Annotated in this window: 40 protein-coding genes; 19 read left to right on the top strand and 21 right to left on the bottom strand. The window is 39.5% G+C overall.

The genetic code is table 11. The annotated features are described in order from the left end of the window. From SGJ10_07925 to porU, 8 genes are all read right to left on the bottom strand, one after another. The coding region (locus SGJ10_07925) for an alkaline phosphatase family protein (protein MDZ4758049.1) at nucleotides 1-834 on the bottom strand (834 nt) is incomplete at its 3' end. Between the two features lie 86 nt (nucleotides 835-920). Next, the gene (locus tag SGJ10_07920; GenBank protein ID MDZ4758048.1) at nucleotides 921-1,592 is read right to left on the bottom strand and encodes an O-methyltransferase; all 672 of its coding nucleotides are present in this window, start codon (nucleotides 1,590-1,592) and stop codon (nucleotides 921-923) included. A 133-nt stretch (nucleotides 1,593-1,725) separates the two neighbouring features. Then, the gene (gene fabF / locus SGJ10_07915; protein ID MDZ4758047.1) at nucleotides 1,726-2,982 is read right to left on the bottom strand and encodes a beta-ketoacyl-ACP synthase II; all 1,257 of its coding nucleotides are present in this window, start codon (nucleotides 2,980-2,982) and stop codon (nucleotides 1,726-1,728) included. Between the two features lie 46 nt (nucleotides 2,983-3,028). Next, a complete protein-coding gene (locus SGJ10_07910; GenBank protein ID MDZ4758046.1) occupies nucleotides 3,029-3,265 on the bottom strand; it encodes an acyl carrier protein in 237 nt (78 codons plus the stop codon). A gap of 575 nt (nucleotides 3,266-3,840) precedes the next feature. Then, nucleotides 3,841-4,782 carry a hypothetical protein gene (locus SGJ10_07905; protein MDZ4758045.1) on the bottom strand — a complete coding sequence of 314 codons (942 nt, stop codon included), beginning with the start codon at nucleotides 4,780-4,782 and terminating at the stop codon, nucleotides 3,841-3,843. A 125-nt stretch (nucleotides 4,783-4,907) separates the two neighbouring features. Continuing rightward, complete coding sequence (gene ispF, locus SGJ10_07900; GenBank protein MDZ4758044.1) at nucleotides 4,908-5,387, bottom strand: 2-C-methyl-D-erythritol 2,4-cyclodiphosphate synthase; 480 nt, start codon at nucleotides 5,385-5,387, stop codon at nucleotides 4,908-4,910. 6 nt (nucleotides 5,388-5,393) lie between these two features. Continuing rightward, entirely contained in the window at nucleotides 5,394-6,581 is a 1,188-nt protein-coding gene (gene porV / locus SGJ10_07895) for a type IX secretion system outer membrane channel protein PorV (protein ID MDZ4758043.1), read from the bottom strand. Between the two features lie 199 nt (nucleotides 6,582-6,780). After that, a complete protein-coding gene (gene porU, locus SGJ10_07890; protein ID MDZ4758042.1) occupies nucleotides 6,781-10,602 on the bottom strand; it encodes a type IX secretion system sortase PorU in 3,822 nt (1,273 codons plus the stop codon). A gap of 200 nt (nucleotides 10,603-10,802) precedes the next feature. Between porU and SGJ10_07885 the strand changes: the two genes are divergently transcribed. The 4 genes from SGJ10_07885 (at nucleotide 10,803) to guaB (ending at nucleotide 16,199) form a co-directional block, all read left to right on the top strand. Beyond that, on the top strand, nucleotides 10,803-11,867 hold the full coding sequence (locus tag SGJ10_07885) for a type IX secretion system membrane protein PorP/SprF (GenBank protein ID MDZ4758041.1): 1,065 nt from the start codon (nucleotides 10,803-10,805) through the stop codon (nucleotides 11,865-11,867). A gap of 168 nt (nucleotides 11,868-12,035) precedes the next feature. Continuing rightward, nucleotides 12,036-13,040 carry a type IX secretion system membrane protein PorP/SprF gene (locus tag SGJ10_07880; GenBank protein MDZ4758040.1) on the top strand — a complete coding sequence of 335 codons (1,005 nt, stop codon included), beginning with the start codon at nucleotides 12,036-12,038 and terminating at the stop codon, nucleotides 13,038-13,040. Between the two features lie 69 nt (nucleotides 13,041-13,109). After that, nucleotides 13,110-14,612: an SUMF1/EgtB/PvdO family nonheme iron enzyme gene (locus SGJ10_07875; GenBank protein ID MDZ4758039.1), complete on the top strand. Its 1,503-nt coding sequence runs from the start codon at nucleotides 13,110-13,112 to the stop codon at nucleotides 14,610-14,612. A 123-nt stretch (nucleotides 14,613-14,735) separates the two neighbouring features. Further along, the gene (guaB, locus tag SGJ10_07870; GenBank protein MDZ4758038.1) at nucleotides 14,736-16,199 is read left to right on the top strand and encodes an IMP dehydrogenase; all 1,464 of its coding nucleotides are present in this window, start codon (nucleotides 14,736-14,738) and stop codon (nucleotides 16,197-16,199) included. A gap of 24 nt (nucleotides 16,200-16,223) precedes the next feature. Here guaB and SGJ10_07865 read toward each other — a convergent pair whose 3' ends face one another. Beyond that, complete coding sequence (locus tag SGJ10_07865; protein ID MDZ4758037.1) at nucleotides 16,224-17,477, bottom strand: competence/damage-inducible protein A; 1,254 nt, start codon at nucleotides 17,475-17,477, stop codon at nucleotides 16,224-16,226. A gap of 51 nt (nucleotides 17,478-17,528) precedes the next feature. On the opposite strand from SGJ10_07865, the gene SGJ10_07860 reads away from it, so the two are divergent. Both SGJ10_07860 and SGJ10_07855 read left to right on the top strand, forming a co-directional pair. Further along, complete coding sequence (locus tag SGJ10_07860) at nucleotides 17,529-18,290, top strand: DUF4197 domain-containing protein (protein ID MDZ4758036.1); 762 nt, start codon at nucleotides 17,529-17,531, stop codon at nucleotides 18,288-18,290. Between the two features lie 193 nt (nucleotides 18,291-18,483). Further along, nucleotides 18,484-20,856, top strand: a complete 2,373-nt coding sequence (locus SGJ10_07855) for a hypothetical protein (protein MDZ4758035.1) — start codon at nucleotides 18,484-18,486, stop codon at nucleotides 20,854-20,856. 38 nt (nucleotides 20,857-20,894) lie between these two features. On the opposite strand, the gene SGJ10_07850 is transcribed toward SGJ10_07855, so the two are convergent. The 5 genes from SGJ10_07850 to SGJ10_07830 all read right to left on the bottom strand — a co-directional run bounded on the left by SGJ10_07850 (nucleotide 20,895) and on the right by SGJ10_07830 (nucleotide 24,502). Further along, nucleotides 20,895-21,401: a DUF4256 domain-containing protein gene (locus SGJ10_07850; protein MDZ4758034.1), complete on the bottom strand. Its 507-nt coding sequence runs from the start codon at nucleotides 21,399-21,401 to the stop codon at nucleotides 20,895-20,897. Between the two features lie 63 nt (nucleotides 21,402-21,464). Beyond that, nucleotides 21,465-22,052: a TMEM175 family protein gene (locus SGJ10_07845; GenBank protein ID MDZ4758033.1), complete on the bottom strand. Its 588-nt coding sequence runs from the start codon at nucleotides 22,050-22,052 to the stop codon at nucleotides 21,465-21,467. 40 nt (nucleotides 22,053-22,092) lie between these two features. Then, the gene (locus SGJ10_07840; protein MDZ4758032.1) at nucleotides 22,093-22,671 is read right to left on the bottom strand and encodes a YdeI/OmpD-associated family protein; all 579 of its coding nucleotides are present in this window, start codon (nucleotides 22,669-22,671) and stop codon (nucleotides 22,093-22,095) included. Nucleotides 22,672-22,850: 179 nt separating this feature from the next. Beyond that, nucleotides 22,851-23,813, bottom strand: a complete 963-nt coding sequence (locus SGJ10_07835; protein ID MDZ4758031.1) for an NAD(P)-dependent alcohol dehydrogenase — start codon at nucleotides 23,811-23,813, stop codon at nucleotides 22,851-22,853. Nucleotides 23,814-24,046: 233 nt separating this feature from the next. After that, a complete protein-coding gene (locus SGJ10_07830) occupies nucleotides 24,047-24,502 on the bottom strand; it encodes a winged helix-turn-helix domain-containing protein (protein ID MDZ4758030.1) in 456 nt (151 codons plus the stop codon). A gap of 285 nt (nucleotides 24,503-24,787) precedes the next feature. Between SGJ10_07830 and SGJ10_07825 the strand changes: the two genes are divergently transcribed. Next, entirely contained in the window at nucleotides 24,788-26,752 is a 1,965-nt protein-coding gene (locus tag SGJ10_07825; protein ID MDZ4758029.1) for a peptide-N-glycosidase F-related protein, read from the top strand. 121 nt (nucleotides 26,753-26,873) lie between these two features. On the opposite strand, the gene SGJ10_07820 is transcribed toward SGJ10_07825, so the two are convergent. After that, nucleotides 26,874-27,122: a type B 50S ribosomal protein L31 gene (locus tag SGJ10_07820; GenBank protein ID MDZ4758028.1), complete on the bottom strand. Its 249-nt coding sequence runs from the start codon at nucleotides 27,120-27,122 to the stop codon at nucleotides 26,874-26,876. 153 nt (nucleotides 27,123-27,275) lie between these two features. Between SGJ10_07820 and SGJ10_07815 the strand changes: the two genes are divergently transcribed. The 5 genes from SGJ10_07815 (at nucleotide 27,276) to SGJ10_07795 (ending at nucleotide 34,200) form a co-directional block, all read left to right on the top strand. Continuing rightward, a complete protein-coding gene (locus SGJ10_07815; protein ID MDZ4758027.1) occupies nucleotides 27,276-27,773 on the top strand; it encodes a phosphoribosyltransferase family protein in 498 nt (165 codons plus the stop codon). Nucleotides 27,774-27,829: 56 nt separating this feature from the next. Next, complete coding sequence (locus tag SGJ10_07810; GenBank protein ID MDZ4758026.1) at nucleotides 27,830-28,402, top strand: CDP-alcohol phosphatidyltransferase family protein; 573 nt, start codon at nucleotides 27,830-27,832, stop codon at nucleotides 28,400-28,402. A 27-nt stretch (nucleotides 28,403-28,429) separates the two neighbouring features. Then, nucleotides 28,430-29,131, top strand: a complete 702-nt coding sequence (locus SGJ10_07805; GenBank protein ID MDZ4758025.1) for a phosphatidate cytidylyltransferase — start codon at nucleotides 28,430-28,432, stop codon at nucleotides 29,129-29,131. 210 nt (nucleotides 29,132-29,341) lie between these two features. Beyond that, on the top strand, nucleotides 29,342-32,167 hold the full coding sequence (locus tag SGJ10_07800) for a histidine kinase (protein MDZ4758024.1): 2,826 nt from the start codon (nucleotides 29,342-29,344) through the stop codon (nucleotides 32,165-32,167). 83 nt (nucleotides 32,168-32,250) lie between these two features. Beyond that, complete coding sequence (locus SGJ10_07795) at nucleotides 32,251-34,200, top strand: long-chain fatty acid--CoA ligase (protein MDZ4758023.1); 1,950 nt, start codon at nucleotides 32,251-32,253, stop codon at nucleotides 34,198-34,200. Between the two features lie 139 nt (nucleotides 34,201-34,339). On the opposite strand, the gene SGJ10_07790 is transcribed toward SGJ10_07795, so the two are convergent. Both SGJ10_07790 and SGJ10_07785 read right to left on the bottom strand, forming a co-directional pair. After that, on the bottom strand, nucleotides 34,340-34,900 hold the full coding sequence (locus SGJ10_07790) for a hypothetical protein (protein MDZ4758022.1): 561 nt from the start codon (nucleotides 34,898-34,900) through the stop codon (nucleotides 34,340-34,342). A gap of 139 nt (nucleotides 34,901-35,039) precedes the next feature. Next, nucleotides 35,040-35,378, bottom strand: a complete 339-nt coding sequence (locus SGJ10_07785) for a hypothetical protein (GenBank protein MDZ4758021.1) — start codon at nucleotides 35,376-35,378, stop codon at nucleotides 35,040-35,042. 135 nt (nucleotides 35,379-35,513) lie between these two features. On the opposite strand from SGJ10_07785, the gene plsY reads away from it, so the two are divergent. The 5 genes from plsY (at nucleotide 35,514) to SGJ10_07760 (ending at nucleotide 38,229) form a co-directional block, all read left to right on the top strand. Then, complete coding sequence (plsY, locus tag SGJ10_07780) at nucleotides 35,514-36,164, top strand: glycerol-3-phosphate 1-O-acyltransferase PlsY (GenBank protein MDZ4758020.1); 651 nt, start codon at nucleotides 35,514-35,516, stop codon at nucleotides 36,162-36,164. Beyond that, on the top strand, nucleotides 36,151-36,435 hold the full coding sequence (locus SGJ10_07775) for an ATP-dependent Clp protease adaptor ClpS (GenBank protein MDZ4758019.1): 285 nt from the start codon (nucleotides 36,151-36,153) through the stop codon (nucleotides 36,433-36,435). Before plsY ends, SGJ10_07775 begins: the two co-directional genes overlap by 14 nt. 8 nt (nucleotides 36,436-36,443) lie before the next feature. Continuing rightward, nucleotides 36,444-37,046, top strand: a complete 603-nt coding sequence (locus SGJ10_07770; protein MDZ4758018.1) for an acyltransferase — start codon at nucleotides 36,444-36,446, stop codon at nucleotides 37,044-37,046. Between the two features lie 102 nt (nucleotides 37,047-37,148). After that, nucleotides 37,149-37,439, top strand: a complete 291-nt coding sequence (locus SGJ10_07765; protein MDZ4758017.1) for a hypothetical protein — start codon at nucleotides 37,149-37,151, stop codon at nucleotides 37,437-37,439. 43 nt (nucleotides 37,440-37,482) lie between these two features. Continuing rightward, complete coding sequence (locus SGJ10_07760) at nucleotides 37,483-38,229, top strand: geranylgeranylglyceryl/heptaprenylglyceryl phosphate synthase (GenBank protein ID MDZ4758016.1); 747 nt, start codon at nucleotides 37,483-37,485, stop codon at nucleotides 38,227-38,229. Here SGJ10_07760 and SGJ10_07755 read toward each other — a convergent pair. Further along, nucleotides 38,226-38,894: an ATP-binding cassette domain-containing protein gene (locus tag SGJ10_07755; protein MDZ4758015.1), complete on the bottom strand. Its 669-nt coding sequence runs from the start codon at nucleotides 38,892-38,894 to the stop codon at nucleotides 38,226-38,228. The genes SGJ10_07760 and SGJ10_07755 overlap by 4 nt on opposite strands. A 412-nt stretch (nucleotides 38,895-39,306) precedes the next feature. Between SGJ10_07755 and SGJ10_07750 the strand changes: the two genes are divergently transcribed. Beyond that, nucleotides 39,307-41,055 (top strand): tetratricopeptide repeat protein, encoded by a 1,749-nt coding sequence (locus tag SGJ10_07750; GenBank protein ID MDZ4758014.1) that lies wholly within the window; start codon nucleotides 39,307-39,309, stop codon nucleotides 41,053-41,055. Nucleotides 41,056-41,109: 54 nt separating this feature from the next. Here SGJ10_07750 and ung read toward each other — a convergent pair whose 3' ends face one another. The 3 genes from ung to SGJ10_07735 form a co-directional block, all read right to left on the bottom strand. Then, nucleotides 41,110-41,787 carry a uracil-DNA glycosylase gene (gene ung, locus SGJ10_07745; GenBank protein MDZ4758013.1) on the bottom strand — a complete coding sequence of 226 codons (678 nt, stop codon included), beginning with the start codon at nucleotides 41,785-41,787 and terminating at the stop codon, nucleotides 41,110-41,112. Nucleotide 41,788: 1 nt separating this feature from the next. After that, entirely contained in the window at nucleotides 41,789-42,088 is a 300-nt protein-coding gene (locus SGJ10_07740) for a DUF4286 family protein (protein MDZ4758012.1), read from the bottom strand. 227 nt (nucleotides 42,089-42,315) lie between these two features. Further along, entirely contained in the window at nucleotides 42,316-44,031 is a 1,716-nt protein-coding gene (locus SGJ10_07735; protein MDZ4758011.1) for an ice-binding family protein, read from the bottom strand. Between the two features lie 560 nt (nucleotides 44,032-44,591). Here SGJ10_07735 and SGJ10_07730 point away from each other — a divergent pair. Continuing rightward, nucleotides 44,592-45,941, top strand: a 1,350-nt coding sequence (locus SGJ10_07730) for a hypothetical protein (GenBank protein MDZ4758010.1), incomplete at its 3' end; no start/stop codon positions are given.

Raw genomic sequence — 45,941 nt, 5'->3', positions numbered from 1 at the left:
TTTTGCAAAATCGGGGCCTAGGGCTATAAGCTCTATATGACGGCAACCCGCACAATTGTCTCCATGACTCACAAACCCATCACTATGGTCATTGTCATGCCTTCCATGGTCATTAGTTACAAAGAAAGCAGTACGGCCTTTATATACAGGGTCAGCTTGCAAATAACTCCACAAATCATATAAATATTTGTCGGTTTCTTTTATTGCGTCAAGGTACCCTTGCCAATCATTTTGATGACCCATAATATCAGGCCCTTTGAAATGTATAAGGGTAACACGAGGATGTTTATTACTGAATATTTTTAAAGCATTTTTAAATGTAATGCTATCCTCACGATAGCCGTAGTATTGCCCATTCACACCAATATCAACTTCTGCATTATACTTATTATTGTAGGCTGCTATTTTGCAATTGGCAAGTACGTTCAATTTATCTTTACTCGCTATTACTTGACATGTTGAATTATTATAACCACTTGCTTCGAGGAAGTGCTGAAAAATTGACGGATAGGTAGGAAGTTGTTGCCCTGAATTATCAATATTTTCGTGGTAGCCAGTAGTAATTGCACAATGCCCAGGATTGGTCGCGGTAAAACCAGCATTTGAGAAATTGGTAAAGAGTATGCCTTGCTTGGCCAACTTTTCACGGTAGGGTATATTAGTATGCCTATCATCTCCCCATGTTTCGTTCCACCTAGGGCCATCAACAGATACTATTACAACATATTTTGCATCGAATTTACTAGAAAGACCCGGATTTGTCTTCTCATCGAAGTGACAAGCTAACACCAATGTAAGCGAGAAGAACAGGCCGAGGGGCAATAATTGCTTCATGATGTGAATACTTTTTTATTTAACAACAAATTAACATCAGAGAAGTTTAGCAAGCAAGGGTTATTTTTCTGTCGTATTGAAGAAATTTATTGCTGCTGGCTTAAGCCAACGGCAGTAGATTTCCGTAAAACCATCATGCCATCCCTAACTGGTAAAAGCACCGCACTTGCCCTTTCATCGTTGGCCACATATTCATTAAACTGATGAATGGCTTTTGTTTCAGCATCCTTTTGTAGCATTTCAGTATCAGTAACTTTGCCGCTCCACAGTGCATTATCAACTATAATGAAACCTCCCAGACTCACGTTGTCTATCACGCTTTGGTAATAGTTAAGGTAATTCATTTTGTCGGCATCAATGAATACCAAGTCCCAAGGGTGTTTTAAAGTTTTGAGGGTTTCTCCTGCATCGGCACAAATAAGTTGTATCTGGTTGTGATGGGGGCATTTGCCAATAAAATCTTTGGCGATATGGTGATATTCGGCGTTGGCTTCAAGAGTATATAGCATGCCATCGGGGGCCAAGCCCTCTGCCAAGCAAATGGCTGAGTAGCCCGTAAAGGTGCCAATCTCCAAAATATATTTCGGTTTTATCATGTGGCTGAACATGGCCAAAACTCGCCCTTGTAAGTGCCCCGAAAGCATCCTTGGGAAAACCATGTGACTATGGGTGTAACGGTTAAGCTCGCTCAGCAATTCCGATTCAGGTTGTGTGAACTGTAAGGCGTAATCTGTTATGTTTTGCGGGATGAAATCCATGGTATTTATTAAAATAGGTTGCTTATCGTCACTCTAGCACAATATCAGTCAGGATTCGGGGGTCTGCACAAAAATGAGAGGCTGAAACAATCCAAATAACTATCGTAGCCAGCTTGACGACCTTGATAGCAAACTACTCCTCATACTTCTTAAAAACCGCTGCAGCATTGTGCCCGCCGAACCCAAAAGTATTGCTCAACGCTGCCCTCACCAATCGCTTTTGCGGCGTGTTAAAGGTAAAGTTAAGCTTATTATCTATAGCAGGGTCATCGGTAAAGTGGTTAATAGTAGGAGGAACAATATCGTTCTGCACCGCAAGTATCGCAGCTATTGCTTCTATTGCACCAGCACCGCCTAGTAAGTGGCCAGTCATCGATTTGGTAGAGCTAATGTTTAGCTTATAGGCATGGTCGCCGAACACATTTTGTATGGCTTTCAACTCCTGCGGGTCGCCCAGCGGGGTGGATGTACCGTGGGTATTTATATAATCAATATCTTCTGGTTTTAGCCCTGCAAATCGCAAGGAGTTTTTCATAACATTTAATGCTCCCAGTCCTTCAGGGTGTGGGGCTGTAATGTGGTAGGCATCGCCACTAAGGCCACAACCTACTATCTCAGCATATATTTTTGCTCCGCGTGCTTTTGCGTGTTCCAGCTCTTCCAGTACCAAGCATCCTGCACCTTCTCCGGGTACAAAACCATCACGGTCTAGGTCGTAGGGGCGTGAAGCGGTTGAGGGGTCGTCGTTGCGTTCGCTTAGTGCTTTCATGGCATTGAAACCACCTATGGCAGGTTCGTTTATGCAAGCTTCGCTACCTCCTGTTACTATCACATCAGCATGGTCGGCTTTTATATACATATATGCATCGGCAATAGCATTGGTGCTGGTTGCACAGGCACTTGCAATGGCAAAGTTGGGACCTCTAAAACCGTATTTAATCGAGATATAACCTGCGGCTATATCGGCAATCATCATCGGGATAAAGAATGGGCTAAAACGCGGCGTACCGTCACCTCTTGCAAATTCAGATATCTCATCCAAAAATGTTTTGAGGCCACCCACACCCGATCCCCATATCACCCCCACCCGGTCCTTATCTACCGTCTCATCCTTGTCCAGCCCGCTATCGACCACTCCTTCACTTGCAGCTACCAAGCCGTAATGCGTGTACGGATCCATTCGTCTTGCTTCCTTGCGGTCGATGTGGTTTAGCACATCAAAGCCTTTTATCTCGCAAGCAAAACGGGTTTTAAACTTGCTCGCATCGAACCTGGTGATGGGGGCAGCACCTGATGTACCCGCCAATAGCCCTTGCCAATATTCGGCAACGGTGTTTCCCACGGGTGTTAATGCACCCATTCCTGTTACTACTACTCTGCGGTTTTGCATGGCAAAACTTGGGTTAGCTGTTTAGTGTGGTTTTGTTAAACGATACTTACTTGGCGTTGGCAGTAATATATTCGACCGCCTGGCCTACGGTGGCTATTTTCTCAGCTTGATCGTCAGGTATAGCGATATTGAATTCTTTTTCGAATTCCATAATTAACTCTACAGTGTCAAGTGAGTCAGCACCTAGGTCGTTGGTGAAACTAGCTTCGGTAGTAACGTCGTTTTCGTCTACTCCTAGCTTATCTACAATAATTGATTTTACACGGGTGGTAATGTCAGACATGTTGGTATTGTTTTAGTTATTATTTGGGGTGCAAATTACCTCTATTAATATCTATCCAACAAATATTTTTTTAAATAACCCTTCATTCATCCTTTCCTCTTATCTTTTCCTGTTGTGAAGGGACGAGACGAGTCGGTTGGAATTATGTAGGTGCCAAGCTAATTCGAAAATCTTGACATGGAATAAAATCTCCAAGTTTTGTCATCCAGTCCCTCAAACGCAGCGGGATTTATATTTTGATACTTTTTTCCTTTGAGATTTGTGGCAATTTTATACCAATTCTTAAACTAAAATACTTCTCCGCCTGTGGCGGATTTGGTTTGTAGAATGGTAATACCGAACTACATCCCGAAAGCCCCGCTTAATCCCGATAATTATCGGGATGCGGGGGATTAGGCCCTTTCTTTTGGACTATTATATATTGAGTTTCGGTATTATTCCTCTTATGCGAATTCCAATTGATTAAATCCGCCTTTATGGTGGGTATAAGAACTACAATATGTTTAGTCCCCCTTTTTTTGGACTATTATATATTGAGTTTCGGTATTATCTTTCTTTTTCGGCGAAGGATTACATTATCCCTCCTTCCCCAACATCCGCCTACCCAATATAGAAAAGGGAGACGAGAATCGGATATCGCAATAGGATTGTTCCGCGGCTCCAAAGCCTTTATTAAATCTTGCTACCGTGGGTATCATGCTTCCTTCAAAATCGAGTATATAGTTTTTGCCTGCGTATTGTTGGGCGATGAGATCCATTATATAAAAGGTTGCACAGTCTTGTTTGGCCTGACCTATTGAGGCACCGAGTATATAGTAAAGTTGGTTTTGGTATAGTATATATATGCAAGCAGCTTCTATTTGCGTAGTTTCCGGGTTAGTGTATATATAACAAATGGTTTGAAAATGAGGTAATTGTAATAGTTGGGCAAGCCTTGCAAAGTCAGGAGTGAGAACATGGGGAGTACGGTGGCCGTAGTGTTTTGCATAGAAATCTACTGCAATAAGTATATCTTTTTGTAGGGTTATATGTGCTTGGGTACTTTGTCCCTTTTTAATACTTTGCTTGCATTTGGTACTGTAGTTTTGGTATAGCGTGTCATAATCATTAGCCAAGTTTAATATATGATTTGTTTTGGGTTTTATGTTATAGCTTTTGCTAATAGCATTTCTATAAAAATCGGGCTTATTTAAATGGTTTAACTGCAGATGACCATAACTATACTGCTTCGTGGCAAGAGAAAGGAAAATTTTATAATACTTCGTATCGAATCCTGTTGTATGGAATATGCCCAATTGCTGGCAAAAAAAGGGTTGATAGAGATGGGTTAGCCCCAATCGTTTTTTGTAAGGCAGGGGCATTACGGCTTCGTAATCATTATAGATAATAGCATCCCATTGACAAGCAATATTGAGGTAACTATATAATGCATATATTTTTGTATTGGCAGCTTGTGCTATGCAGTTGTCCCACTTTGCGGAGTCTATATCTTTATGGTTTACAAATATTGCAGCCAATGATATATTAATTATTTGGAATATGTGTAGTCAAAAAACAGCTCATATTAGTGATTGATGATACATCGCTGCCACAGGCGAGCACAAAACCACAGGAAGTATAATTTCTGAAGTACATAATACCATTATTTAGATTTGAGGAGCACCACGGCATAGGCGGTAACACCTTCTTCGCGGCCTACAAAACCCATTTGCTCGTTGGTGGTGGCTTTAATGGAAACGGCATCGGCATCCACTTTTAATATTGGGGCAAGGGTAGCCACCATATCATTAATGAGTGGGTTTATCTTTGGTTTTTCGAGGCATAGGGTGGAATCAATATTCTCGACCTGCCAGCTTTTTTCTTCTATAAGTTTAATAACCGTTTTCAAAAGTTCTTTGCTGTCAATACCTTTAAAGTCGGCACTAGTATCGGGGAAATGGAAACCTATATCTCTCAAGTTTGCAGCACCCAGTAACGCATCGCAAATGGCATGTATCAGTACGTCGCCGTCGCTGTGTGCCACTGTGCCTTTGGTATGTGTTATTAGTATGCCACCCAGCCAGAGCTGTTCGCCCTCATTAAGGCGGTGTACATCGAACCCAAATCCAACACGGATTTTCAAAACTAATTAAGGATTGGTGGTAGTGGAACTTGTAAAATCGAAATGGATGCTAAACCTAAGTGTATTCTCCAAAGGGTTACGCTGTTGTATTGGCACAAGGTAAGCAAAATCTATCCCAAATACATTGTACTTAAGACCCACACCGAAGGTGAAAAATTTACGATTGCCTTTATTGTAAGGTTCGTGATGGAAACCTGCACGAAGGGCAAATTGTTTTTGGTACCAATACTCAATGCCCAATACCCAGTTTATTTCGCTCATCTCTTCTTTAAAACCATTGGGTGCATCGTAAAAAGATTGTACCATACCTTGTGGCACTGATACGTTGGGATCCATGCCTTTGGTAATTTTACCATTATTGGGATCGCGTTGGGGTGGGGTCGGCACTAGTAATTTATGAAACTCCAGATTGGTAGCAAATGAGTTAAACTCATCAAAGTCGACTTTGGTACAAAAACCGGTGCGAAGCATTGTTGGTATAAAATCTCTGTTGGCAGAGTTGGTATAAGTTATTTTATTGCCCACATTGGTAAGTGTGGCCCCAAAGGAGTAGCGGGCTTTATAATCTTTCAGTTTACCATCGTGCTGCCAGTATCCTGTAAGGTCGCCTGCACCTGCAATACCGGGCCTGGCTTGGCCACCACCTACGGTACTTACACGGCCCGCAAGGTTGGAATAGATAAAACGTAGACCAATGCCTATGCTCCATTCGTCGCTCAACTTACGTGAATAAGCACCATCGAGTGCATATTCGCTAGGGGTGAAAAGTTGTATTGGGTTACCATTATTATCGGTAAACTGTATGCTACCAAGCGAGAAATAACGCATGCCCGCACTCCAAGCAGAGCGATCATCTATTTTTGCATAACCCGAAAGGTAATATAGCCACACATCGTTCACCAAGGAACGGAGCCAAGGGGCACCATTAATGGAGAAAGATTTTTTCTTATCGGCAAAAGCCAGTTTGGAGGCATTCCAAAAATCAGCATTCGCATCCTGGCTCACCGCAACACCTGCATCGCCCATGCCCGCAGCCCTAGCATCGGGGGCTATGGATAGGAAAGGTACGGAGGTTGTGATGGTATTGAGTTTTCGAGCAAAATCTAAAACTGATGATGATGATGATTGACCTTTGGCCGCCAATGTAAATACTGATAAACAGCTAATCAAAATGTAATTTCTATTCTTTGTCATAAAATAAGTTTGCAAATATACGGTTGTTAATGTTTTAGATATGATGTAAACCCAAATGAAGCTGTAGAAAATATTTTAGACGTTAATTGATTCATTTTCTAGTGCTTGTATTTGTTTGTCGCGAAAGTATTCGGACTTTATAAAAGTAGTTATGTCCAATTGTGTCATTGGGGATTAGAGTAAGTTGTGAAAATTATACTTATTGCAATACTACTAATTTTTGTGTTTGGTTTACAGTATTTCCTTGGCCGTCGGATACGCATAAACGATATATATAAACGCCACGGCCTATTTTGTCTCCATACTCATCGCACCCGTCCCAAGTGAGGTGCTCGAAGTGGGAGGGGGCTTGCTCAAACGATGTTTGAAGATTTTTCACCACCTGTCCGCTCACATTCATAATTTGTATCTGCACATTGAGTGCTTGCCCTGCTTTGTTGTGGTCGAAATGAAAAGTGGTGAGAGTGAAAAATGGATTGGGATAATTGAGCAAATGGCTAATGGAAAGGTTAATGTCGTTCACCACATAAAACTCAGTACTTGAGGTACTAGAATTATTATATACATCCCAAGCTTTAAAGGTAAGGGTATGTTTGCCCTCGCCTACGTTAGCCATTGGGTAACGCACTTCGCCATGAGTGAAATCGTTTTGCTGGGCTACGTAAAAATCGTTCACTACAAAACTTTTGCCATCATCGAGTGTTGCGGTAAGGTTGCGGCCTACTCCGCTGCCCGAGGTATTGATACCACTTTCATCGAATAATTTCACATACATCAATGGGTTTGCATTGGTAGTGCCTCCAGTTACCCACTTATCGTCGTTCATATATACCAATATTTCAGGGCCCTTACTATCAGGTATAATAGAATCGGAAGTACCTCCCAATGCTATGGCATTATTGGCTCCCCAAGCTTGTTTGGTATCGCTGTGTGCATAAAAACTCAATTTGCCAAACCCGGTCTTATAATTAATATCCTTAGGTACAATAAAACTAAAGGAATACTTCCCGTTTTGAACCGTGGCTTTGCCTTTATATATTATATTATTTTGCTCAGTAAAAGTAGTTATGTTACTTGTGGGTTCGTTGCCGAGTGTTTGATAGGGAGAGCGTTTGTCGTATATGGTAGGGTATACAAAACCATTAAAGTTTGCTTCCAAGTTATTATAGCGGTCTCTTATTTCACCCGCTATGGTTACCTGCATCAATGCTTTTAAGGTATCGTTACCAGCAGCTTTGCCATTTATATTTGTTATCACTACGGTATCCGTCGGAATCATGAGGTTGAGAGAAGGGTCTCCCAAAAGCATAAAGTTTCTGATGCCTTTGGCCGCTTTTTTCATATACATATATGCTTCGCCCAAGGTGCGAAATTTACCTGAAACAGCATTGCGTTCAAACACATTATTATTGAAAAAATTTGCATTCACAGGTTGGTTTTGTCCAGTATTGGCAATGCGTGTGGTGGACAGTATCGCAATACCGCCTCCATTTGGATTAAGCACAACCCACTCGCCTGCCGATGTAATTGTTGGGTCGTCCCAGGGGGCAAAATCGCAAGTGGCAGCCATAAATACTGGCAGGTTATTAATATTCCGAAGGTTCTTTATCTGATCGATATTAAATATATTTTCGTGTGCCCATTGTGCAGGTCCACCATGCCCTGAATAGTTTACAAACATGCAACCACGTTGCAGATAGGTATTAAAAATATTTTTCACGTCGGGATAGGAGGGTACGCCATTATCAATTACTTTTTTATACGCATCGAAATATAGTTTTTTAACATTTTGTTCTTTGCAATTGTTTTCAATATTTCCTGACACATCTTCAGCATTTTTTAAGTGTGAATTTTGGTCTTGATCATCGCCCAATATTACTGATTTCGTACGCCAGTCGCCAAATGATTTGTTTGATTCAAAAATGATTATTTTATCGACCATTTCTCTAGCTTGTGCTTCTGTATTAACTGGCAGTCGACCCACGCCTATGTCCAAGCCAAATTCTGCATAGTCAAGCCAATCGCCTTCGCCATCGTCCAAAAACCCATAGTAATCGTCGCTACAATGCGATGCCTGACTATAAGAATCATCGCTCTCGAAGGTGGGTACAAAATTGGTATTGCTATAATAGGTTAACTTACCTCCATTGTCGTGTACCACTTTATCGTTTTTGTAATCGAAAGAAGCATCGCCAACCAACAAAAGATTTTTGGGCATCTGATCGGGGGTTCCAGCACGGTCATATAGCATTTTCATGAAATTACGGAAAGCTGAAATATCCTGTGCACCAGAAGAAAACTCATTATATAATTGTTTTGGGGTAACTACCACTACACGCATGCCCTGACCTCTTCTATACTCAGCAAGACGGTTCGATTGGGCAACAAAATCGGGGTGACTAATAATAACAAAATCATGCTGTCCCAAAGCATGCAGATTTTGGTTAGCAACTTTACCTACAGCACTCGGTATTTTTAAAGAACTAGCATCAAAAACCACGTATTCATGAATCACATTTTCGTTCTGGTAAAAAACAGCTTTACCACCTTGGTTAATATAATTCACTTTTTGTATATTGTTTTGATTGCTCACATCCCACACATTAGCATCACCTCCATTATTAATTTCGAATTTCATTCCAGTTAAAGATAAATAACTCCTCGAGTCCCTAAAAAACAACATGCCCCCAGCAAAATTCAAACTCCTGCGATATTGGATTTCGTAATAATTGAGCCACCCTGCCGATGACATCATGGGCTTTGCATAATTATATCTCAGCGAAACCTGTTCAGAGGCTATTTTAGTGTGCTTTGTGATGTTGCTAGTTGTATAGTAATTTGCACCTTGGTCGGGATAAGTATAAGGTATTTGATGGTCTATTATATTTTGCCCATTGAACAATACCCCCATACTGCTATTTGCAAACGAACGTGCATTTACTTCCGAAGTTATTATAATATCTTCGCTATTGATAATACCAGAAAGGGTTTCGTTAAAGTTATAGTCAACGGTTTTATCAAACTTTTCACCCAAAAATACGCGACCCGATTTGAAAGGGTTTTCCAAATCTAGCTCATGAACCAACCTCTCATCGAAACTATTCACCAAGGAGGGTAAAGCCCCGGCTGCAATGGATAGACCCTGTATTCGTTTGCCCGCAGTATTGCCCACAGAAATAAAATAAAAAGCTCCATCACTATAATAGTTTTGTTGATGTAAAAATCGGTTTTCAGCGGTATCATAGTTCCATACATTTTGACCCTTACCATAAAACATCAGATAATCATCATTGTCGAATTTGCCATCTTGTTCTCCCATTACTGTGATGGCTATTTCTTCCAAATCGTCGTTAAATTTTGCATTGTTTTGCTGAGGTAACATCCCGCCTCCATTACCAAACATCTTGATATTTCTTGGGTCGATTTGGTCTATATTTACACCAAGATTTTTGAGAAATTGGTAATCCATTTTATATACTGCATTGCTAAATATTTGTATTTTATAGCAGTCGCCCGTAGCCAATTCCGATTGCGATTTCCATTTGTTCCCTCTGCTTGTTATCTGGGGCAAATCATTTTGGATAGTATAGGCAATCTGGATTTTCTTTATTCTCTCTAACTCACCACTGGAAGGGTTTTTTCTAATGGCGGGCATATCCAAAACTGTATAATTTTCTTTGCGTATTATAATTTTTTTGAATTGCACAAGAGTGTTTACAAGCAACCATTTAATATCGGATGAAACCTTGGTGTCGACGTTTTCATATTCAATATTTTTTATTGATGCTTCAAGTTTTTTGTTGACCCCCGCTTTTTCTGAAATGTATAAATAAGGACAATTGTCTTTAGGTGATATATATATTAATTCTGCAGCTTGTAGGCTAGTTCCTTGCCAAGTTATTTGATATTCTTTTTCAAAACTTTGTGCTGAGGTGACATTATATAATAAAAAAAGACTTATGCTGGTCAACAAGACCCTGATGCCTTTATTCAGTGTTGTGGTAATTTTATATTTAATCATAAATAGTTTTTTTACTCAGCTAATCGTCCTGTATTTTTAGGTACTAAGCAAAAATTGAGTAGCAAAGTAACCTTAATAAAGACGAATAACAAAGTAAAAATTTACGCTATAAAGAAATATTTGGATTTTTAAATTTTAAGAAGCAACCTTTTTGCTGCTCCTAATGTCTAGAAGATACCGAAAACACAAAAAAGGTTGCAATGGAGAAAAAAATATTTTTCAATCTGCTCATTTCATCTACCCATAATATATATAACTATAGGTTAATATATAGCAAATTCGGATGCAAACTTTTATTTATTATTACTTTATTTACGACCTCCTCATCCGAAACAAGTGCCCAAGACCCTGAGCTAAGCCAATTTTATGGCAACCCTATATACACCAATCCAGCTTATGCAGGAACTGGTGGTGGATGTGGCCGAATAATAATGTGCTACCGCAACCAGTGGCCAGGTTTAGCCCGTACTTTCGAAACCCAAACTATAAGTTGGGACAGAGATTATACCAACTTAGGAGGAGGGGTAGGGCTAATGGTTACCAACGATGTGGCTGGTGCAGGCCGCCTGCGAAGGGTTACAGCCAATGCAATGTATTCCTATAGTACCAAAATAAACTTCAATACGTTTCTGCGGTTTGGAATGCAAGCCTCATACTACCAGCAAAGTATCGATTGGAGCAAACTCACATTTAGCGACATGATTGATCCGAGAAGAGGGTTCGATACTAAAAAACCAACGCAAGAAATTAGTCCTTCGCCTACAAAAACATTTCCCAACTTTAGTACAGGAGCATTATTGTTCTCCGAAAATTATTATGTGGGTATGGCGGTCCATAATCTTATTGTGCCCAATGAGTCCTTTTATAATTCTACTGGGCCAGGCACCAATTTACCTCGTCGCTATACCATACATGGTGGAATGAATATATCCATTGGGCCAAAGCAGCAAAACTTTTCTATATCACCCAATATGTTGTTCATGGTTCAAAAGCAGTTTACTCAAATCAATTTTGGTTTTTACCTCAACAAATCAAACTTTATCACAGGCCTTTGGTACAGGCAAACCCGCCCCAATAGCGATGCTCTGATGGTATTGGTTGGCTTTAAAACACCCACCTTTAAAATAGGTTATAGTTATGACCTCACCGTTTCGAATGCACGTGCCGCAGCTACGGGTTCGCACGAGCTTACTTTTGGTATTAATATTGGGTGTGGTAGCCAGAAGCCTAATCCGCAGACTGGCTGCCCCGGCATGACTTTCTAAATGTTTAACAAAATATATCATTTAATCTTTTTCTTTAATTTAACCTAATTATACTGTTTTATGAAAATATCTGACAACTGCAATCTGCTCAAAAAAATGTACATAAAATTATTTTCCCACATCCATATTTCTTGCATTCATAAAGAAAGCATCTATATTTGCAGGGATATGTTTAGTAGATACACCTTCAAACTTTTGATCATCAGTTTTTTAGGACTTACTTGCACACTCGATGCAAATGCCCAAGACCCTGAGTTCAGTCAATTTTATGGCAACCCCTTATACACCAATCCTGCATTTGCAGGTGCTAGCGGTGGTTGTGGGCGTGTGGTAATGTGTTACCGTAACCAGTGGCCCGGCCTAGCCCGTACATTCGAAACGCAAACTGTAAGTTGGGACAGAGACTATACCAATTTAGCTGGTGGCTTAGGGTTAATGGTTACCAACGATGTAGCTGGTGTAGGTCGCTTACGTAGAATTACTGCGAGTGCAATATATGCATACAATACGAAAATTAGTTACGATGTCAATCTTCGTTTTGGTATGCAAGCATCCTACTATCAACAAAGTATTGACTGGGCTAAACTCACGTTTAGCGATATGATTGACCCCAGAACCGGATTTCAAAATTCAACGGGTACCGCAAATCCAACAGCCGAGATCAAACCAACTGAAACTAAAACATTTCCAAACTTCAGCACAGGTGCTGTTTTATATTCTGATAAGTACTATGTGGGTTTGGCGGTTCATAACCTTATTGAACCCAATGAATCATTTTATAACTCAACAGGGCCTGGTACCAATTTGCCTCGTCGTTACACCATTCACGGCGGTATGACGATACCTATCGGCGTGAGGCAACAAAACTTTACCATTTCTCCTAATATGTTGTTTATGGTTCAAAAGCAGTTCACACAAATTAACTTTGGGTTCTACATCAATAAATCTTCATTCATTACGGGTCTTTGGTATAGACAAACCCGCCCCAATAGTGATGCGTTGATGGTACTGGTAGGTTTCAAAACTTCTACCTTTAAGGTTGGTTATAGTTATGACCTTACGGTGTCCAACGCCCGTGCTGCGGCTACAGGCTCGCATGAGGTTACTTGTGGTATTAATATTGGCTGTAGCAGTCGTTCAGGTGCTAAAATGCTTGTTTGCCCCGATTTTTAATTTTTTTTTCTTTTTGCACAATAATTCTTAAAGGATTACGTTATAACTTTAATATAAAATAAATCACCAATGAAAAGATTGCTATTTGCAACAATTACAGTTACTGGTTTAATGGTCATGGCCTCATGCGGTGGAGGCGAAGCACCAGCAAAAACAAAATCGAGTACAACAGGTTGGCAATACAACAACAAACAGTGGGGTGGATTTGAATCTACCAACTACAAAGGGCAACAAACTGGCCCAGGTCTAGTATTTGTTGAAGGAGGAACATTTACTATGGGAAGCTCAGAAACCGATGTGGGTTACGAGCATAACAATATGGAAAGACGTGTGAGTGTCCCTAGTTTTTATATGGACGAAACCGAAGTTCGTAACCAAGACTATCGTGAATATTTGTGGTGGATTACAAGGGTATTCTCTGTTGAAGATGAATATTCGGAGTATTATAAAAGGAATCTCCCTGACAGTTTGGTGTGGAGAGATAAATTGGCTTTCAATGAACCCATGGTAAAATATTATTTCCGTCACCCAGCTTATGACGATTATCCTGTGGTAGGTGTTAGTTGGGTGCAAGCAAACTCATTTGCTGCATGGCGTACCGACCGTGTAAATGAAAATATTTTGGTAAAGGAAGGTTATATCAAACTACAACCCGAAAAGCAAGCAGATGCCGAAAACTTTAACACAGAAGCTTATTTGGCAGGGCAAGTAGGTGATAATGTAGTGAAGTTCACCCGTCAAAAAAACGACTTACGCCCAGGAAAATCTACAGGCAAAAAAAACAAGAGGTTAATAAAAATGGAAGATGGGGTGTTTTTACCTGAATACCGTCTCCCTACAGAAGCCGAATGGGAATACGCTGCTTATGGATATAAAAGCCAATCGTTCAACGAAAACATCGACAATAAAAAGATTTACCCGTGGCAAGGCTTAACTACCCGTAACACCTATACCGAAAAAGATAAGGGTAAATTTATGGATAATTTTAAACGCGGACGCGGTGACTATGCTGGTGTGGCGGGCAGATTGAATGACCGTTCATTTATTACTACGCAAGTAAAACCCAAATCCAAAAACGATAAAGCTTATTCATTTGCAAACGACTTTGGTTTATACCACATGGGAGCCAATGTAGCTGAATGGGTTTCTGATGTTTACAGACCTATGTCTTTGGAAGATTTCGCAGATTTCAATTCTTATAGAGGTAACGTGTTCACTCAAGGTAAATTAGATGCGAGCGGTGCTCCTGAATTGAAAGATAGTTTGGGACGGATGCAAAGTGAACCTGTAACTGCTGATAATGCAGCTAACAGGCTTAATTATGATAAAGCTGATAATATTGGTTATAAAGATGAATTAAACTATCAAGGTGGTGAACAACAATATGAGTATTCTGTTAACTCTCTGCTTACCAATAAAGTGAGAGTTGTAAAAGGTGGTTCGTGGAATGACCTTGCATATTATATGGCACCTGGCACACGCCGCTATTTAGATGAAGAACGGTCTATGTGTTGGTTAGGTTTCAGATGTGCTATGATACGTGTGGGCGACCCAATACAAAAGAAAAAATAAAAGACAATAGTCAAAACAAAAAGCCGCTTCAAAATTTTGAAGCGGCTTTTTGTTTTTATTTAAACAGACTTTGCTCCAAAACACTTAGTTTTGCACGGCAAATAACCATAAAGGTTTTTGCTTATGATAAATCAAAAAATTTGGGGAGAAGGTCTAACATTTGATGATGTTTTAGTTCTTCCGGCATATTCACAAGTATTGCCACGCGATGTATCTACTCGCACAAAACTTACCCGCAACATTTCAATCAATGTACCCATTATTTCTTCGGCAATGGATACGGTTACCGAAAGCCGTTTAGCCATAGCACTTGCCCGCGAGGGAGGGCTTGGCATCTTGCACAAAAATATGAGTATCGAGCGTCAGGCTGAAGAGGTGCGTAAGGTAAAAAGGAGCGAAAGTGGAATGATATTAGACCCTATCACTTTGAGTGTCTCAGCTACTTTGCACGAAGTTATAAAACTGATGCGTGAAAACAAAATTGGTGGTATTCCAATAGTGGATGAGCATGGCAAGCTGAAAGGCATAGTTACTAACCGCGACATGCGATTCGAACGCTTATTGGACAAAAAAGTAGATGAAGTAATGACCAAAGATCGTCTGATTACAGCCCCACTTGGCACCAGTATGCAGCAAGCCGAAAGTATTTTACAACAATATAAGATAGAAAAACTCCCTGTAGTGGATAAGGAGGGGAAACTTGCGGGGCTTATTACGTACAAAGACATTTTAAATGTAAAGCATCACCCCATTTCTTGCAAAGATGAGCATGGGAGGTTGATGGTGGGTGCAGCAGTTGGCGTAACATCAGATACGCATGAACGCATAACAGCATTGGTGAAAGCCAATGTTGATGTAATAATAATAGACACTGCCCATGGCCATTCACAAGGAGTGATTGATGCTGTGAGAGCAGCAAAAAAACAATTCAACAACTTGCAAATAATTGCGGGCAATATAGCCACAGCCTCTGCAGCTAAAGCGTTACTCAATACAGGAGTTGACGGAATTAAAGTGGGCGTAGGCCCTGGCAGCATTTGTACTACACGCATTATTGCCGGAATTGGCGTACCACAACTTACAGCCATTATGGAAGCAGCAACAGCCATTAAAGGTAGTGGAGTTCCTATTATTGCTGATGGCGGCATTAGGTACAGTGGCGATATGGTAAAAGCCATAGTTGCTGGAGCTTCTTGTATTATGGCAGGATCCATGTTTGCGGGAACGGAGGAAAGTCCTGGCGAAACAGTTTTACTTGACGGACGAAAGTTCAAAAGTTATCGAGGGATGGGCAGCATAGAAGCAATGAAAGAGGGCAGCAAAGACCGTTATTTTCAAGATGCGGAGGAAGAAATTGCAAAATTAGTTCCTGAAGGTATTGTAGGAATTGTTCCGTTCAAAGGAAACCTAGCTGAAGTAGTTTACCAATTTGTAGGGGGTCTTCGTGCTGGAATGGGATATGCTGGTGCTGCTGATATTGAAACGCTACAAGCCGCACAATTTGTAAAAATTACGGCTGCTGCAATGAAAGAGAGCCATCCGCATGATGTCACCATTACTAAAGAAGCTCCTAACTATAGTAGGTAGCTTAATCTGTTGCTAGTCCCCGAATCATAATCCCTCAATTACTTTCCGTAGCATATCCAAAGCCACTATTCCTGAGCGGAGAATGGTATTATGCCTGTCGTTACCCATGTGGTATTTTTTGGCTATGGTTTTTCCGTCGGGGCAGGCTATTGCTATCCAGCAGGTGCCAATGGGTTTGGCCTCTGTACCACCCTCAGGGCCCGCCACTCCACTAGTGGCAATGGCATAATGAGTATTCAATGCTTTTCGGCAGCCCTCGGCCATTTCTATAATAGTTTGTTCGCTCACTGACCCATGGTCTATTATAGTTTGGCGGTGTACACCTAGCTCTTTTATCTTTACCTCATTATCGTATGCAACTAGGGCTCCCACAAAATAGGATGAACTGCCAGGCACTTCGGTAATAAGATGCGAAATATAACCACCTGTAAAACTTTCAGCTATGCTAAGTGTCCATTGCTGCTGGGCGAAGAGGCGGCCAATATATTTTCCCAAAGTATCATCACCCTCGCCATAGAAGTAGGAAGAGGCTTTGCTTTTTATTTGCTCGGCAAAATTAGCTATCTCCAAATCGAGTGCATTGGCATCCTCGCCATAACCTGTTAACCGAAGCCTCACCTGCCCAAGCCCGGGTAAGTAAGCTAGTTTTATATGTTCAGGTAATTTGTTTTCCACGTCTTTTATTTTTTCGGCAAGAAAAGATTCTCCAATACCTGCGGTGAGTAAAGTTCTGTGCCTGATGCTAGGCATAATGAATCGTTGATGTAATTTAGCAATGACGCCTTCAGTAAATATGCTCTTCATTTCAGAAGGAACGCCAGGCATGCTCATATATACTTTGCCCTCTTCGTCGAACCACATACCTGGTGCTGTGCCTTTGCTATTCTCTACCACGGTGCAGTTTGCAGGCACATAAGCTTGCATGTGGTTAACATCGAGCATAGGCAAATTGCGGGTGCTGAATATTTCTTCCACCCTACGCAAGGTGGCAGGGTGTAGGACCATTTCGGTATGGAAGTATTGGGCCAGCGTGTTTTTGGTAATATCGTCTTTGGTGGGGCCTAGGCCTCCTGTAATAAGAATTAAATCGGCACGGGTGGCGGCTTCTTTTAGTGAATTTAATATATGTGCTGCATTATCGCTCACACTGCTTATTTGCTTCACGCGAATGCCCATTTCGCTAAGCTGTGAGCCCAACCAAGCGGAGTTGGTATCCACTATTTGGCCTATCAAAATCTCGTCGCCCACGGTAATGATTTCTGCTATTATTTCCTTCATCTGTTTTAATTCTTTAATTTCGTGGCAAAATATTTGTAAAAATCCGACATTATGAAATTTAAATTACTTACAAGTCTAACAATTGCCACAGGTGTAATTGTTTGCAGCGTTATGTTTGCGTTACAATCGTGCACCGATGCACAGATGAAACAGTTTACCCAATCGGCCAATACAGTATTGAATGCTAATTCGCCACTTACTAATGGTGAGGCTATTAGTGGCTTGCGAGAGGCGTTAAATGTAGGTATAAAAAATGCCAGCGGATTTGCGAGTGCCACCGATGGTTTCTTTAAGAATGCCGCCATTAAATTATTGTTCCCGCCCGAGGCACAGAATATCGAGACTAAATTACGTTCACTTGGTTTTGGCAATTTGTGCGACCAGTTTATAGAATCACTGAACCGTGGAGCAGAGAAAGCATCGGCTAGTTCGGTAGATGTGTTTAAAAATGCGATTATGGGCATGAGCATTGCCGATGGTTTCAACATATTGAAGGGCAATAATACAGCAGCTACAGAATACCTCAAAAGTAAAACTACCGCACAGTTAACCAGCAATTTTAAACCGATTATACAAACCTCGCTCGACCAAGTAAATGCTACTAAATATTGGGCAGATATCGTGGGCACCTATAATAAAATTCCTTTCATTACCAAAATGAACCCCGACCTAGCAGGCTATGCCACCGACAAAGCGATTGGCGGGTTGTTTCAACTTGTGGCCACCGAGGAGCAAAAAATTCGTGAAAATCCTGCAGCTCGTATTAATGATGTATTAAAAAGGGTATTTGATAAAAATAATTGGCCGAAGTAAGTGGTGCAGGATTCAGTTCGTATCGACGAATGTGGGCGTACACCTAATTTCTTTGATAACTGAATACAACCGCCTATTGCAATAAGAGTAAAAATAGAAGAATAAATATCATAGCGACAGGGTATGAGTGGTTAAGTATTGAATTACAATGTTTAGTTAACCTTCCCTGAATCCCGAATCCTAAAAATAACCTATGCATAAAATATATACCAAAACCCTCCTATCCATCTGCCTTGTGTGGATCACGTATTCAGCAAGTTCGCAGAACATTGTTGTTTTTCAACAAACGCAGCAACAGAATGTGCTTGTGAATTACAATTATGTGCAGATGACGCGGAACGATATTACGCGGCAACTACTGCAGAACTTGTCTACCGATATACCTAAGAATATATATAATACAGAGTATACCGTAAATTTCAACTACGACCTTCGGCTGGTGCAGGTAAGCAGTACCTTGTATAATATTACTTTAAACCGCAAAAGTAGCACCGTGAATGGCGATGTGGCCATTGGTCCTTTCAGGTTAGATGAGGTAATGATTCCCGACTTGTTTACCTTCGAGATACAAGTAGTTTTGCCTGGTGGCTTTGTACGTTGGCAGCAGCACTACCAAGACGTGCAACCCAATATAGATGGTTTGGTTTTGAACTTGAACAACTATGATACTTTATATTTGGGAGGTTCTATACTCAGAATTCAAAATCTGCAATTAGGGTACACCCCCCAAGCACTTAATAATTTTAGCAAAAGGCTAAGTTTGATAAAATCGTATCGTACTTCCATTCCCCAATATTTTGTGAACCGCTTGAAACAACTGCCTTGGGGCAATATTGATAGCCTTGCCATTGTGAGACAAGTGTTCGATCAAGCATCACTATACCAAAGAGAAATGGATCCATCCAGCTTGCAACAACTAGGTGCCGATCCTGAAGGGAAAACACAATCGTTTGCAGAGTTGCAAAGACTGCTGGGCGAATATCAGCAGCAAATGAATACCATGAATGCCGATGCCCCCGCACTGTATTATAAAAAAGGAATTGACCAAATGGCTGTAGGCAACATGGAAGGAGCCCAGAAGAGTTTCAACTTGTGTTTGGGAAGTAACAGGATGTCGCATCCTACTGCATTTTTTCAACTTGCCAAGATCGATTATTTGCAAGGTCGCATAGACACCAGTTGGGAAAAGCTCGCCATGGTGCACGAAAGGGTGCCCAATACTTTGCAGGTGGAGATGCTTAGGTTGGCCAACGATATATTCAATACCTATATAAGTCAGGCCAAGGTGGATATCTCGAAAAAGCTATATAAGGAAGCGATAGAAAAAGTAAGCAAAGCTAGAAACCCATGCTTTACGCTCAACTTCACAGGTTGCAATGATACAGCCGATCGTTACAATAAACTTGCTTGGCAGGGCATATATAACAAGCAAGTAGTTGATGCCAATGCTGCCATGAAGATGTCGAACTATATATTGGCCGAAGAGAAAGCACAGGATGCCAAACGCACCGCCCGCAATAACCCAAAAGAAATTCCCGATACCAAAAAGGCTGACGAGATACTGGGCAAACTTAAGCAGAGTGAATACGATGGATTAGTAGCAACTGGAAAAGCTGATATGAACAATGCTGACAAGGTAGAACAAGCATTGTACGAGTTGCAAGCTGCTCAAACCCTACAAGAAAAGTACACCTTAAAACAAAATGCCGAATTGCCTAAATTGCTTAAGGCAGTCCGCAAAACAGTAAGCGTGAAAAAGCTTACTGCACTAAAATCGTCAATGGCTACCCTCAGTATGACTGAAGCTAGGAAGCAGTATGATATAATCTCTTTAGATATTATTAGTGCTGGTCTGGAGAACGATGCTGAAATCAAGAAACTCTCAGCAGAGCTTTCGGGTAAGTTGGGCAAGAAAGAGTGTGATGACGCAAGAACCGATGTAGACAATAAAGTAAAAGAAGCCAAAGAATTAGAAAAAGTACTAAACTTTACCGATGCTACCAATAACTACAATATTGCTATTGGCATTGCCCGTAAAGAGAAACACTGTAAGATAGATTCAGCAGAAATGGTTACGAGTAAGACTCGAATTGCCGCTGCGGTCAAATATGAGGCTTTGCTTGCCGAAGCCCAAAAAGATTTGAAGGAAGGAGCCTACTTTAAGGTAATAGAAGACCTGGACCAAGCAGCAGCTTACCACAAAACCCAACAATTGGAAAACTTGAACATCCCTTTCACCGATAAGATTGATTGGGCTGTTAAAAACCACGATGCAGCATTCCATTATTATCTAGCCGACTACTATTATAAGAAATCGCAAATAGATAATGCTTTCCAAATGCTCAAATCATCCTTGTCTCTTGGAGTAGATTACAGAGTAACCAAAGATATGCAAAACAAACTGGGCAAAGACATGGCCAACAAAGACCACCAAACACGGGGCAATACACCCAATGTTTGGGTAGCACACTATATTTCTGAAGGCGAGCGTGAGCTTAAGTACTTTAAGAAGGCTTACGAGAAGGGGTGGAAGGCTTTGGAGAAAGCGAAGAAGAAGAAAAAGTAAAACTGAGGCCGTCATGCTTTCCGCGATATCTATCGAAATTAGACCCTTAACGAGCCACGGAACCCCCTAACAGCATAGTAAGATTCCGCACCGTTGTGATACACGAAGACAGTGCCGTAGCGGCAATCACAAAAGAGGGCACCACCGAGTTTTCGAATAGCAGGAGGTGTTAGCACCCAGCTCGATATTTTCGTATCGAAGTATCCGAGTTTTTGCAAAGACTTATATTGTTCTTCTGTTAAAAGTTCAATGCCCATATCTGCTGCCATTTCTATAGCACTATTTGCGGGCTTGTTTTCTTTTCTTGACTCCAATGCTTCGTGGTCGTAACATATACTTCTGCGTCCTTTGGGGCTTTCTGTAGAGCAAGCATTGAAAATATATTCGCTCTTGTCATAACCAATAACATCAGGTTCGCCACCGGTTTCTTCCATTTGGTTGAGCGACCAAAGTTTATCTATATTGGCTTCTAATTTTGCTTGTAAATTGGCCCATTCGATACCTTTATGTCGGTTCATGTTTTTCTCAAAACGGGATTTGAGAATGCTGAGAAGTTCTTTTTGTTGTTGGGGGGCATCTGTTTTTTTTTGCTTTTCATACTACTATTATTATTCTATTTTTTCCTCTAATACTTTTTCAATACCCTTGTCGGGGATAACCCATAGAATGCAGAGCACTGCTATACATATCAGGGAAATTAATGGGTAATAAAAAGCACAGGGAATGGAGATGATATTTAGCGATACAGAAAAATAGGTTTTTATTACAGTCTTTTTAATGATTACAAAAACTTCATCATCGGGAGGTAATTTGTAGGTGATTGCAATTTGTAAAAAATATGCTGCAAAACCGCATAACAGCAAATTGGAACAATATATTGCCACTGGCAGCGAGGCATAATGATTCTCCCCCATCCAGCTAGTAGTGAAGGGTATTAAAGAAAGAGAAAACAATAACCCCATATTTGCCCACAGTATTTTGCTATGTACGTTGTTTATCATGTGCAACAGATGGTGGTGGTTGACCCAATAAATTCCGACAAAGAAAAAACTAAGCACGTAACTGGTAAATATAGGAAATAAATTAATAAGTGCTTGAACACTTGCGTCATGAGGCACTTTTATTTCGAGTACCATAATAGTGATGATGATGGCTAAAACCCCATCGCTAAATGCTTCTAATCTTGTTTTTGTCATTATAATTGTTTATGGCCGCAAATATATATATTCATATATTTTAATCTTCCAATCCTTTTCTTTTGAGAATTTGCGGTATATATTTTTCAATCCGCGACTGCCGAGTTTTTTGTTGTTTGGCTGACGAAAAGTGCAATAAATATCCTTTTTGTCTGCCTGGTGTTAATGCATAAAATGCAGTTTTTAATTTGGGCATATCTTCTAATACATTTTTAAATTCTTCAGACATTTTAAATTCAGCGGTCTTTTTCAGTGGCACTTTCAAACCTGCTTTTTCCACCGCTATAGCTTCTTTAATATATGCTTTAATGGTGGCTTGCATTTTAACTATTTGCTCAATGCTGGTAAACCGCATCTGCCTTGCTGTCTGTACATTTTCTGTTTGTTGTATCAGGATACTTTTCGGGTCTTTCATTAATACACCTTTAAAAAATAAAAGGGCACAGTATTCTTTAAATACATGGATTAAAACTATTTTACTTCCCTCAAGGTTATAAGCTGGGCAACCCCACTTCAATTCTTCGGTTAGCTCACAATCAAGAACAATCATTCTCAATTTCTCAATTTCGTCCTGCCATCTTCTGGCTTTACTGAAATAAAAATCAACTTTTGGATTCATTTTATGTATTGATTTAGTGAACGGAAATAGCAAACGATGTGTCCAGTTTTTCCTTTGTATAAATATACAAATGTATCGACATTTACTTCTTGTTTAATTCACACATATTAATAAATCCACCTAGCAGGGTGAGCTTTTATGCAGGTTGATGTTTTGCGGCTTTAGTTAGTCTCAGTTAATTAGGTTAAGGTTACTACTACATTTCCTGTTTTTTGTCCTGTTTCCACAAACTTGTATGCTTCAACAATTTGTTCTAACGTATATCGTCTGTCAATTACAGGTTTATACTTGTTATTTTCCACCAGTTCTTTTAAGAAAACAACATCTTTTTTACTAATTGTAGGGATAGGGAATAATACTTTTTTGCCGCCAAATAATGGGGTAATAAGAGCTAAAAATATATTTTCCGAATTTTTCCCGAGTTCTGTCGACATATATATGCCCTTCTTATTGAGCAAGGGTTTGCATCGACCGAATGAACTTTTGCCAACCGCATCAAATACTATATCAAATGTCTGGTTTATTTTGGTAAAGTCTTCTTTACTATAGTCAATTACCACGTCAGCTCCCAATGATTTTATGAGTTCTATATTTTGTGTATTGCACACGGCTGTAACCGATGCACCAAAGTGTCTTGCCAGTTGCACAGCCGCCGAGCCAATGGCACCTGTAGCACCATTGATCAGGATTTTTTGTCCGCTTTTAATTTTCGCTGCTCTTAAATCGCACAGGGCGTAGTGTCCACCTTCAGTAATGGGTGCAGCTTCCTCGTATGTTAAATTACTCGGCATTGTTGTTATGGCTTCATCCTCCATCATCGTCATATACTCGGCATGTGCCCCAAACTTTGTATCATTATAACCAAACACCTTGTCGCCAGTTTTAAATAATGTTACGTTTCTGCCGATTGCGTCTATTTCTCCAGCAAACTCGTTTCCAAGCGTTTTATTTTTGGGTCTTAAAAGTCCACTGAAAAATCTGCTTATAAAATACTCAGCACTTCTGAATCCACAGTCGGTACGGTTTACAGTGGTGGCATAAACTTTTATCAGCACTTCGTTATCTTTTGGTGTAGGTTTGTCAACCTCCATCAATTTAACAACCTCAGGTGGTCCATATTCTGTATTTATAATTGCTCTCATTTATAGGGTTAAATTTTAAGTTTTGATGGTGGGTGATTTTCGGTATGTGGTGATAAAGGTTTGCGGCTCGGCAATGTGGCGGATTAGAAGCACAAAGCTAAACATTTTCACCTCACCCGCTAGATTCGCCAATACCATGTTAGCTACAGAATCAAAGAAACCATTTAAAGAATTCGTTGTCAATTTCAAAAACGGTTACTGGCTTAAGACCTAAATGATGCTTGTCAAATAATTCAACTAACCTCAAAACCGGCTGGCGACAAACTTTGTATAATATTTATTAATCCAATAGAATGTTTTTCATCTTCGGTTGATGTCTCCTCAAATTTTTCTTCAACTTTCTTGGGAGTGACTGTTGCAGTCTTTTTTACACTTTCTTGCACCCCTTTAAATAGATTATAAACATCTTCATCTGTAAGTTTCCTTTCAAGTCCCTCATTCGTCAATCTCCAAATTCCCCTTTGGGTATTATCTATTAAACCTGCTTTAAAAAGATAAATTCTTGCCCATTGAATTTGATTTCGAATACGGGACTGTCCGTTAGAAGTGACTTCCTCTAACTCTTTATCAGTTATCGCAAGGTCTTCAATAATTTGTTCTATCGTATTTGATGCATTTCCAGCTCCTCCATTTGCTTGTAATGTTTTCAATACTGGATTTACATACTTCAAAAACTCTGGTCCTTTCATATTGTCATTTTATTTTACAGCCAACTTATTTATACCTAGCCATTAACTGTTTCATACCACCATAAGTGAGTGCTTAAGGTTGCTTTTATCAGGATTTATTTTTTGTCAAAACTAAGGGTTTTCAATCACAAATATCAAAAGGCCTTATAATATTATTTGCCCGTGGCTAGTTCTCAATTCTCAATTAAAGATTGCCCCCAATCAGCCCCCTTGAGTTTATTCTTCAAATCATTTGTCAGCTACTTACCTCTTTTACTTACCCCTAAAATTCATAACTTTGCCCCCATGAAATCTCTCCCCTTCCTATATTTCCTATTTATAACTGCGATAATTCATGCAGCCCCAGGCGATACCACCCATGTGCAGTTTCATAACAAAATAGATATGAACGCTTATGGTAATTACGATTTTAAAGGTGCATTTCCCAGTACAGGAAAATCGTGGAACAAAATCATGATGAAATATACGATGGGCTGCTCATCAACTGGTTGCTCGGGTTGGGACTACACCACCCATATACAATATCTGCAACTCACCGGAGTCTTGGACTCCAACATTGCCAGCATCGATACCCTGCTGCAAGATACCACTTGGAACGTTTACCCTGTAATTGAAAAATACGAACTGGCCAGGGTCATCACCCCTTATGGCACTTATATGAATGCGGGCAGCAATGGCTACACCAATAACTGGCGATTGCCCCACTGGTACGATGTTACCGATTTTGCTTCCATCCTCCACGACTCGGCCATACTCAGAGCCTTTTACTCGGGTTGGAGCAGTGGATTTAGTGTTACTTTAGATTTTTATTTTATTGAAGGCACTCCGTCACGCCCTGTATTGGCCCTGCAAAACCTGTGGGGTAAAGGAGGTGATAGCTATGGTTATAACAGTGCCTCTTTCGAAAAAAATGTGATGTTCGAAAAGAAAGCCTACATATTACCCGCCACAAAATTAGCCAAAGTTACCTTTGTTCCCTCAGGCCATGGCTTCGATAATAGCTTGAATGCAGCCGAGTTTTATGATGAGCCTTTCGATGTAAAAGTAAACAATGTCAAAATAGCTACCAATCATATATGGAATAACCAATGCGGGCAGAACCCAGTGTTTCCCCAAGGCGGCACTTGGATATATAATAGGGCTAACTGGTGCCCTGGCAGCAAGGTAGGCGAATTCTCGTACGAGGTAGGTAAGCATTTAAAAGTCGATACAAATGCCTTTGACATAGACTTCGAACCTTATAGCACTAGCGGCAACCAGGGGCCAAGCTACACCATTAGTTCCATGCTGTTCCAGTATGGCGATTATCAATACAGCAATGAAGCATCTATAGAAGATATTATCTCCCCTAGCAAAGACTCCAGTTATATCAGGCTCAATCCTATTTGCTCCAATCCCGTAATTGTAATTAAAAACTATGGCAAAGACGATCTTTCCACCTTGCAAATTAGTTATGGGTTAATAGGAAATACAAAGCAAGTATACCATTGGAGCGGGAAGCTTAAATTTGGAGAAAGCCAAAAAGTGAGCCTACCCATGCTCAATTGGGTGGGTGCTTCCAAAACCAGCGTGTTCGAAGTAACCATTGATAAGCCCAATGGCAAGGCCGATGAACTCATGTATAATAATACCAAAATCTCTGGATTGTTATTGACACAAAAACTGGATAACAAACTGATAGTATGGTTAAGAACGAATAATAGCCCTACTGAGAATTCTTACAATTTTAAAGATGGAGATGGTAAAGTACTGTTTAGCAGATCAGGATTTGCAGCAGCTACGCTTTATAAAGATACCTTTACCTTGCCTGATGGTTGTATAAGTTTTGAATTGCATGATGATGGTGGCAATGGCATTGACTGGTGGGCTAATAAGCAAACTGCTGGCAGTGGCTACTGTTGGATAAGAAACCTGTCAGGCACTTTTACCAAAAAGATAAATCCCGATTTTGGAAACGCAATAGTATATAGATTTAATACTACTTATGGCTTGCCCGTAGAGGAGCAAAATGCAAATGATTTGAGTTTTTATTTATATCCCAATCCGGCAAAGAACTATTTTGTAATTGATGCGGAAAATGCCAATAAAACTATACAAGTGCAGGTATTCGACCTTACTGGAAAGTTAATTACTGCGGCACCATGCACAGGCACAAAAACCATTAATACAGAAGGTTGGGCCGAGGGATTATATTTTGTGAGGATAGAGAACGAAGGTTCTGTGACTACCTATAAAGTAGTGGTTGAGTAATCGTTTAACTTTTCAAAAGTTCCAAACTTTTGGAAAGTTAAACAGCGACTTCACTAAATTGTTAAAATACAAAAAGCCCGGACTTTTGGTCAGGGCTATATCTTTTAGAAGTAATGCTTGATTACTTGTTTTGGTAGCGTTTGCGGAATTTATCAATTCTTCCTGCGGTGTCAATCAAGTTCGATTTGCCAGTGAAGAAGGGGTGACTCTTGTCTGAAATCTCCAATTTGAACAAAGGGTATTCGTTGCCGTCTTCCCATTTAATAGTTTCTTTAGTATCAACACCTGAGCGGGTGATGAACGAATAATCGCACGACATATCTTTAAATACTACAAGTCTGTAATTATCGGGGTGAATTCCTTTTTTCATTTCGTTGTTTAATTTTTTGGGAGTGCAAAAGTAAGCCATATTCTCAAATATTCCCAAGTTTTTTCTGAAAGTTTTTCAATAACCTTGCAAAAAGTTTCTTAGCTTCGTATCTCTAAATGCTCCATTTTTGTCGTAAAAATAATCCTTAAGCAAATGAATACTTCCATTATGCACCACCAGCAAGTTGAACAAAAGCTGAACCGACTTGCCTGGCAGGTTTACGAAAAGAACACCGAAGAACCCGTTATTCTATTGGCAGGTATTGCCCAGCGTGGTTATGCCATAGCACAAAGGTTGGAAAGTTACTTGGCTTCCATTTCCAATATAAAAATAGAATTGCTCAAGATAACTGTTGACAAAGAGAAGCCATCAAACGAAACTACCATACTCGACAAAGATATCGCCACATTAAGCAATAGCCCTGTGGTGGTGGTTGACGATGTGCTTAACTCGGGCCGGACTTTGGTATTTGCTCTCACGCCTTTTATTAAAAACAAACATCCACAAATCAGTACTTTGGTATTGGTAGACCGCAACCACAGGCGTTTCCCCATGCATGCCGATTTTGTGGGCATGTCGCTAGCTACTACCATGCAAGAGCATGTGGAAGTGACTTTTGAAAATGGAAAGTTTGAGGTGTTTTTGCAATAGTTTAAAGTAGCAAGAATAAAGTACGATGCGATAACGATTAGTACAAAACGACCAATATGAAATTAAGGCATATACCTAATATTTTATCGGCTTATAGGTTGGTGGCTTTGCCTTTTATTAGTTTTGCCATATATAATGGTTTCAGAGATTGGTTTTTTCCTTTGTTATTCATCAATTTGGGAACTGATATTTTAGATGGTTTTTTGGCCCGTCGTTTTAAATGGGAAACCGATTTTGGTGCTAGGCTTGATTCCATAGCTGATATAGGAACTTATATAATGGCTTTTTGGGGTATGATTACCTTGGAGTATGCTTTTGTGAGTAGCCATAGCTTTTCTTTTATCATTATTATTGGCATGTATTTGTTGCCGCAGCTTTTATCATTTGCACGCTTTAGAAAATTTCCTAGTTTTCATTTATACTCCAATAAGGTTACAGGATATGTGCAAGGATTTTTCATGTTGTTTTATTATATGCAGTGGAGCATAGAAACGTATTTCATTTTTATGTTTTGGATAAGCTGTCTAGCATATATTGAAGAGTTTTTGATAGCCTTATTTATACCTGCTATGCGTTCTAATTTGAAAGGGATATATTGGATGCTTAAGGAGGATGGAAAAATCGTGTAGCCCATGTACAATGCAGTTTTTCAGATATTGATTATCTTCTTTGGGTTAAGTTTATTCCCTGTTTTTTATATTATATTTTTCAAACAAAATGGGAATACCTCTTTGCTCAAAAAATATATATTGTATTTGGTACTAGCTTTCGGGTCAATATATATAATAGAATTTGGTTATGCTTTATATTGGGCTTTGGTAATCGCCCTTGTAGGCTTTTTTGAAGTATTGAAACATTTAAGATTATATAATAAGAATAAACTAATACCCATTATTATATACCTACTATTTGCGTTAAATTTTGTAGTCGTCAATTATATATATTTGAATGAAAATAACCTGCGTGAGGGTATGTTATATGTATATGCTTTGGTGTTGGTTTTTGATGGTATGTCGCAACTGGGCGGGCAAATATTTGGGAGACGAAAATTAACATCACAATTAAGTCCCAATAAAACTTTAGAGGGTTTAATTACAGGCATTGTTTTTTGTTATCTGGCAAATATGGCAATCTACTTACAGGGTGACGTAGTATTCGTAAAATTTATATATTGGATAGCCCCCATGCTTATTAGTATTGCTGCATTAAGTGGCGATTTATTGGCTTCGTATTATAAAAGAGTTTGTGGCATTAAAGATTATAGCAACCTATTGCCAGGGCATGGCGGCATCCTCGACCGTTACGACGGAGTGATAGGGGCATCGGTTGTAGTATGGATATTGAATTTTGCACAATAAGAAAGTAATTTCTTATTAATTAAAGGCCCCAACGCCTTATAGTTTGTCCTTTATCTGTTACTTTTGACAATTGAAATTATGAGGTGGGGGAAACATATAATATTGCCAGTTCTATTGCTGCTGCGATTGACCGTTATATTTGCAAGCGAGCCCATATTACGGCACTACACCTCGCAAATGGGGTTGGCAAACCTGGTGGTTTACCATTCTATGCAAGACTCAAAAGGTTTTATTTGGTTTTGTACCGAGACAGGAGTTAACCGTTTCGATGGGCAGAATTTTGAATCGTACTCCACCAACGATGGCCTTGCCGATAATGAAAACTTTGAAAGCTATGAAGATAGTAAAGGTCGTATTTGGTTCATGAGTTTAACAGGGAAACTAAGCTATTATTATAAAGGAAGTTTTTATAATGAACATAACACCCCAAGCCTAAAGTATAATGCAGACGGTTCGCTATTGTTCAATTGTGCTGAAGATTCGGTTGGCAGAATGTGGTTTTCTACCAATAGTGGAATGGTGTTTTGTTACGATGGAAAGAAAACCAGCGAACTGATAACATCTAAGGATGCAGTTTCGGGTCGACCTGTATTTTTCAAGTATGCCAAAACCTTGATGGTATTGCAGCTTAAGGCAATTACTGCTGGAGACAAAAAACAATTGTACGGCAAAAATATATATACAGGCACAGACTTAATTTTACCAGGCCAGAACAATAAAGTTGGGTCATTATCTGCCTTGTTTTCACATTATTCACAATCAGGGCTTACAGAATCCTATATGCTCTGTCAGTGGTATAAGCTTTTCAAAATAGAGAATGGGCGTGAACACAATATAGAAATACCCAATAGCGATAGAATGCAGTCATTTATGATTGATGGTAAAGATCTGTGGTTCGGTGGAGAAAAGAAAGGACTTTTATTGGTTCAAAATTTCGAAAATTCAAAATTATGGAAAATACAGAATCTGCTTGCCGATAAAACCATTAACCATATATTAAAAGACCACGAAAACAATATATGGATAGCCACTCATGGTAATGGCATATATATGTTGCCTTCGTTTGCCCGCGAGGTTATTTCATTGAACGATGTCGAAATTCTTTCTGCTGGCGGCATTAGTTGCATGGAGCCCACCGGGAATGCAAGTGAAATACTTGTGGGATATCACAATGGTGACTTAAGGGTGATTAAAGATTTAAAAAGTGTTCAAAAATACAGTCTGGCACACGATGGAATCAACCGTATTAATGATTTAAGAAAACTTAGCGATGTTGAATATCTGATAGGTACCGATAAAGGATTATATAAATTGAACACCAGTACTTCAATCATTTCAAAAGTGGATTTACAAGGACTGGTATCTTTCAAATCGTTTGATAGATCCAATAAGGATGAAATTATATTCTCAATAAATGGACGTATTATCAAAAAGAAAGGAAATGGATATGCGACCATGCTTCAATCGGAAGATAATAGCGGTCGGATTGTGTCACTTGCCGCTACCGATGGGAATAACTTGTACTTTGGCAACTCTTATGGATTGATGAAATTGCATGGCATAGTTGACACATTGGTGCAAAAAGATGACAACAACCAATACAGTTATAAATCATTATTATATACCAATAAAGTGTTATGGGCAGGTACTAATGGCAATGGACTTTTTTTGTTAAAAGATGATATATTCATCAAGAAATTTGATTTAAAAGACGGGCTAACCGGAAGAATTTGTAACCATATATCTGCCGGCCCAGACAATACAGTATGGGTAGCAACTAACGATGGGATAACCGTATTTAGTGGCATTACGCTAAATATATTGAGACGTATAACGATTCAAGATGGATTATTGAATAATGATATAAAGGATATTGTATTTTCCGATGGTAAGGCATATATAGGTACGGCATTAGGCATAAGTGTATTCCCACAAAATTTTGTTTCAACCGACCTGCCACCACAGATTCATTATACCAAAGTGCTTGTAGGTGCCGAAAAAGTATATAATGACCCCGAAGAAATATCATATCAATATTTCAATGGCTTTGTTAGAATATTATATGCTGGAATATCCTATATATCTCCCCAAGAGGTATTGTATTCTTATAGGTTTTCAAAAGATTCCACCTGGGTGCAAACCAATGCCAAAGAACTAACTTTTTTCGATTTGCAACCTGGCAATTACACCCTTTTAGTAAGAGCCATGAAACCCAATAGTGGATGGAGTAACGCAGCATTGTTACAAATTATTGTTACACCTTTGTTTTATCAAGCAATATGGTTTAAGGCAATTCTTGTTTTGATATTTATTGCAGGTATATGGTATTATTTGGATCGTCGCACCAAAGCTATCAGAAAAAAAGAAGCAAATAAATTAGAGCAACTGCGGTTAGTGGCTAACCTCGAAGCACAAGCACTGAGCAGCCAATTGAATCCTCATTTTATTTTTAACTCGCTAAAAACCTTGCAACATTATATAGAAAACCAGGGCGAAGAGAAGGGAATGGACTATCTTAAGGAGTTTTCATTATTGATGGAGCAGGTATTAAAACAGGCTAAACAAAATTATATAAAGTTAGCCGACGAACTTGTGTTTATTAAAAGGTATATGGATATGGAAAAAGTGCGTTTCGATAGCCATTTTGAATATGATATAAAACCGCCTATAGGTTATGATGCAAAGCAAATTCAGCTCCCTCCCATGTTGCTGCAACCCATGTTGGAGAATGCTTTTAAGCATGCATTTGAAATAGACTATATAGCACCCACCATGCAAGTTACAATAGATATAGATAAGAACTTTATACATTGCAAAATTGAGGACAACGGCTTAGGTATTGACACAACCAGGCAAAGAGAAAAACCGCCGAGATATACCCACACTGCCATGCAAGTGGCTGCTAACCGACTTGAGTTAATGACAACATCCGATGGCAGTAAAGGGACGATAGAAATAATAGACAAAAGTAACTTAAATAATCTTTCAACAGGCACTATAGTAATATTACATATACCCTTAACCCTTGAACAATAATTTCTCTAATATGTTAATTTTAGAACTGTGGCTTTCGCATTTTTTGCAAAAAAGAAAAATCTAATTTGCAAATTCTGAGAAAAATGATGCACTTTGCACATTCAAATTTGCCCCAAAAAATAACGGCAACCATGCAACAAAAAGTACCCTTCAAAAACCTGCACCATTTATTTCGCAATGCGGCTTATCATATCCATAATCCACAGCACCCTTATATGTTTCGCAAAGAGCAAGATGAATTTAAACCAATAACTTATGCGGCTGTTGAAGAAAAATTAAACGCAGTGTCGGCACAAATGCTGGTACATGGAATGCAGAAAGGAGATAGAGTTGCTTTCTTTATGGAGAATTGCCCCGAGTATTTTATGATTGACCAAGGTTTGCAACAAATAGGATTGGTGAATGCGTCTATCTATCCCACCCTTGCTGAACATGAAGCCGCATTTGTATATAATGATTCGGGGGCTCAAATAATATTTGTGGGAAGTCCGTTTCTGTTGAAGAAAGTAGCGAAGATGTCACCTACCATCAATATATTAAAACTGGTAATCACTTTATTCGATGATCCTAAAAAAATATGGGACGATGCTCGTGTGATTAGTTGGAAAGATTTTACCGCCCAAGGCAATATATTATATCCACAATACAAAGAAAAAATAGAAGAACTATATAATAGGGTAGGTCTCGAAGATTTGGCCACACTCATATATACATCAGGCACCACTGGCAATCCCAAAGGAGCTATGCTCACACACGGAAATTTTATTCATAATGCCCAAAGTGGACTCAAACTTATGTCGGCTTTTGATGAGGGAGAGAAATTTCTTTCTTTCTTGCCGCTATGCCATGTGTATGAAAGGTGTGTTACCTATTATATAGGAATGTACAAAGGAGCACAAGTTGCGTTTGCGGAAAGCATAGAAAAAATAGCCACCAATATTGCAGAAGTACACCCCACTATTATAGCCACCGTACCCCGACTGATGGAGAAGGTGGAAGAAAAAGTAAAGAAAACTATAGAAAGAGAAGGCGGGCTCAAGGCAAAAATATTTAATTGGGCTATAACAAAAGGCAAAGCACGATACCATTTACACATTCAAGGAAAAAAACCGGGTATACTTTTATCCATGCAACTTGCCATTGCAGAGCGATTGGTATTTAATAAAATAAAACAAAGATTAGGTGGTCGCATCAAATTTATTGTATCGGGCGGGGCCGCACTGCCCGTGCATGTGGCTGAGTTTTTTGCAGCTATCGGAATTAAAATATTAGAAGGTTTTGGTCTTACAGAAACATCGCCGTTTATAGCCGTTAACGAATATGAAAGACAGATTATTGGCACGGTGGGCAGAGTAGGCCCAGGCCAAGAAGTAGCCATCCAAAACCCCGATACAGGCGAGATGTATACCTTACAAACTTATGATAGTTTTCGCCCTGAATATGAAAGCCCCGAAGGTGAAATACTGATGCGTGGCCCTAACCTAATGAAAGGTTACTGGAACCAACCCGAAGAAACTGCAAAAGTGATTGACAAAGATGGCTGGTTTCACACAGGCGATATAGGCAAGTTCCAGTGGGGCAATCTTAAAATTACCGACCGACTCAAAAACATTATCGTAAACTCATTTGGTAAAAACATATTCCCTACCCAAGTAGAGAATGCTTACTTGCAAAGCCGTCGCATAGAGCAAATATTTATTATTGGCGACAAACGCGATTACCTCACAGCTATTATTATACCCAGCAAAGACGAACTGAAAGAAGCCTTTGGCAAAGACGAAGCCTACTTTACCAACGACGACAAATGGATTACCGAACCCGAAATACTAAACTGGATAAAAGCCGAAACCAATAAATATGCGGTGGGCTTAGCCAAGTTCGAACGCATTAAAAACTTCATCGTCAAACGCAACCCCTTTAGTATAGACGATGGCGAGATGACTCCCAAAATGAGTGTGAAACGCAAAGTAGTGGAGAAGAAATTTGCCGAGGAGATTGATGCAATGTATAAAGATGATGTGGAGGAGGAGTAATTACGAGTGACGAATTGCAGTGTTAGCGTCATGCCGTTCGCCACGGCGTATATTTCGGCATCTCTTGGCAATATAAAATCTGTGAAATCATTTAATCCGCCTTTCGCCGTGGCGAACCTGATTCAGAAAAAAGAGGATTTTATTCGTAGTATTCTATGGTACGTTCTATAATAGAATATTTATTCCCATTTACAAAAGTAGTGGTGTTTATTAAATTACCAAATTTATCATATTTGTATTTGTAAATGCTTGTTTTTGCATTCGAAAACTGATACCCATCTCCCCAGATTAAGTTACTATTATCATCATAAGTATTGGTAATTTTATAATTACTATTACTGTCTTTATAAGCAGAGAATGATTCAACAAGTCTATTCAATTTATCATATTCATAGCTATGCTTTCCTAACAAAACTTTATTCTTGAATAAACATTCTTCAATTATGTTGTTAAATGTATCATATTTGTATGTGTCCTTATGGAAACTGTTAGTGTCTGTATCATACCCCCATTTGACAATAAGCCTCTCTTTGTAATCATATTGGTATCTATCACTTACAACTAAATATCCTGATTTATTATAACAATACCAACCCGTTTCGTTACCACGAAAATCATAAGTACTTATTTCTTTCCTATATACACTATCCTTAGGTGTGTAATAATTCCAAATTGTCTTCAATCCACTATCAGTAATCACAACTTTTAAATTAAGATTCTAAATTGCCCAATGAATCATACTGCTGCTTTCCAATCCAATTATCAAAGCTATCATAAATTAAGACAACCCTATATATTGTAACGCCATCGTATCGTATACCTGTTTCACCCGTTCTTAATCATTTTGTATTATAAGTATATATTCTAGTGCTTGTCCATTCCTGTTTGATACCTGTATCGTTTTCGGTATAATAAATTGTTTCCCTGAAACTTTTAATTTTACCTTTAAGTTTATAGTGCTCCACATCGTTCTTATGCTTCTTCCCTTGAGCGAAAGCCACCTGCACCCCCCCCCAAAAAACAATAACAAAAAAGGAAGTTAGTTCATTGGGCAAACTTAATAAGGAATTGCGAAAATTAATACCATTGTCTGAACCACAGATTTGAAGGATTACGCTGATGGCACGGATTACATGACTGTCCATATCTGTGAAATCCGCCAATTCGCCTTTCGTCACGGCGAAAGTGATTCAGACTGATAGGCACTTAAGCTAACTCATTCCCAAATTTCTTAACACCCCCAAAACTTTCCCTTAACAAGTAGATAATTTGTTTAGCTTTTCTCATTTTATTTTGCCTTAACTTTGCAGTGAATGCTGGAACTAATTCTATTCGGAGTATTTGCGTACCTCATTGGGTCTATACCCACTGCGGTGTGGGTGGCCAAGGGCTTCTACGAGATTGATATTCGTGAATATGGTAGCGGCAATGCCGGGGCTACAAACACTTTTAGGGTATTGGGCACAGGGCCTGGCATAGTAGTATTGCTTATTGATATGCTTAAAGGTTGTGCCGCTGCAGGCTTGGTTTATTTGCAGCATGAAATCACTTGGGTCGATTCGTTTCATTGGGTCAATCTGAAACTTATATATGGAGGATTGGCCGTGCTAGGGCATTTGTATCCGATATTTGCCAATTTCCGCGGGGGAAAAGGCATTGCTACTTTGTTCGGTGTGATAGTAGCCATACATTATTTGCCGGCATTGGCTTGTGCTGCTGTATTCCTTACCATACTTTTGTCAACAAGGTATGTATCCTTGAGCAGCATTACTGCCGCAATCTCCTTTCCTATACTCACTATTGTGGTATTCCAAAAAGACAATCCATACTTTATAGCCTTCGGTATATGTGCCGCAGTATTGGTACTTTTCACCCATCAAAAAAACATCAAACGCTTACTTTTGGGTAACGAAAGCAAAGCCAATATTTACCGTAAAAGAAGAAACCGCAATGCAATACGATAACCTAGAACAATATGAAATGCTCACTATGACCGACTTGGGTTGGAACGTAGTGGTGCACAACGACGATGTGAACACGTTTCAATGGGTGATTGAATGCTTGGTTGATGTTTGCCAACACACGCCAATTCAAGCCGAGCAATGTGCTTGGATTATCCACCACAAAGGCAAAACATCAGTAAAAAGTGGCGATATAGAAAAGATGCAAAGCATAGCAACCGCACTTTGCGATAGCGGCCTCTCGGCCACTTTGGAGGAAGCAGTAGAAGCTTAATATATTGCATGAAACTGAAATACCTTTTTAGTCCTTCCTTTTACCAATTTATTTTCCTAAGGCTTCGCAATGGTTACGACCAATATTTATTGGTACAACAACTCATTGCCAAAAGCCAATCGTGCCGAATTGCTAATGACATTAAATTGGTGGGCGTGCAAAACATAAACTTGGGCCTGGGGTGCAAAATAGATAAACATACTTACCTAAATGCAGGCGGTATTGAGCAATACGGGCACGATGGTTCCATTATATTAGAAGATGAAATAATTATAGCCCACGGTACCATGTTATACGCAGGTGGGGGTATAATAAAAATAGGTAAACGCAGCAGGGTAGGCATTGGCTGTATGATAACCGCCATGCACGAAGACCCACATATAAACCCAGATGTAGCAACCTCACAACACACACATGTATTTGAGGAAGTTATTATAGGACAGTGCTGTTTAATTGCAGGCGGAGCTATTATACTCGGGGGTACCGAATTGGGCGATAATTGCATAGTAGGTGCTGGTGCTGTGGTTAAAGGCAAATACCCAAACAATACTACTTTGGTGGGTAATCCTGCAAGGGCAATTCCTCGTTTAGGCTTTGATAAAAAAGAATAATCAGAAACTGCCCGTGGTTATATGTTCACACCAGCCACCCATAACAAAACTGCCATTTATCATTTTTATAAGAACCCAAAGTCTTTAATTTTGTAGCCGAATATGCAATGCAACGTGGGAGATATAGTATTGAAAGCCGTTTCACAAATTTTTAGTGAATACCAAATGCCGACAAACGAAATGCAAGCCGATACTTTAATATATGGTGAGCGAGGTGGTATTAATTCCTTAGCTTTGGTAAGACTTATTGTAGATTTGGAAGAAATGATAGAAATGGAGCTAGACGTATCAATAACCATTGCTGATGAGAAAGTATTAAGCATGAAACACTCACCTTTTGCTACCGTAGGAAGTTTAACAGAATTTGTGGACGGATTGGTCCAAGCCAATTAACCTCAAGTTTTTTCAAAAAGGCGGCCTATTTTTGCAGCAACAAATGCGTAAGCAACAAACTATTTTTAGCCAGGAACGAAAGCAAGTTGCTCTGCTTGTAGACCCTGATAAGGCAGCACCGAGACAGTTGGATGTGTTGGCTTTGCATGCCAATCAAAGTCAAGTTGATTTAATATTGGTGGGAGGCAGTTTACTTGTGAATGGAAATATGGAAAGTTGTATTGGGCACTTAAAAAGTGTTACCGATATTCCAGTTGTGATATTTCCAGGAAACAGTATGCAAGTGATTCCGCAAGCTGATGCAATTTTATTTCTTTCGCTTATCTCGGGCAGGAACGCTGAATTTTTAATCGGTCATCATGTGGTTGCTGCACCTGCCATAAAGCAATCGGGCATTAATTGTATTCCCACAGGCTATATGTTGGTAGGGGCGAATGGAACCTCGGTGCAATACATGAGCAATAGCCACCCCATACCCGCCACCAAATCTGATATAGCTATGGTTACGGCAATGGCGGGCGAAATGCTCGGTATGCAATTAATATATATGGATGCAGGTAGCGGAGCGGTTAATCCAATTTCAGCCCAAATGATTCAACAAGTTAAATCGGCTATAGAGATACCTTTAATAATAGGAGGTGGAATTAGAACCTCCGACCAAGCACAAATAGCTTTTGAGGCAGGTGCCGATTGCATAGTGGTGGGCACGGTTGCCGAACAGAATCCAAATGTGTTGGTGGAGATTTCTGAAATAAAGCAATTGATAAACCGCAGCCTCGTTAAAAACTAGAGGTGTTCAACTTCAATAAGCCTCGAATCTTCACATTTAAAAATTTGGCCATTAAATTTTTGCACTATTCTATAATCGTGCGTGGCAAGCAATACCGCTGTACCTTCATCACTAATATCGTGCAGCAGTTTCATAATCTCGTCTGCCATCTCGGGGTCTAGGTTTGCAGTGGGCTCGTCAGCCAAAATCAATTCGGGTTTGTTCAAAAGGGCACGGGCTATTACCACCCTTTGCTGCTCACCGCCAGATAGCTCATGCGGCATCTTGTAATATTTGGTACCCAGACCCACCAAGTCAAGCACTTCTCGAGTTCTGTTTTTAATTACTTGTTTGTCAGTCCATCCCGTGGCTTGCAAAACAAATTCAAGATTGTCGAATACAGTTCTATCGGTTAATAATTGAAAATCTTGAAACACGATACCTAACTTTCTCCTTAAATAAGGGATTTCTGAATCATTCAAGCTACCCATCTCAAAGCCCGCAACAGAAACTTTACCGCTTGATACAGGCAATGCCGCATAAAGCGTTTTGAGTAAACTGCTTTTACCGCTACCAGTTTTACCTACCAAATAATTAAAAGTTCCAGGCATTATTTCTAGATTTACTTGGTCTAAAACCAAGTTTTTCCCTTGAAAAATTGAAACATCCAGCAAAGAAACGACCATATTTAATGTTAAATAATTTTTAAGTGTGCAAATTTATGGACTCTACTTTTCCAAAGGGCAACTGGTGGGCAATTTCTATGATTTTGTCAGTAAATTTCTGAAGTCCGCATTTGTCTAGGGCTCTCTCTGGCCGGTCAATTCTAAAATATGCAATTAAGGTGAAACTTTGGTCCCTAAGCTGAATATAGTCGGGGATTTTACCCTTCCCTTTTACCTTTAATAGATAGTACATTGATAAAAAATTAAAAAAAGTTTTTATGATTAGAAAATCTGCTCTACTTTTGCCGAAATTGTTTTAACGACAATCAAACTGCCAACAAATATACTAATTATGAAGTTTTTCAACAACAAAATTCTATTCGGAACTTTAGCCGCCTCTTTATTAGTCACTGCATGTGACCCAATTAAGAAGATGAGCAAGAAAATTAAATGCGAGAATTTCAAACCTGCTCCTGAAGTAATGGAAGTAAGGGGAGACAGCTTTGAAGTAGGTTTCACCTGTAAGATGCCCCCCGGTTCTGTTTACAAAAAGGGAGTTATTAAATTCGAACCCGTATTGATGTACGGAAACAACGAGGAAAAAGTGTTACAAACGTATGTGGTTCGTGGACCTAGTGCTAAAGAAAATGCTGATATTACTATCGATGATAAAGGGGCTACCTTTACTTACAAGACCAAGGTTTTGTATGAGCCAATTATGAGAAATTGTACTTTGGTTGTCATACCCAACTTAAAGGTTAAAAATTATGAAGATGTCTTGGACAAATGTTTAGAATTGCCCAAATGCACACTTACTTGGGGTATTAAATACATTGCCGACAGTTTCAATACTGAAGAAGAGGTATCAATACCTACTGCCACTAACCATGGACCAGAAATGAAAAGAAAAGCAACTATTTACTACATAGTTGACACTTGGGACTTTAAACCAAAATTTATTTTGGGCGGGCCAAAAATTAGTAACCCTAGTGAACTTAAGCAATTTGTATCTTACCTTGCCGATAAGACTTCATTTGCCTTGACAGGATTAACACTTAATTCATCAGCATCGCCTGACGGTACTTATAAGCGTAATACTTTATTGGCACGTAACCGTGATATCACCATCTATAATTTTGTGAGAAAAGAATTAAAGCGACTTGGTTATGCTGAAGTGAGTGATTCGTTATTTTCTACACGCATTAAAACCACTGAGGAAATGGATGGCTTGAAGGAAGCTTTGGAAGCGTCTACTTTGAAAGACAAACAATTTTTCTTGGATATTATCAATTCTTCTGATATGCCTGATGTAAAAGAGCGTAAAATGCGTGAAGAGTTTGATAGAGGTAAAGGCCCAGGTGTAACTTACCCAAATAAAAACAAACAACATTGGACTTCATACCGCTACATTTTAGATAATATCATGCCGCGTCTTCGTCGTTCAGAAGTAACTGTAACGGGTGAAAAAGGTGTCCGTTCATGGGCCGAAATCAAAGACAAATCCGAAAATCAAAATTTCGATAGCTTAAATTCAAGCGAAGTGCTTCGTTATGGTTACCAGATTGAGGACATGAAGCAAAAGGAAAAAGCATATCGCTTTTATATCAACAAATGGCCTGATGACTGGGCAGGATATAATAACTTAGGTGCTATATTAATTATGCAACGGAAGTATGCCGATGCAAAACAACAATTAGACAAAGCACTTTCGTTGAGCAAGGAACATGGAGAGGTTTACAATAACTTAGGTATTTGTAACCGCAATATGAGACAGTACGACAAAGCCGAAGAAAATTACAGACAAGCTAAAGCCCGTGGTATCAATACAGGACAAAACATGGGGATTTTAAGCATGGTAAGAGGAAACTATACAGAGGCTATCTCAAATTTCAAAACCGCTGATAAAACTTGTCAATACAATATGGCTCTTAGCTATACCATGAATGGTGAGTATGATAATGCACAGAAATCAGTAGACTGTATGGAGCCAAAATCTAAAACAGCCCCTACCTATTATTTGAAAGCTGTTATTGCTGCACGTGCCAATAAACTGGATGAATTAACTACCAATCTAGCCAAAGCAATTTCTATTGATTCTAAAATGAGAGCTAAAGCGTCTGAAGATAAAGAATTTGAAGCTTATAGAAGCAGACCTGAATTCCAAAAACTAATGAATAAGTAATTATTGCAATTACCCCATATAAAAAAGCCAGATTGCAAAATCTGGCTTTTTTTATTATATATGCCAGTCAATTGCAGGCGGCCTATTTATAGCCAAATAGGTATTTGCTTGGCTGAAATGCTTACAGCCCATAAATCCATTGTATGCAGAGAATGGGGAAGGGTGAGCTGCTTTCAAAACCAAATGTTTTTTCTTGTCAATTAGTAGCTCTTTGCTTTGGGCAAACTTACCCCACAGCATAAATACTACGTTTTCATTTGTGGTTGAAATTGTTTCAATTACTTTATCAGTAAAGGTTTGCCATCCAATTTGTGAATGAGAAGCAGGCTCATTTGCCTTAACACTTAGTATTGAATTGAGAAGAAAAACACCTTGCTTGGCCCAAGAACTTAAATTTCCATTATTCCTATTGATTGCAATCCCCAAATCGCTCTCAATTTCTTTATAAATATTGACCAATGATGGAGGTGGTGCAATTCCATTGCTTACCGAAAAACATAAGCCATTTGCCTGCCCAACTCCATGATATGGATCTTGCCCAATAATGACTACTTTAATATTATGAATTGGTGTATTTTCAAAAGCTGAAAATATTTGATTTGAACGAGGGTAGATTGTTTTCCCTCCCTGTTTTTCTGTCAATAATATATTTTTTATTTGTTGAAAATATGGTTTGTCAAACTCCCCGATGAGTAGTTTTTTCCAGCTTTCTTCTAACGGTATTTTAGCCATTTTATACAAGTTCCATAGTGGTGCGGAAGGACACTTGCTTATCGCCAAAAAGCCTTTGCGTTTCGTGCCGCAGCCCAGGGCCATATTCACCCTGATAATGTTTTAGAGTCGGCATATCTACACAATAATACTGCACTACATAGGTAATACCATCACTTTCATCAACAAACAAACGGTACATTTTATGGTCGAGGAAACAGCCCGTACCCATCACGGCAGGTAAATGTATTTCTTTCATCCAGTCGAACCATTCGTCATGGATATCGATATCTATTTTTATGGAAACATTGTAAAGTATCATGCAGCAAAATTATATGAATTACTCACCCTACGCACAAAAAATTCGTTTTTATGAAAATGTGTTTTTGACGAAGTTATTTGACACAAATATATAATTTGCACTACGCCGATATAGGGGACTGATTTGTCTATTAATAAGCAGCAAGCGGCAGAGAGATGCAAGCAAAAAAACCGTCTTGAAATTTTATTTTCAAGACGGTTTTAAACTTTTTGTTTGCTCTTATGCTTTTATGGTTTATTAACCTTATTGCCTTGCAGGGTAACGGCACCTATGCGTGTTAGTGCTCTTCCAGTGAGTGTAGCACCTGTATTTAGTGAAATAGATTGGTCGGCCAAAATATTACCATAAAAAATGGATGTGGTACCTAAAGTTGCAGAAGAACCAACCGCCCAAAAAATGTTTTTGGCTTGTGCACCACCGCTCAATATAACTTTAGTGCCCGATGATGTTGTAAGTGTAGAACCCATCTTAAATATAAATATTGCGTTTGCGTTTCCTTTTGCATCTAAGGTAACATTTCCTGCCGATAACATAACAGAAGTTGAATTTGAATAAAGTCCAGGATATAAGGTAAGCCCACTTAAGTCACCAGGTAGGCTAACCGCCCCTGTCGACCGCCCCTGTGCATCATTGTACGCTGTTGTTAAATCTAATTTAGCTTGGTCGGCTGTAGGGTTGGCTGCATGTATATCGCCATTTACTTTGCCCGGTGGAAAACCGTTTACCGTGCCGGTTGGGCTAGTTCCGAGGTCACCATTAATAATTGTATTTCCTATATTGGTAACGCCAGCACCTGCAAGGATTGTAAAGTCGCCAGCAGATCTAAGATTTACAGTTGCTAAGCCAGCCACAGTGCCTGTTGTGAAACTCCAATTGTAATTATTAGCAAGTGAATTTGATGCAACATCCTTTACGCCACTTGTTAAAGTGGCATTATAGGTAGTGTTAGCTGTGAGGTTAGCTGTTGGATTGTAATATGCGATACCACCAGCATAGCTTATAGCTCCAGGAATAATATTATTTCCCTGTTTAAGCAAGAATGTATTTGAGTTGATGGTTAAGGGGTCCATAGATTTACTAAAGTTGGCAGAAATTATTTTGCTAATTTCAACCCCCGCTGCACCACTACTTGGAGCTGTTGATGTCACTGTTGGGGCAATAACATCCAATGCTTTTCCTGTAGTAAAGCTCCAGGTATATAAACTTGGAAGTGGCACGCCCGATATGTCCTTCACCCCAGTGGTAACAGTGGCAATATAGGTTTCATTCGCTGGCAAGTTGGTATATGGAATAAAAGTAGCCGATGTGCCACTGTAACTAACTATTCCTGCTATGGAGATGTTTCCGTGTTTTACCCTAAATGTGGTAGCATTTATTGTGGAAGGATTCATTGAGTTATTAAAGTTAGCGATAATTTTAGTATTGAGAACAATATCGGTAGACCCATGTGCAGGGTATGTTGATATTACCATGGGAGGCTTCGCACTTGCAGTATTACCTGTTGTGAAACTCCATATAAAGTTAGCTGCCAATGCCGTACCTGTTGCATTTTTGGAGCCAGTGGTAATAGTTCCTGTATATAAAGTGTTTGCCGTGAGAAAGCTTGCGGGCACAAAAGTAGCAGTATTGCCTGAATAGGTAATAGTCCCTAAAACTTGAGTTGCCCCACGTTTCAACACAAAAGTAGTAGTGTTAATTGTTGAAGCATCCATTACCTCACTAAAAGTAATATTAATCACTTTGCTTACTGCTATGTTGCTTGCCGCATTTAGGGGGTCAGCGTGAAGCACCGTTGGGGTTTTGGTTGTTGTTATTACTTTGACAGGTTCTTTTTTACATTGTGATAAAAGAAATGTAAGCAGTATCAATAGAAGCCCGCTTGCTTTTAGCAACCCTGAATTGGAATTACTCTTTCTGGTTTTTTTATTTTGCTTTGTGGTCATGATTTTGGTATAAATGATTTTTATGTAATTAAGCTACAAAGTTGGGCATGTTCAAGATTTTGCATGTTACACATCTCTTTATATATATTACATAAATCACGGTAGAAAAATAAAAAAAAAGCTACACAATATTGTGCAACCTTTTTGTTTCGGTATACGGGAATCCTTGAAAAACCGTTTTTTGGGACAGCTAAGGTTTTAGCTTAACCCCGTGGTAATCTTAAAGATTTCAGATTTCATTAAAGAAAATCATTTTATCAAATCTTTGTAAGTTATTCTTACAAGTGAAATTGTGAGTGACAATAGGTGATATTTTGGGTTAAGATTTGATGCTAAGAATTCTAAATTATCAACATCCGTATTTGACTCAGCATCTTTCTGGTTTGTGATTCCAACCATTTATCCACATTTTTTTCAATGTGAGATAATTTGGCAAAGTGATTTTATGCTGCCCATTAGAAATCTCAGGCTACTTGTTAGAAATTTGCCCAATTTGATTTTCATATACTTATTTTACCTATATTTTTGCTGTCCCTTAAAATAACAATTTACAAAAGACGATGAAGTCATTTAAAATTAAAACCCTAGTACTCCTCTCATTTATCCTGCTATTTGGCAAGGACATGATAGCACAAACCGTGACCCAAGATTGCGACTCCGCTGCTGTTACTATTGGTAATAGTAGTATTCGGTATTGGGGAGTTAGATACAATTATCCACATGCTGGAGTATCTACAGTTTTTTATACTGTAAAATCTGGTAAAAAACCTGCTATTAGTCACGTAGTATTTGGTCTAAATACCTGCATATCTCCAATAAAGATGGGAGTATGGTCGGGTTATGATAGTACTACATGGTCTTACTATTCATTGGCGTCTATTTCGCAAGACCCGACAACGGGATCGGTAGGGTTAAAGTTTGATTATGATTTCAATGATGACGAATCAAGAAATTATTTCATTGTTGTTAATGGTAATTATTCGATTGTAAAAGATTCTTTTTCGATGAAAGGTGGACAAAAATTAAACTATGCTCAATTATGTATGCCTTCTTGCAGCACAGTCGTATATACGATTAGCGGGAACGTATACAACGACACGAACGGACTTCGTGACAACACTGTCAATGGAGCTGGCATCAATAGGCCGAGCACCACTCAGGTATATGCTAATCTTTTGAACGCAAGTAACAATGTTGTAGCCACGGTAGCAGTAGCAACCGGCGGCACGTATACTTTCACGGGCCTTAACCCTGCATCTTACACAGTGCAGTTGAGCAGCACACAGGGTACCGTGGGCTCTGCAGCTCCGGCTACTTCTCTGCCCGCAAACTGGGTGAACACGGGTGAGTTCTTGGGAACCACCAGCGGTATTGACGGGACGGTTGATGGAAAACTATCGGTTACTTTGTCTTTTTCCCATGTCACTAATGCCAACTTCGGCATCGAGCAGAGACCTTTCGCGAGCTCTACCACAGCTAGTAGCCAAGTGAACCCGGGCGGCACTACAAGCGTGACCGTGGCCGCAAGCCTGTTCGCTCCTTTCGACACATCAGGCAGGGTCGACACCATAAAAATCACCTCTTTCCCAACCAATGCGACAAGCATTACCATCAACGGTACGAACTATACCTCGGGTAGCTTTCCTGCAGCAGGTATAAAGATACCAACGAACACCAGTGGTCAGCCCACACAGGGCATCACCATCGACCCAGTTAACGGTGCTGTTACCTCAAGGATATCGTTCACTCCTTATGACAACGCAGGCTTCCCAAGTTTGAACGGCGGTTATGTAGACCTGCCTTTCACGCTAATCACTATCAGTGGTACTTTGTATGACGATGGCAATGGACTACGCGACAATACGGTGAACGGTACAGGCATTGGCTCACCCTCATCGACCCAGATGTAT

The organism is Bacteroidota bacterium, assembly GCA_034439655.1.
GTDB lineage: Bacteria > Bacteroidota > Bacteroidia > UKL13-3 > UKL13-3 > CANJUD01.
The sequence above is the reverse complement of the archived record's forward strand: the minus strand, read 5'-3'. Positions and strand labels throughout refer to the sequence as shown.

Bases quoted from the DNA above. Each gene is read 5' to 3' on its own strand.
- SGJ10_07740 (MDZ4758012.1), bottom strand. From the start codon at position 42,088: ATGATACTTTACAATGTTTCCATAAAAATAGATATCGATATCCATGAC.
- SGJ10_07875 (MDZ4758039.1), top strand. From the start codon at position 13,110: ATGAAAAGATTGCTATTTGCAACAATTACAGTTACTGGTTTAATGGTC.
- SGJ10_07735 (MDZ4758011.1), bottom strand. From the start codon at position 44,031: ATGACCACAAAGCAAAATAAAAAAACCAGAAAGAGTAATTCCAATTCA.
- SGJ10_07765 (MDZ4758017.1), top strand. From the start codon at position 37,149: ATGCAATGCAACGTGGGAGATATAGTATTGAAAGCCGTTTCACAAATT.
- SGJ10_07760 (MDZ4758016.1), top strand. From the start codon at position 37,483: ATGCGTAAGCAACAAACTATTTTTAGCCAGGAACGAAAGCAAGTTGCT.
- SGJ10_07830 (MDZ4758030.1), bottom strand. From the start codon at position 24,502: ATGAAAGGACCAGAGTTTTTGAAGTATGTAAATCCAGTATTGAAAACA.
- porU (MDZ4758042.1), bottom strand. From the start codon at position 10,602: ATGATTAAATATAAAATTACCACAACACTGAATAAAGGCATCAGGGTC.
- SGJ10_07845 (MDZ4758033.1), bottom strand. From the start codon at position 22,052: ATGACAAAAACAAGATTAGAAGCATTTAGCGATGGGGTTTTAGCCATC.
- guaB (MDZ4758038.1), top strand. From the start codon at position 14,736: ATGATAAATCAAAAAATTTGGGGAGAAGGTCTAACATTTGATGATGTT.
- SGJ10_07795 (MDZ4758023.1), top strand. From the start codon at position 32,251: ATGATGCACTTTGCACATTCAAATTTGCCCCAAAAAATAACGGCAACC.
- fabF (MDZ4758047.1), bottom strand. From the start codon at position 2,982: ATGCAAAACCGCAGAGTAGTAGTAACAGGAATGGGTGCATTAACACCC.
- SGJ10_07855 (MDZ4758035.1), top strand. From the start codon at position 18,484: ATGCATAAAATATATACCAAAACCCTCCTATCCATCTGCCTTGTGTGG.
- plsY (MDZ4758020.1), top strand. From the start codon at position 35,514: ATGCTGGAACTAATTCTATTCGGAGTATTTGCGTACCTCATTGGGTCT.
- SGJ10_07820 (MDZ4758028.1), bottom strand. From the start codon at position 27,122: ATGAAAAAAGGAATTCACCCCGATAATTACAGACTTGTAGTATTTAAA.
- SGJ10_07910 (MDZ4758046.1), bottom strand. From the start codon at position 3,265: ATGTCTGACATTACCACCCGTGTAAAATCAATTATTGTAGATAAGCTA.
- SGJ10_07865 (MDZ4758037.1), bottom strand. From the start codon at position 17,477: ATGAAGGAAATAATAGCAGAAATCATTACCGTGGGCGACGAGATTTTG.
- ung (MDZ4758013.1), bottom strand. From the start codon at position 41,787: ATGGCTAAAATACCGTTAGAAGAAAGCTGGAAAAAACTACTCATCGGG.
- SGJ10_07835 (MDZ4758031.1), bottom strand. From the start codon at position 23,813: ATGAGAGCAATTATAAATACAGAATATGGACCACCTGAGGTTGTTAAA.
- SGJ10_07880 (MDZ4758040.1), top strand. From the start codon at position 12,036: ATGTTTAGTAGATACACCTTCAAACTTTTGATCATCAGTTTTTTAGGA.
- SGJ10_07885 (MDZ4758041.1), top strand. From the start codon at position 10,803: ATGGAGAAAAAAATATTTTTCAATCTGCTCATTTCATCTACCCATAAT.
- SGJ10_07775 (MDZ4758019.1), top strand. From the start codon at position 36,151: ATGCAATACGATAACCTAGAACAATATGAAATGCTCACTATGACCGAC.
- SGJ10_07815 (MDZ4758027.1), top strand. From the start codon at position 27,276: ATGAATACTTCCATTATGCACCACCAGCAAGTTGAACAAAAGCTGAAC.
- SGJ10_07755 (MDZ4758015.1), bottom strand. From the start codon at position 38,894: ATGGTCGTTTCTTTGCTGGATGTTTCAATTTTTCAAGGGAAAAACTTG.
- SGJ10_07825 (MDZ4758029.1), top strand. From the start codon at position 24,788: ATGAAATCTCTCCCCTTCCTATATTTCCTATTTATAACTGCGATAATT.
- SGJ10_07800 (MDZ4758024.1), top strand. From the start codon at position 29,342: ATGCAAGACTCAAAAGGTTTTATTTGGTTTTGTACCGAGACAGGAGTT.
- SGJ10_07860 (MDZ4758036.1), top strand. From the start codon at position 17,529: ATGAAATTTAAATTACTTACAAGTCTAACAATTGCCACAGGTGTAATT.
- SGJ10_07750 (MDZ4758014.1), top strand. From the start codon at position 39,307: ATGAGCAAGAAAATTAAATGCGAGAATTTCAAACCTGCTCCTGAAGTA.
- SGJ10_07920 (MDZ4758048.1), bottom strand. From the start codon at position 1,592: ATGGATTTCATCCCGCAAAACATAACAGATTACGCCTTACAGTTCACA.
- SGJ10_07840 (MDZ4758032.1), bottom strand. From the start codon at position 22,671: ATGAATCCAAAAGTTGATTTTTATTTCAGTAAAGCCAGAAGATGGCAG.
- SGJ10_07770 (MDZ4758018.1), top strand. From the start codon at position 36,444: ATGAAACTGAAATACCTTTTTAGTCCTTCCTTTTACCAATTTATTTTC.
- SGJ10_07810 (MDZ4758026.1), top strand. From the start codon at position 27,830: ATGAAATTAAGGCATATACCTAATATTTTATCGGCTTATAGGTTGGTG.
- porV (MDZ4758043.1), bottom strand. From the start codon at position 6,581: ATGACAAAGAATAGAAATTACATTTTGATTAGCTGTTTATCAGTATTT.